Below are 57,671 nucleotides of genomic sequence, written 5' to 3'. Positions count from 1 at the left end.
CAAGAATGAAGCTTCCGTCTTCGGCTTCTTTGCGGCGCACTTCTTTAAGTCCAAGTGCTTCTTCATAAAATCTGATTGATTTATCCAAATCCATAACATTGTAGTTATAATGTGCAAACTGAAAACTCATATCATAATTCTCCTGTATAATACTTTTTATTTATCTTCTTTTAATAATGTTTCAAATTTCCTTATCTTTTCTCATTATAACAGATTTTGAATTATTTCTGAAACAAAATTTTCCTAAGAATCACAGTTATCTGTCGACTGTTTTCGACAGCATCGCAGAACTTTATGTACTATGCTTACATAAAAAATAGCCGTCCTAATCTCTGGTAAAGTTCAGGAACGGCTATCTCTATATTAGGCTAAAACTTTATATTTTTTCAATAACAATTTGGAGAAATATTTGTCCTATCTTACGATTACTCTTACATTCTTACGTACACCATTCGGAGCGTAACAATAAATAATGCAGGTACCTTTGTTTCTCGCAGAAATTATTCCTCTGCTGTCTACAGTAGCAACTCTGGAATTAGAACTACTGAAACGGACTGCTGCAATATGGTTCTGAATTTTTCCGGATGAATAAATAACCTTTGTTCTGAGTGCTGTTCTCTTTCCCCGATTCAGAACAACATTTGTTCTGTTCACCTGAAGATTTCTTGCATAAGCATGTTTCTTGCCTGTCGTAGCAATGTGCATACTATAGGTCTGTGCAATTGTCACTTTCTTTTTGTTTATATTTCTGTAAGCAACTACAGAATATCTATAGTAGGTTGCCTTTTTCAGACCAGTATGTGTCCAGCTGTTTACATTTCCTCTGACAGTTCTGAGCAGTCTGTATTTGCTGTTATTACCACATTCTACACCATAAATCATATATCCGTCAGCGTCTTTGACTGTATTCCATCTTAATGTGACAGATTTTTCTTTACTGGTCACACCCAGGAACGGTGTTTTCTGTACCGGAAGAGCTGCTACCGCTGCTTTTTCTTTATGACCACAGGTTTTACATGTTCTTACTTTTTCTCCGGCAATTGCAATCTGTGCTGCTTTTGTAACTTTCCAGCCACTGTAATTATGCGTCGCTGTCTTTACCTTGCCATTACAGATACTGCAAACCTGCCAGTGATTCTTTTTGTCAGATTTCCAGGAATACTTGTGCGCAAATGCAGGAAGTTTGACGGAAGTTTCTGCGATTGACTTTGCATTGCTTCCTGCTCCGATAGCAGTTACGACTACTTTGTATTCTCCACCTTCTTTTGCTACATAAGTTGCTTCTGTCTGTCCATCCAGCACTTCATCATTTTTATACCACTGATAGGTATATGTCGTTGTATCAAGATCATGTGCTGCCTTTGCTGTCAGAGTAATTGCAGAAGACGGGCAGCCGGCTTTTGCAGACTGTTCAATTGTAACTGTTGGTTTATTGAGTGCCCAAACTTCAGTGATCTTCAAATTACCAGTAACCTTCGATGCAGGATCCCATGCCTCACCGGTTTTGGCATTACGCCATGATTTTCTTGTATATCCCGGAATTGTTTCTGCCTGTGGCAGTTCCTCCGCTGCTATAGTTTCTCCATCATCCACGTAAAGAGTACATTTATCCCAGGTGTATTGAGGCGGATCAAATGATGTAAAAGTTCTGAACGAAATTCTGTAACGCATTGTCCAGATCAGATTAGCGCCATCCTGTTTGTATCCGCATGTAGTTGCATACTCTTTTGTAAACTGAGTTTTATTTGCATTTGCCGCTTCTTCACTGCCATAACTTACTGCAACTCTGCCCGCTGTTCCGTATGTAGGTTTCAGCAGAATCGGAGCAGCTGGTGTAAATGCATCTGTTACCACAATCTTCGGACCATACTCTGCGGCATCACCGATTAAAATAGAATCGATATTTGGTGAACCACTGAGATACAGATCTGCATATCCTGTATTTTCATCTGGTTCATCTTCTACAGGATATCCCATTAACATTATTGCATTTTCAGTAGCTTCAGCACCTGTCTGATTTCCTGTAATCTTACCACCGGAAATTATGATTTTTGTACTGTCCGGACTCTGCTGATAACAGTCTGCAAATATACCACCGCCACTGCTGTCTGCTGTATTTCCACAAATCTCGCCAGCTTCCATCTTAAGTTCACAGTTCACATTACTAAATACCTCGAAAAAAATTCCACCACCTCTGAAGCCAGCATCATTGTTTGATATCACAGCTTCATTTTTTAATGTAATATCTGAATCAAATGCAGCGATACCCGCACCACTTCCGTTTGTTGCTTTATTTTCCTCAATAGTCGTATTGCTGATTATAACAGGACTCCTATCGTACACAAAGATACCACCACCGGATATTTCTGCTGTATTTCCTTTTATAGTACCGGCTTCAATTGTAGCAGTACAGTTCTGAATCATATAGATTCCACCGCCCTGACCATACATATCCTTAATATTGTCATCGCATTTTGCAGTATTATTTATAATCTTACAATCACCATTTATTGTCAGTTTGCAATCATTCAGCAGGTAAATACCCCCACCGGCTCCACTAATATTATTTGAAATTGTTCCACCGGATAAGTTAACCTCTGACCCGTCGTATGCAGCAATAGCGCCGCCAAAATACGCTGCACATCCAGTAATCGTTCCACCGGTCATATTAATTACTGATTTACCTGTCGCATGAATTCCACACGTTGAATAGTACATTTTATCCTTTGTTCCGGTGATTGTTCCACCATTCATGTTCAACACAGATCCCTGCTCCAGATTTATCGCTGCCTCGCCTGCAAACGGTCCAATATCCGCGCCATCTTCAATATTCAAAGTTGCTCCCTTACGTACAGAAATCGGATATTGAACATATGAGCACAAGTTACCCTCTGGTGTTGTATTTTTAATCTTTATATTCCTTAATGTAACTTCTGCTGTATCTCTATAGAGATCTATCAAATATCTTAAGTTCGTCGTACCCGGACATATTGTCATGTTTTCCAGCGTAGCTGTCTCATTCGTACCATACTCCAATGGAGAAAGCAGATAAACGATTCCATCCTCCGCCAGCAGTTCTTTCGCCTTATCCAGCGTCTTTACTGCCTGTCCTGCCTCTGCACCGGTTCTGGTATCGTCACCTGATGCCGGGTCAAGGTAAACCGCTTCCAGTGTTCCCTGCTGCACCATCCCGTCATCAAAAACAGCAATTCCATCCTCGCCCGCATATTCTGCGATTCCAAAGTCTTCTACATCCATTTCTTCTGTAGCGATATCAAGTTCCTCTTCGTCCTGTGCATCGTCTACAATGTCGATCTGCTCGGAGTCACCATCTCCCACATCAAAAGTGACATCTTCTTCGCCTGATGCTTCTTCCGGGACTACTTCTGCCTCTGAGTCTTCTTCAATGCCTGGTTCCGTCTCAGCCGGATTCTCAAAGTTTTCTGCATCATCACTGAATGCTGCCTCATAAGAATCCCCCCCCAGTTCCTCTGCCAGTGCCGGAACGCTGCCCATCGTCACGGTCATTGCAGCGCACAGCATCAAAGAAACGGATTTTGCCAACCTTTTTTTCCTCATACATTTACCCTCACTTTCTTTTGTTGGATTGTATTATAGTGGAAAACTATGTGATTTCAGTTTAGCAAAATCCGTTTCTATATGCAACTATCCGAAAGGATAGTTATCCTTATTCTCTCATGCTTTTTCAGCGGAAAACAGTCTGTACAAGTACCATGTACAGCACCGTTCCTCCTCCGATACTGAGAAGCGTATTTTTTTTCCATTTATGGATCAATACGATAAATAAAATTGCAATTGCTTCCGGCAGCCCGTGAGTACTGCTCGCCGGCACATCCTTGAGACAGTAGATCACAAGAAGACCGATCGCCGCATAGGGAAGAACCGTCCCCAGATATTTGACAAACTCCGGTGGATTTTTTCCTTCCGGAAAGATAATAAACGGTATAAAGCGTGTTGCCATTGTTCCGAGAACAACTGCTGCGATCGTAATGATTGCCTGTGTTGTTGTCATTGTCATTTCGCCTCTGCCTCCATCGTTTTCTTGCTGATTTTGCGTTCCGCGGTAAAACAGATGATGATAAATGCCATCGCCGGAACAATGAAGTTACTGCTTCCGAAAACCAGAAGACAGATTACCGAACAGATCAGCCCCACCAGCGCCGGGCGGTGATCCTTCGTCTCTTCCCACTGATTCAGAAACATGACGACAAACAGTGCAGTCATGACAAATTCAATTCCGGTCATATCAAAATGGATCACATATCCAAGTAGTGCGCCTGCAGTAGCCGCAGCTACCCAGTATATCTGATTCAGCAGATTGACAAAAAACATAAACCAGCCACGATCCACATCATCCGGCAGCGTCACCGTGCAGTTAACAGTAAAAGATTCATCGCACATACCGAAGATCAGATAGAATTTCTTCCAACCAGTGTTCTTATATTTGTCCAGCATGGAAAGACCATAAAATAAATGTCTGGCATTAACCATCAGTGCCAGAAAGAATGCTGCGACCGGACTGAAGACCGACAGCAACAGATTCGATGTTACAAATTCCATAGAACCCGCAAAGATAAACATACTCATAAAAAACGGATACCATACGGAGAAACCTTTACTTTGCATCATAAATCCATAGGACATACCCAGAAAAAGAAATCCTATACCTATAGGAATCGTATATGGAAATGCGGCTTTGAATGCTTTTTTCTTCATTTGCAAAATTACTCCTTGACATTTCATATGTATATGTATATATTTTATATATAAAATTTTTATATATAATTATTTTATATATTATTTATGGAGGTGATCGGATGTATTATCCCGTCTCAGCATTACTTATCGAGTTTTTGATTCTGTCTGTGGTCGACACGCAGGACTCCTACGGATACGAAATCAGCCAGACCGTCAAAATCGTCGCCGACATCAAAGAATCAACACTCTATCCCATTTTGAAAAAGCTTGAGAAGAACGCTTATCTGACAACCTACTCTCAGGAATTTCAGGGACGTAAACGCAAGTATTATTCTATCACCGATTCCGGCAGACAACAACTGTTGTATCTGCACGAAGAATGGATTTCTTACAGAGATACCATTGACGGAATTATTGAAGGGAGGATTCGAAATTGACCCGAGAAAAATATATGGCAAAATTGAAAAAATATCTTCGCAAACTTCCCAAACAGGATTACGAAGATGCAATTGAATATTTTAATGAATATTTCAGTGATACAGATGAATCCGGCCAGCAGAAACTGATGGAAGAACTCGGTACTCCGAAACAGGCGGCCGCGGATCTTATGTACAATCTGCTTGACCGGAAAATTCAAGAGCAGGATGCTGCCGATGAAGACAGCAAGAAAAAGCAGGATAAAAAAGGAATCACTTTACTCGCTGTACTTGCGATCCTGTCCACACCTGTGACTGTCCCACTTTTTATTGCAATGCTTGCAGTCCTGCTGGCTGTTGCAATCTGCGTAGTCTGCGTGATCATCTCTGATTTCATCGCTGCCCTCAGTGTGTTACTGATTGGCGGAAAATTATTACTGCGTGGATTAGTTTCTTTCCCATATTCCCTCTCAGGAGCTTTAATGATAACAGGATGCGGCTTACTTGGAATCGGCTGTGCACTCCTTCTGTATATTCTCGGCATCTGTCTCTGCAAATGGATGGGTATGCTTCTGGTCAAACTGGCGCAGTGCCTGGCAAGAAAGAGAGGTAAAAATCATGAAAAAAACAAATAAACGTTTACTGGCTGCCGCTGGTATCTTCTGTGCTGTCGGAATCCTTTTCTTTGGTGTCGGTATCGCATCCGGCGGCAGAAACTACGTAAAAACTGCTGATCTTAATCGCATCAGCGGCACCGCAATGATGGATTCCAGTGACAGTCATGCCATCTTAAGTAAGACAAAAATCGATGCTTTTTCTTCTCTGAATATTGACCTTAAAAATATTGATCTGGACATTAAGGCATCGGATGACGACACTTTCTATATCTCTTATAATATTGAAACAAATGATGGAATGCTTCCGCTTTCTTATCAGGTGCAGAATAACGCATTGAATATTGTAGAGAAAAAAGGTCATGAGTCATATTCCTATATTCACATTGACATTAATTTTCTTCAGGAAATGCTCGGACAGAGTCATGTAATTGAAAACTCCAACAAGGTAACTGTTTATATCCCAAAGAAAACCGACTTGAGTGGTTTTTCCTGCAAAATGGGATATGGTGATATAAGTGTAGAATCTCTGAATGCCCAAAAAGCAGTAATTCAGAATGAAGACGGTGATATTAACATTTCAGACAGCAACTTCAAAAATCTTGAACTCAGTGCCGACCTTGGTGATCTGAAAATCAATGATACTATACTTACTGATGGTCAGATTGAGATGATGGATGGAGACGTAAAAGCAGAAAATATTTCTTTCAGTGGAGAAAATGAATTTACAAGTGACCTTGGTGATATTACACTCAGCATTCCCAAAAAAACTCTTTCCACACTTTCTATAGAGGCAGAAGCAAGTGAAATCAATATCCCGGAAGAACTCGGAAATGTCATGACTGATGAAGATGACAATCAGCTCGTCAGTTCTGAAAATAAGACACAGAATTCCCTGCAAATTAAAAACAAAGACGGCGATATCAAAATCACCGCGTATAAGAAATAATGTCTTCATATATTCAGGCATAAAAACTCCCTGTACTCTGTCTCATCACAGAATACAGGGAGTTATAATTTCCAAATTTCTCTCAGGCAACTTTACGAAGTGCCTCACAGGTTCTGTTATATTCTTTTTCTACTTCCACAAAAAGATCTTCATAGCCATCCATGCTTCCGGCACGGAGCAGTTCGGTCAGATCCTTACTTGACGGATACAGATTGTCAAATCCAAGATTCAGGCAGACACCTTTTAAGGTATGTGCCGCACGGAAAGCGGTCTCTACATCTTTTGAATCTAAAGCATCTTTCAGATTCTGAAAACTTGGATCATCCAGAAATTTCAGTGCAAATTTCTGTACAAGTTTCTCATTTACCAGTCTGCTCAACACAGCATCAAAATCTAATCCTAATTCATCATAGCATTCTCTGATTGTCATAATCCTTCTCCTACTCTAAATATTTTCTCCGCATTTCACTCAGAATCTGGGTTTTGCCCCCCCCCTTGAAAAATCGACAAGTTCATCATTTTCAAAATTGGAATATTCTTTTTCCATGTTTTTTGATACTACATCCATAAAATCTTCTTTTACATTCTCAAACTCTTTGAGTTCTGCCTTCTTTTCCCGTTTCTTAAACGGATTATCTTCCGGTGTGCCGGTCTTCATCTTACGTTTGATTCGATCCTGAATATCAAGCAGACACTCCAGAAGAATCGGGTTAAAACATCCACATTCTCCATTCGTGATCATTTCTATCGCTTTTTCATGTGAATATGCTTTCTTATATACACGTTCACTGACAAGCGCATCATATACATCTGCCAGAGAAACTACCTGTGCAGAGATCGGGATCTCATCACCTTTCAGTCCATCCGGATAGCCCTTACCATCATATCGCTCATGATGCCATCTGCAGATCTGATAAGCGACTTTCATCAGTTCTTCATCCTGATAACTTCCCATGTTTTCAAGAATTGATGCGCCAATAATCGTATGATTCTGCATGATCTTGAACTCTTCATCTGTCAGCTTACCAGGCTTATTGAGGATCTTGTCATCAATACCGATCTTACCGATATCGTGCAATGCCGAAGCTGTCGTGATCAGAAGACGTTCTGACCAGCTGAGATCATATTTATCTGTATGCTGTACCAGACTTTCAAGAAGCATTCCTGTAAATATATTGATATTTAAAACATGACTGCCACTCTCTCCATTACGGAACTCAACTATCTGACTCAGAATACCGACCATCATACGGTTATTCTTTTCTTTCTCATATACCTGATTGGTGATCAGTGCGATCAGTCGTCTTTGTTTCGCATAAAGCTTGATTGTATTATATACTCTCCGGTGTACAACACCTGCATCAAATGGACGGTTGATATAATCTGAAACACCCATTTCATAAGCTCTTCGAACAGTCTCTGTCGAATCTTCACTGGAAATCATAATAACCGGGATATCTTCCAGATAATGGTGACGATTCATATAATTCAGGACACCAAATCCATCCATGCCCGGCATAACAATATCCAGAAGCACAAGTGAAATACCTGTTTCATACTTACGAAGCATATCAATACATGTGTCTCCGCTGTCAGCCTCTATAATATCGTATTCCTCATTTAAAATCTCCGACAGGATCTCCCGGTTCATCTCGGAATCATCCACGACCAGAATCCGGTATTTGTACGCTTTTGATCCGTTATTATTTACACTTTCCTGTTGCTCCTTCAGTTGTTCATCATGTTCGGTGACAACCATGTTTTTACAGGTTTTGGCCTGATACATAAACTGATCTGCCTTACGAATTGCCCTCTCAACCGTGCTTCCGCTGCCGGACAGTACGCCTCCGATACTTACCGATAAACGAAGCTGTGAATATCCCGGTACTTTGGAGGAATGGATCTTTCCCTGTATCTGATTCAGTTTGTCTGCAAATGCCTGTTCCCCGATATCCGGCATAACAAGCAAAAACTCATCCCCTCCCATACGGATCAGCATATCTGTCCGTCGGACGTTATCCTTAATAATACCAACTACCGTTGTAAGTGCAAGGTCACCTGCATCATGGCCGAATGTGTCATTGTAGATCTTGAAGTCATCAAGATCGATCATTGCCACACCGGCAGACATATTAGAATTTCGGATACGCTCTTCGTAATAACGTCTGTTATAAATTCCTGTCAGTGCATCGGTATACAGTTCACGATTGTAACCGGAAAGCTGTTTGATAAGTTCATTCCTTCCATCCTCATCCATGACCGCATCTGCATTCATCTGATTGATGAGTTCCATGACATAAGGTTTCCCGTCAATCTCTACATACTTCGAAATTACCTGATATATATTGGAATCCAGATATTCAAGTTTCAGCTGCTCATTTTTTTTACGAAATGCGTCTCTGGAAGTACAGTTCTTACAGTTGTCTCCCTTCTTCCAAAAAGAATAACATTTACACGGAAATCCCTCTGCATCTGTGACATCCTTTATATTTCCCGTTTCAAGAGTTTCTTCATCGAGCAAACGTACCACGTCAAATACCTTACTCAATTCCTTTATCATCACTTCTGATTCCTGCCGTGTCATCGCAGTACCTTTGTTCATTATTCATATCCTTCCTGTAGCAGACATCTGTCTGCCTATTACAAACTTGCTTCCGTCCATTATGTAATAATATGTATTATAGCATTCTGTGATTTCCGCGTAAAGTTTTATCTTCACAGCAGTGACCGAAAAAGTACATTTCATCTGGAAGAAACTCCTTTTTTGTGGTACTCTAGGTAGGTACATTTACATCGTTACAATTATATGTTTACAATTTATTATTTGAAAATTTTGATGCAGAAGGGAGAATAAAAATGCTTCAGGATGATTATATACTGCGCCAGATCCGTGAAATGGTGCGCGCCGTCATGAAAATGTTATTTCAGGTAAGTGCTTCCGAACTGACTCCGGATGTCATTGAAGATAAAGAAGCAAGACAGACACTGGAAACTCTGACTTCCCTTGCCGATGAAGGCAATATCGATGAGGCTGAAAACAAATTATACGAAATGACCTGTGACGGAGACCGCCAGAATCTGGAGATCGGACTTCTTTTCTATTATGCGCTGAATGGAAAAGATGACGAATTTCTCGAGGCAAATGATTTCAGCCGCGAGGAGATCATGATGGGAATCCAGGATCTCGCAGATCGCTACAACTTAAGCGGAATCGCAGAAGCTTTCCGTACTGAAATTCTGTAAATCAGGAGCGATACATAATGAACAAAAAAGAAATATCCGAAATTAAGAAACAGTTTTCGCCAAACAACTGCGCGATCACACGTATCTGCGGCTGCTATGTTGACGGTGAAAAAAACAAAAAAACCGAACTGAAAGAAGCTTTTCTTTCTCTTTCTGAGGAAGAAATGTTCAAATACTTTGAAATATTCAAGAAAACTCTTTCCGGAACCATCGGCAAGAACCTGATCAACATGGAGTTTCCTCTCGACCAGGAAAAAGAGGGCGGCACACAGGAATTTCTTATGAAACTCCGCGGCAGCAAACTTCAGGACAATGCCATTCTGGAGGAATTTTATGATAAGATCATCGAAAACTATGACTACGGCGAGAACTATTATATTATTCTGATCCATGCCGTTTATGATATCCCGGGCAAATCCTCCGACGGCCAGGAAATGTTTGATGCTTCTGATGAGATCTACGATCATATCCTCTGCAGTATCTGTCCGGTTAACCTTTCCAAAGCGGGACTGTGCTACAATGCTGAAACCAACAACATCGAAGACCGTATCCGTGACTGGATCGTGGAAATGCCGGATCTGGGCTTCCTTTTCCCGGTATTCAATGACCGGAGCACAGATATCCACGGACTTCTGTATTACACAAAAAATGCCGAGCAGCTTCGCAGTACTTTCGTAGATGAAATGTTCGGATGCACGACTCCGCTCTCCGCAGGCGGTCAGAGAGATTCCTTTAATGCGCTCGTAGAAGAAACCCTCGGTGATGACTGTGCTTACGATACCGTTATGAACATCCACGAAAAGCTCAATGAATGGGTGGAATCACAGAAGGATTCTCCGGACCCTGCCGTTCTGACCAAGCCGGAGGTGAAACGTCTCTTCGAAGAATGCGGCGTAGAAGATGAAAAACTCGAAACATTTGACCAGACTTATGAGGCAATTGCAGGCGAAAATGCCTCTCTCATGGCAAACAATATCACCAATACGCGCCGTACAGAGATCAGGACACCGGATGTCGTGATCCATGTCGACCCGGACCGTGCGATGCTGATCGAGACACAGGTCATCGACGGACGCAAATGCATTGTAATCCCGATGGAAGGTGACGTCGAGATCAATGGAATCCATGTTTCCGGTGGAAACGGCGGAAGTTCCGAAGATGATCCGGAAGAATTCTGATCGTATATCGTAAAAGGATGACAGGTTTTCCTGCCATCCTTTTTTTATGTTTATCTTATTTGATTATTCGTAGATTCCGTTAACAGTAACATCAAATACTGCTTCTTTACCTGCAAGATCTGTTGCCTGATAATCATCCGGGAAAGTAACTTTTACTTCTACTTTATCTCCAGGATGTGCACCGATCAGCTGCTCTTCGAAGTTATCAATGTATGAACCGGAACCGATCACCAGATCTGTGCCGTTTCCGTCTGTACTTCCACCGTCAAATGCAACATCATCAATCTTTCCTACATAGTCAATGTTGACTGTATCGCCATCTTTGACTTCAAGGGATGAATCAGTGTCATAGGAAGGTGCTTCTGTAACCTCCGGAGTAGCTGTAGCATCTGCTTCTTCTGTTACCTCCGGTGTCTCAGTAGCGTCTGCTTCTTCTGTTACCTCTGGTGTTTCAGTTACTTCTGCTGTTTCATCTGTAGTGTCTTCTGCTGCTGTCTGAATTGTGAATTTATGATTGTCTGTGACTTTCAGTGTCTTCAGAACTTTCTTCTCAACTTTGATGTCAGCTTCATCCAGCCATTTGTCTGTAGTCTCTGTATACAGCTCATTTTCTCTGGTGGAGATAATAGATTCTTTCTTTGTAGCTGTCGCATCCTCGTCGTTTACTTTGTCAAGTTTGACTACGTAGTAAGCAGAATCTGCCTCAATAACATCCGGACCGACTTCGCCGTCTTTCAGTGTTCGGAGAACCTTCATTACCTCATCCGGATAATTACTGGAAGATGCTGTAGTCTCATCTTCGTCATCAGAATCCTCTTCTGACGCATCTTCATTTGTATCAAAAGAACCGCTCAGTACTGTATAAGAGTCATCTACGGATTTTGCGATCTCGCTGAAATCCCCGTCCGGATCTGCATTCAGTCCGTCAAGAATTTTCTGTGCATCTTCTTTTTTCTGTTTGATCTCATCATCGCTCAGGTCAGATGTACTGATACTTACATAGTTAAAAGAAGACTGCTGTGCTTCCTCATCAGAAACATTCTTGTCTACGTCTGCAATGATCGGATCATGCATTCTGCTCTTATATGTCTCAAGTTCCAGATATGTCTTCACCTGATCTTCTGTAACTGCCAGAGTTTTCAGGGTGTCTTCTGTATTTGCGCTCATAAAGGCTGCTGCCGCATCGGCGATTGCCTTCTCGTCATCTTCTGTGATCTCTACATCATAATCAGCTGCTTTTTCCTTAAGGATACACATCAGCTCAATATCTTTCAGTGCCTGCTCTACTGCCTGCTCGCCATAAGTCTTGCCTTTCTCTGCCTCTGTATCCCAGATAGAATAATCAGATCCGCCCATAAAGCTCTTGTACATGGCCTCTGCCTGCGCCTGACCCTCTCTGACAGAAAGGCTTAACATCCCAAGCGGAATCTCTGCACCATCTACAGTTGCAACTGTCTTTGTGCCATCTAATGCTTTTTCACCACAGCCTGTGAGCATTCCCGCTGCCATTACACCGGCAAGTGCTACAACTGCTGTTTTCTTTGTCATTGTTTTCATTTTATCCTCCATCACTGCATGAATTCATATAAATAAGAGTATAAACTTTTTTCCCCGACAGGGCAAGGAAAATCACAAAAACCAGCTATTTTCACTGATATTTCACAGTTTATACTCTTCATGCAGCCGGTTTTATTCTTCTACAAGCTGTTCAAGCTCTGTCAGCAGATCCGTAAGGGCTGTCAGCACATTTCCGCTTCCCTCCGGTGTAAATAAAATCTTCGGTTCCTGCTCGTTTTTGAACTGAAGACCGCGTCTGTATTTCTGCATCAATGCAGGGAATCCGACCGGATTCAGTTTTGCATTTTCATACAAAGTGATCTTCATATCTCTTCCGATCTGTTTGATTTCTGTCACATAACAGCGATGTGCAAGCGCTTTCAGCCGCGCAATGGAAAGCAGGTTCATTACTGCCTTTGGCATCTCGCCAAAACGGTCCAAAAGTTCTTCCAGCATATCGTCATAATCCTGCTGCGTCTCGATCCCGGCGATTCGTTTGTAAATATCCAGCTTCTGATATTCGTTGCTGATATAAGAATCCGGTATAAATGCATCCATGTTCAGATCGATCGTTGTCTCGAAATCCTCCATAGTATGAATACCTTTTGCCTCTTTGACCGCCTCGCTGAGCATCTTACAGTAAAGGTCATAACCGACCGCATTCATATGTCCATGCTGCTCTGCCCCTAGAAGATTTCCCGCTCCTCGAAGCTCCAGATCACGCATCGCAATCTTGAATCCACTTCCGAGATCCGTATATTCGCGAATCGCTGACAGACGCTTTTCTGCTGTTTCTTTCAGCATGGTATTTCTGCGGTACATCAGAAACGCATATGCCGTACGGTTTGAGCGTCCGATTCTTCCTCGCAGCTGATAAAGCTGTGAAAGTCCATATCTGTCTGAATCATGTATGATCATGGTGTTTACATTGGAAATATCCAGGCCTGTCTCAATGATCGTAGTCGAAACAAGCACATCGATATCTCCATTGATGAATGCAAACATGACAGCTTCAAGTTCACGCTCGCTCATCTGTCCGTGTGCAAAATCCACCCTCGCCTCCGGAAGAAGTTTCGCGATTCTGGCAGCCACATCTGCAATGTCATTGACACGGTTATAAACATAATATACCTGTCCGCCTCTTCGAAGCTCACGGTTAATCGCCTCACGGACGGTCTCTTCATCATACTCCATAACGTACGTCTGGATCGGCACACGGTCCATCGGCGGCTCCTCCAGGACACTCATATCACGAATACCGATCATACTCATATGAAGGGTTCGCGGAATCGGTGTTGCCGTCAGTGTCAGTACATCGATGTCTTTTTTCAGCTGCTTGATTTTTTCTTTGTGGGCCACGCCGAAACGCTGCTCCTCATCAATGATCAGAAGTCCTAAATTTTTGTATTCTACATCCTTTGAAAGTACACGGTGCGTACCTACGACAATATCTACCTGCCCTTTTTTGAGATCTTCGATGGTTTTTTTCTGCTGTGCAGGTGTACGGAAACGGCAGAGCAGGTCCACACGTACCGGAAACTCTTTCATTCGCTGAATAAAAGTATTATAAATCTGCTGTGCAAGAATCGTTGTAGGAACGAGATAAACTACCTGACGGCTCTCCTGCACCGCTTTAAATGCGGCACGAAGTGCAACCTCTGTCTTGCCGTAGCCGACATCCCCGCACACAAGACGATCCATGATTTTTGTGCTTTCCATGTCCCGCTTCGTATCTTCAATGGCGGAGAGCTGATCCTCTGTCTCCTCATACGGAAACATTTCTTCAAACTCCCGCTGCCAGACAGTGTCAGGGCCACAGACATAGCCTTCTTTTTCCTGACGTACCGCATAAAGTTCAACCAGCTCACGGGCAATGTTTCGGACTGCACCTTTGACCTTTGATTTGGTCTTTTTCCATTCCTGACCGCCGAGGCGGTTCAGTTTCGGGGGCTTCGCAGTCTCCGCCCCGGAATATTTCTGCAGTGCATCAAGCTGTGTTGCAAGAATATAGAGGTTGCTTCCGTTTCGGTATTCAATCTTAATATAATCCTTCGCGACTTTGTCGACAGCAACCTTTTCGATACCACGATAAATACCGAGTCCATGCTTTTCATGGACAACAAAATCGCCGATCGACAATTCAGAAAAGTCCTGAATACGCTTTCCGTTATATTCTTTTTTCTTTTTGCGCTTCTTCTGCTCTTTACCGAAAATATCCGTCTCTGTGATCACTGCAAATTTGACCATCGGGTATTCAAACCCTTTTCTCGCATGGCCATAAGCAACCATGATCTCGCCAGGTTCCAGAATGCGATCCGAATCTTTCCCGTAAAAAGCGCTTAAACCTTCGTCCTGCAGATCTTTTGCGAGACGTTCGGCACGGGTTCTTGATCCGGAAAGAAGCACGATCCGGTAGCCCTCTTTTTTGTACTGTTTCAGATCCTTTACCAGAAGCTCAAAGCTGCTCTGGTATGAATTCATGGATTTTACGGTCAGATTAAACTGTCCTGTGATCTTCCATCCGGATTTACGCGGATCAAGAAGGGAAAGCCCGATACAGTTACATCTGTTGAGCTTTTTGCACAGTTCTTCCCAGGAGCACATCCAGTTACCGGAAAGTGTCGTCTCGCCTTTTTCCTGACGGTTCCGGCAGCTCTGCTGAAATTCTTCTTCGACTGCCTTCGCATTTTCTTCCAGGTGATTTAATTCATCCAGAAAGAGTATCGAATCTCCGTCTTTGAAATAATCAATAAAAGTAACCCCGCCCTTTTCGATCGGCTGCTCTGCTGCCGGATAAATCATAATCTCATCCAGATTTTCCAGAGATCTCTGGCTCTGTGCGTCAAAGCTTCGGATGGAATCAATCTCATCTCCCCAGAGCTCGATTCGCCATGGATTTTCTTCAGTAAGAGAATAAATATCAATGATACCACCTCTTATTGAAAACTGTCCCGGCATCTCTACCTGTCCGACGCGCTCATATCCCATATGAACCAGTGCTGCTGTCAGTTTGTCCATATCAAGGCTGCTGTCATTACGGAAATGTATGAGCTGTTTTTCAATCTTTTCCAGCGGAAGCAGATAATCCATACAGCCATCAATACTGGTAACGACCGTAATCTCCTCCTGCCGTTCCAGAAGCGCACGGATAACCTGCATACGCTGACGTATCAGAAGGTTTCCGTGAATATCTGCCTGAAAGAAGAGCAGATCCTTTGCCGGATAATAATAAACACGCTTATCATAAAAGCGGTAATCCTCGTAAAGATCTTTTGCTGTCTTTTCATCTGCCGCAATTACCAGATGAGATGGAAAAAGCCCGGAAAGCCCATACATAAGATGAGCTTTCTGGGACTCTATACAACCACTGACTTCCAGAATTCCATGATTCTTTTTTGCCTGTTTTTCAATTTCTTCGATCTCTGCAAGACTTTGCAGAGGCTGCAAAAATGTTTTCATACATTCCCCGTTTTCTTGTTATATTCATTCATGGCTGCGTCCACGCTGTCCGTCAGAATCAGTTCAACTGCTTTGCACGCTCTCTCCTGCGCTTCTTCGACAAGGACACGGTCATCCTTATCAAATCTTCCCAGCACATAATCAGCCAGATCCCAGCCCTTTGGCTTCGCACCAACGCCAACTTTGATACGCACAAAGTTCTGTGTTCCGAGCTGCTGTATAATGTGTTTGATTCCATTATGACCGCCTGCACTGCCTTTTTTGCGGATACGGAGCTGTCCCGGATCAAGATCGATATCATCATAAATGACGATCATCTCTGTCTCCGGATTGATCTTGAAGTAGTTTGCCATCTCCCGGATCGGTCCGCCGCTTAAGTTCATATAAGAAAGCGGCTTCATCAGAATCACCGGCTGTCCGCCGATTCTTCCTTTTCCGTACATGGCATTAAATTTCACGCCAGCCTGCGGAACCTGATATTCTTCCACAAGCTTGTCTATTACATCAAATCCCATATTGTGGCGTGTCGCTTCATACTGCCTTCCGGGATTTCCCAAGCCTACGATCAGATACATTCTTATTTCCTCACTGTGTTAATTAAAGTAAACCATCTCATCTGCCAGCGGCTCACAGGGCTCCACGTATTCTGCATCCAGAACAATGCCCTCTTCGCCCTGATATTCGTTACGCTTCTCAATACCGACTTTTGCAGTGACTTCTACCCACTGTCCGGCTGTAAGCTTCGGTGCATAAGCACTCTTGCATACATAACCGAGAAAAGTCGTATCATCTGCACAGCAGGTCATTGCTGTACGCCCCGGAACAAAGAATTTACTTCCCATTCCGCGCGGTTTCATGACTCTTGCTTTGAATTTGACGGTTTTGCCATCGTAATTTTCCGGATGATCCATCGCATCGACAAACCAGATACCATAATCTTCAGGCAGGATCTCGATAACCGGTGCGTCCATATCAAATGGCATCTCATCCTGGAAAATATCGCCAAGCTCACCTTCTTCATCCTCAAAAATGACTTCGGCTCTCTGATTGGCAACTTTGATTCCACGACGGTAAGTCGGAAGCGGGTCTTCTTTCTTGCAGCGGTTAAAGATAACCATATCTGTATTTTTGATCATATCCATAAAAATGGATTTCATGTTTGCCATATACATCTGGAAAGTGCTGCCATCGACACATGTGATCTGCTGCTCGACGCCCCAGCCTTTCGGAAGCTGCATCTTTTCAAAATTGCTTACCAGCCACATGCCATTATATTCTATGATGACACGCTCTGGCTGATGAAGAATATCCATTGCGACAAGACGGTCTGTTGTAAAATCTTCTTCGTTTTCGATGACTTCCACAACTGTATTGTTTGCTTTCAGAATTGCCGGATCATATTCTTCTTCACCTTCTTCACAGAGGATCAGAAGTGTCTTTCCGTCTGTGTGAAAATAGTCCTGCTGGATCGTGAAGCTTAAGAACGATGTTTTACCGCTCTCCAGAAAACCGGTCATTAAATAAATCGGTACTGTAATTTCATTCATGAACTGTATTATCCTCCATCATTACAGGCCAAAAAGTTCAGCCAGTTTGTCCTCTTTCAGTTTGGATCCGATTACGCAGAGACGACCTGTGTATTCCGGTGCACCTTCACGGATCTCTGTTTCTTCCGGAACCATGTCAAAGTAGATCCATGTTCCGTCTTCTGCCGGAAGCATACCTTTTGCACGAAGGATGATACCGTACTCGTCTGATGCTGAAAGAGCTTCAAGCATTTTCTCAAGATTTTCTCTTGTAAATTTCCTGATCGTCTCACGGCCCCAGCTTGTAAACACCTCATCTGCATGATGATGGTGATGGTCATGATGATCATGTCCACAGCCACATTCATGGTCATGATCGTGATGATGATGCTCATGCTCTTCGTGATCGTGGTCATGTCCACATCCGCATTCATGGTCATGGTCGTGATGATGCTCATGTTCTTCGTGATCGTGGTCATGTCCACATCCGCATTCATGGTCATGGTCGTGATGATGCTCATGTTCTTCATGATCGTGATGGTGATGTTCGCCATGTTCATGTACATGTCCGCATTCCGGGCATACTTCCTCTTCTTCCATCAGTTCCTGCGCAAGGGATACCGGATGTTCCATAACATCAAGAAGTTTCTTTCCGTCCAGTTTTTCAATCGGTGTAGTGATGATTGCAGCTTTTGCATTGATCTCACGGAGAAGTTCCAGCGCAGCCTGTGCTTTTGCTTCATCTACGATATCAGTACGGCTCATAATGATTGCTCCGGCATATTCTACCTGATTATTAAAGAACTCACCAAAGTTTCTCATATACATTTTGCATTTCTTTGCATCAACAACAGTTGTGTAGCTGTTCAGTACAAGCCCTGTCTCTTCTTCAACACCCTGTACAGCCTTGATAACATCAGATAATTTGCCGACACCGGATGGCTCGATCAAGATTCGGTCCGGATGATATTTGCTGATTACTTCTTTCAGAGATGCACCAAAATCACCAACCAGTGAGCAGCAGATACATCCTGAATTCATTTCGCGAATCTGAATTCCTGCTTCTTTCAGGAAACCACCATCAATACCGATTTCACCGAATTCATTTTCAATCAGTACGACCTGCTCGCCCTGAAATGCGTCTTTCAGAAGCTTTTTAATCAGTGTTGTTTTACCGGCTCCAAGAAATCCGGAAATAATGTCAATTTTAGTTTTTTCCATGGTTGTATTTCCTCTCTTTCTGCCCGAAGACAAAGTAACTCTTGTTTATTTGTTTTATACCACTAACTCATAACGTAATTTAACCAGGAGGCATTTATACCCCCTGGTTATAATGTCCACAGAGACTCTTATTATTCATTAAGATCAGCCGTTGATCATGAAGCTGAGAAGTTTGTCGATATCTTCTTTCTCATATGCAACGATCTCAAGTTCCGGAATTTCTCCGCCGGAGAAGATGTTTGCAAGAGATACGTACTGGGAAAGTTTGGATTTGAGGTTCAGTCTGTCTCCTTCACCTGTTACCAGTTCTACTTTGCCTTTACAGCTATCTACTACTTCAAAAAATTTGTCAATGTCTTTAATATTTGATACTTTCATTTTTGTTTCTCCTTTCAAAATTTTATTATTTAAATTATATATTTCTTAGCTATCTCATACCTTTCGGTCGCGTTCAGTATAACCTATCTTCACAGAAAAAGCAATGGCTTTTACATACAATTAACCATTGATTTCAACCCCACTTTTGTACAGGATTAATAAGTAAATACTGCAACTCCATATCCCGGAAGCGAATAACCGAAGGAATATTCTCTGTGATCGCATTCCTGTTCTTCTGCTTTAAAAATCTTTGGTTTGTCGAGGAGTCCGTTTTCATCCATGATCAGCTTGTACTGTTTTTTCTTCGGAACACCTACACGATAGTCTGGTCTGTCGACCGGTGTGTAATTTACCACAAACAGAAGATTATTTCGCTTCGTCGGTGATTTTCTTATCAGGCTGAAAATGCTTCTGTATGCATCATCCGCATTGATCCATTCAAATCCTTCCGGATCATTGTCGGCTGCATACAGTGCCGGGTACTTCGTATACATATGAAGAAGTGTCTTCACAAAATTCTGAAGATCCTGATGCTTTTCTTCTTTGAGGAGATACCAGTCAAGTTCTCTCTCCTCACTCCATTCACGGAGCTGCCCGAACTCCTGTCCCATAAACAGAAGTTTCTTGCCCGGATGGAACAGCATAAACGCATATGCAGCTTTCAGATTACGGAACTTATCGTCCGGATATCCAGGCATTTTGTTAAGCATCGAACATTTCAGATGTACAACTTCATCATGAGAAATAACAAGTACATAATTTTCACTGTATGCATACGTCATGGAGAAGGTCATCTTGTTGTGATTGTCTTTACGGAAATACGGATCCAGCTTCATGTATTCAATGAAATCGTTCATCCATCCCATATTCCACTTCAGCGAGAAACCGAGTCCACCGTCCTCTGCCTTACCGGTAACCAGCGGCCATGCCGTTGATTCCTCTGCAATCATGACAGTACCATGATTCCTGCCAAGCACAACTGTATTCAGATGTTTGAAAAATTCGATTGCTTCGAGATTTTTGTTGTCACCATATTTATTGGCAACCCATTCCCCATCTTTCTTGCCGTAATCCAGATACAGCATGGATGCAACCGCATCGACACGCAGACCGTCTACGTGGCATTCCTCTATCCAGAAAAGTGCATTAGCGATCAGGAAGTTTTTGACCTCCGGCCGGCCGTAGTTGTAAATCTTCGTTCCCCAATCCGGGTGCTCTCCCTGTCTCGGGTCTTCATGTTCATAAACAGCCGTTCCGTCAAAGTTTGCAAGTCCGTGTGCATCCTTCGGGAAATGTGCCGGAACCCAGTCAAGAATAACACCTATCTTGTTGCGATGAAGATAATCGATCATATATTTGAAATCTTCTGCTGTTCCGTAGCGGGAAGTCGGTGCATAATAACCGGTTACCTGATAGCCCCAGGAGCCGTCAAACGGGTACTCTGCAATTCCCATAAGTTCGACATGGGTATAGCCCATTTTCTTTACATAAGCAGCCAGCTCATGTGCCAGTTCGCGATAATTGTAAAATCCCGGATCATCCTCATCCTTTGCTTCATGTTTCTTCCATGAACCGGGATGAACTTCATAAATTGCCATCGGACTCTTTTTCTCATTAAATTCCGGACGGTGTTTCATCCAGGTAGTATCTTTCCATTTATAACTGGAAATATCTGCAATTCTGGATGCTGTTCCCGGACGAAGCTCCGCTTCATTGCCATATGGATCGGCTTTGTAAATTTCCTCACCGTGATAACCGATAATATAAAACTTATAAAGGTCACCGATTTTTGCCTCAGGTATAAAAGTCTCATAGACTCCGATTGGTCCTGTCTTCTGCATCGGGTTCTTCTGAATATCCCATTCATTAAATTCACCCACTACAGAAACAGATCTGGCATTCGGTGCCCACACTGCAAAATAGACACCTTTTTTGCGTCCCCGCATCGTAGGATGCGCTCCGAGCTTTTTATAAATGTCGTAATGGGTTCCCTGTCCGAACAGATACTGATCCAGCTCTGTAAACTGCAACTTCTCTCCCATTCAAACGTACCTCCCTTAATTGTTAATTTGCTACTTTCTGATTCTTCATCGGCATTATGCACATGATTAACGCCGATCTTTCGTATTTTTATAGACACATTATACCAATCCATATAGTTCCCGTCAATTAAAACAACAAGAAGTCTGTAAGAAAAAAATTACAGAAAACGTAAAAAAAGAGAACTTGTCCGGCAGGAATGTATCTGTACTTCCCTGCCATTCATGTCCTCTTTTGTAAGCTGCTTTATTCCGTATTACTCCTCCGAATAATCGCCTTCATCATAACTTCCGTCATCGTAGGAGCTATCATCTGAATATCCGTCATCGGAACTTCCATCATCGTAGGAACCATCATCTGAAGATTCATCATCGGCAGAGCCATCGTCATAACCTCCATCCGATGTATCTGTGGTATTTCCGCTGTATCCTGCAACGATTCCCTTCTGCAGGGAGCTGTCCCAGAAATCAGAATAATTGGCACCCTGTAAGGTAACTCCCTTCGCTGCTGCCAGCTCGCTGACAGTCATCAGCTTATATCCTTTCTGCACAAGTTCCGGAATCATCTTGATTGCCGCCTGTACCGAAGGTTCATGAATATCATGCATCAGAATGATAGAACCATCTGTAAGGTCACCATTCATAACTGCATCATAGTCCTTGTTTACATCCAGATAACTCCAGTCCAGAGAATCCAGTGACCATGTAAAAAACGGTTTACCTACAGTAGAAATGATATCATCACTCCAGTTGCCATAAGGTGCACGTGCCACACTTGCTTTCTGTCCACAGGCTTTTTCCAGTGCTGCATCTGTATCGGAAAACTGTTTTGCCACAGAGTCCATACTCAGATCATAAAGATTCGGGTGATCCCAGGAATGGCTGCCGATCTCACAGCCGATATCCGCCATACGCTGTACTGTGGATTCCCAGCTTCCTACATTCTGTCCAAGCATAAAGAATGTCGCATGTGCATTGTTTTCTTCCAGACAGTCAAGAAGTTCATCAGTGTATTCTCCTGGACCATCATCAAAAGTAAATGCAATTCGTGTCTTATGCTGACTCGGATCATAAGTACCATCATCGTTGAAGTAATAATCATCAAATCCGACTTCCACCCATCCGGTCTTTATGTAACCGTTATCATCAAAGTAATATGTAGAACCATCGATTTCCTGCATACCGCCGGCGAAATATGTACCATCTGCATTCTGATACCATTTACCGTTTTCATCGTCATGCCATCCGGTTGTAAGCTGTGCCGCTTTCGTCAGATCGCTCTGCCCTTTGACCGGCTGGCGTATCGCCGCGTTTGTTTCTGTACTCGTATCTCCTGTATCTGTACTGTCCGAACTGCTGTCAGTAGTTGTGCTGTCTGTCTCTGCCTGTACCTGCTGTGGTTTCTCTGTATTTCCGCCACCGGCTCTGTTAATAACCGGAAGAATGATTCCGCGGATTACAAAAATCAGTACCAAAATGATTGCAACGACATATGCACCCTTTTTCATCATCTGCCGTCGTCTTATCTGCTGTTGCTTTTTGCGCATTCGTTCGCGCAATACCCTCTTATCCATTGACTCCACCTGCTGTATTTTCTATATCTTTATCTTTTCTTATTATCATAACGCATTTAATTCTGAAATACAATGACAGGTATTTAAATAACTCTCTTTAATTCAAGATTTTCACTTACAAGCAGTAAGTCCGCCTGCTTTCCGATTCGAATAGAACCAACACGGTCAAATATTCCAATACTTCTGGCAGGATTTGCGGTCGCCGCCATAATCGCCTGTTCCAGTGGAATTCCAAATTCTATTGCTTTACACATACATCCATAAAGATTCGTCGCAGAACCGGCTAGCGTACCATCTTTCAGAACTGCTTTTCGATCCTTAACAGTTACTTCCTGTCCGCCAAGCTCATATGTACCATTTTCCATCCCTGTCGCACGCATAGAATCACTGATGAGGATCACACGCTCCGGTCCGAACAGCCGAAATGCTGCGCGGATTGCAGACGGATGAATGTGATATCCGTCGCAGATCAACTCAACCATGCACTCCGGATCATCCATTGCCGCACCGATCAGTCCCGGTGCTCTGTGTCCAAAAGGCTGCATCGCATTGTAAAGATGCGTAACATGATGCGCACCAAGCTTCATTGCTCTTGATGCGCAATCATAATCTGCTGCTGTATGTCCCAGTGAAATGCAGACCTCTTCGTGCATTTCCTTTATAAATTCTTCTGCACCGTCCATATTCGGAGCCAGTGTAACAAGACGCACCAGGCCATCGACATCCTGATTCAGTTCTCTTACAAATGCCGCATCCGGTGCTGCGATCCATTCCTCTACATGTGCACCCTTTTTGGCAGGATCAAGAAACGGTCCCTCCATATTGATGCCGACAACTTTAGCTTCCTCTTCTGTCTGTGCGCCTTTGATTGAAGCAAAGATCTGGCGGAGCCGTTCTTTTGGAAATGTCATCGATGTCGGGCAGTAGGAAGTAATTCCGCAGCATTTTTCGTACTGCAGGATTTTCTTAAGTCCTTCCGGATTTCCATCGGAAAAATCCTCCCCCGCTGCACCGTGACTGTGGATATCCACAAGTCCCGGCAGTACCAGCAGACCTTCTGCATCTATGACTTTTTCGTCATCCTGATATTCGGCTTTGTCTACCAGACGATGATCGTTGATATAAAGTGCCTGTTCCAGAAAGCTTCCATCCTCCTGAAACACCTTTCCGCCTTTTATGATCATTCTTCAGCTACCTCGTCTGTAGCGTCCTCTGCGGCTGCATCTTCGGTATCCACATTATCTTCTGTATCATCGCCCGTATCAATATCCATGGATTCATCATATTCTTCCAGATCATAACCTTCGTCTACCGCATCCGCATCATCACCTGCTACTTCTGTGACATTTGCATTGTCAACGATAAAACGCTCTACACGCAGAAGAGCCAGTGATTCATTGACTTCCTGTTCGCCGTATGTCTCGATCATTTCATCAATGCTTGCAAATCCATATTCTTTAATCAGATCATCTTTTAACTTCTGAGTTTCTTCATCATCAATGCTGAGTCCTTCTGCATCCATGATTCCCTGCACGATCAGATTCTGTTCTACTTTGGACTCTGCATACTGCTGGCATTCTGACTCATAATCTTCCTCTGACATTCCCTGAGATTCCAGGAAATCAGCCATCTCCATACCGGCATCTTTCACATATTTTTCATTGAGTTCCTGATAGGATTTCTTTGCTGCATCAACATCTTCTTTCGGATAATCTTTGATTTCGGAAGCTGCCTGTACTTCATTCCATGCATCACTGTAAAGCTCATAATCTGCGGTCTGCACAGCTGTGTCTTCAAGCTGTGTCTTAACTGCTGCGCGGTATTCATCAACAGTCTTATATTCTGTATTCTCAGCTACCCATTCATCAGTCAGTTCTGCCGGACGGGTAAATTTCTGAAGTGTAACTTTAAATACAACTGCTTTGCCTGCTACGGATTCTTCATAATAATCGTCAGGGAAAGTCAGATCCAGTTCTTTTGTTTCACCGGATTTCATTCCGACAATGCCATCCTCAAATCCATCGATCATCTCACCGTCACCGACCACAAGCTCATAATCTTCTGCAGAACCACCGTCAAATTCTTTGCCGTCAATAGTTCCTGTAAAATTGATCGTTACAGTATCTCCATTTTCTACGGTGCCGTCTTTTACTTCACTACCATTATCTTCCAGATTATAATTGATCTCTGCCTGCACATCATCGTCTGTAACTGGCTGTGAAGTACGGGTAAGTTCCAGTCCCTTATATTCACCTATTGTCACATATTTGGAAACATCTTTGACGGAAACCAGTCTGTTTTCCCCGGAAGAATCTGTTTCTTTTGTGTCTGTATCGGTGCTGTCTTTCTCTGAATCTTCACTGTCCTTTGTATCGGTTGTTTCTGTGGTCGTTTTTTCTGTATCAGATGATTTGCCGCATGCGGCTGCTGAAACCGCCATACACATAATTAACATTGCAACTACTGCTTTTTTCTTCATAATAAAGCTCCCTTCATTTTAACATCTTTACATTTGAGGTACCGGTGTCGGTCTGGAAGAATCCCATACATCAGCCACATCAAAGAGGTCACTGAGCATTTCCGGATTGTAATACATACGATATCCATCGAGATTTCTTCTTCCCTGACGAAAATACTGGTCTGTGATCTGTACAAAATACTGGCTGGAATCTACATTACAGAAATAATCGTATCCTGCACTCTTATAGTACTGGAATTTCGGGTTATCTGAAGAATATCCCGACCAGTCACCGATATCGGCACCAAATGCAAAGATGATCATATCGGTATCTCCAAGGATCGGTGCAACATAGGATTTCCATTTCTGGTCATCCGTCTTAAGGTCTTCTGCGGAACGCTCCGTTGCATTCATATGTCCCCATGTGTGGCTTGCAAATTCCCATCCTTCTGCCTTCATGGCATCAGCAACTTTTGTCGCATCTGCCACATCCTGATCATAGTCAAAATCCGGATTGTCCTCCAGGAATTTCTTCTGATCATCCTGTAAGTTCTCACCGGTCTTGTAAGCAATATCGGTTCTGTATCCAAGCACTCCGTTGTATCCGGTCATAGCAAGGATTCCCTTGCGTCCATGATAAGAAAAATCCGGATGTTCTTTAATGAAAGTATCCAAAAGCGGTACAAGATCGTAATCACCGACTGATACACTTCCATCTGCTTCGACGTATTCGTTCTTTACCTCTCCATTCTCATCCAGCACCAGTTTCGATGCACAGCCATCACCATCCATGTAGTGATAATAGCTGACATCATCCTGTGAAAGAACAAATGGAATCTTGCCTTCCGGCACCATGATCTTGCCACGGCTCATCGTACCGTCATCATTCACTGTCGCCATATCATGTGGACTTACCAGAACATATCCCTTGTCATACATGATCTGAATAATTTTATTGAACTCACTGACTGTCGTCATTACCTGATTATAATTTCCTGATTTTGAATCACCGTCAAAAGCTCTGCCTGTATCATCAATCAGCGTATGAAAAAAAACATGTGTGATCTGCTCCAGTGGATATTCCACCAGTGTGGATTTGGCAACCTGACATTTTGCTGCAAGATCCATATAATCTTTATTTGTATCAAAATCATCCTGCTGTTTCAGAAGTTTGATTGCTTCATCATAATTGTACTGCTGGTACATCAGCGTTGCCTGATCCAGCACCGAACCCTCACTCTCTGAAGTATCATCTTTCTTATCTGAATCCTTTTTGGCTGCTGAAACAGTCTGCGTAAGTCTGTTTCCGATGTCTGTCGGGAAATAACCTCCGCCTGCCAGAACAGCGGCTGTCAGAACAGCTGTCAGTATCATTGCTCTTTTTTTCATCTCATTGTTCCCCTTTACTTATCATCAGCCCATTGGCGGCACCGGTGTCGGTCTGGCAGGATCAAACACACTCTTTGCATCAAAGAGATCCTCCAGAAGTTCCGGGTTATAATACATACGGTATCCGTCTAAATTTCTTCTTCCCTGACGGAAATACCGATCTCTGATCTGTACAAAATATTTGCTCGAATCTACATTGCAATAATAATTGTATCCCATGCTCTTCAGATATTCAAACTTATCTCCGGAATAATCTTCTGCATCTGTAAGATCCGTTCCAAACGCAAAAATAATGATATCCGTTCCACCAATCAGCGGATCCACGTTATCCTTAAATTTCTGCGTATCTGCCTGCAAAGTCTCCAGTGAAATCTGTCCGATATTCTGATGACCCCATGTATGACTTGCAAACAACCAGCCTTCTTCTTTCATGGCATCGGCAACTTTTTTGGCACCTTCCCGTTCTTTCTCAAGGCTGAAATCCGGGTGACTGTCAAGCCAGTCAACCTTGTTCTGATCAAGGTCATCGGGTCTTGTTTCATAGCTCTGATCCGTACGGTAACCAAGGATGCCATTGTATCCGGTGAGCGCTACAATACCCTTTGCTCCTCTGTAGGAAAAATCCGGATGCTTCTCAACGAAACGGTCGATCAATGGAACCATGTCATAGTCACCAACTGAAATGCTTCCGTCGTCTTCTACATATTCGTTACGCACTTTACCTTCATCATCCACAACGAGCTTTGTTGCAAATCCGTCTCCATCCATATAATGATAATAGCAGACATCATCCTGCGACAGTACAAATGGAATCTTGCCCGGCGGAAGAAGAATCTCTCCCGGTGTCATTGTACCGTCATCGTTCGCCTTAGCCATATCGTAAATACTGACCATGACATAACCCTTTTCATACATGGTCTCCGTGATCTTGTTGAATTCATCGATTGTTGTCATGACCTGATTGTAATCCGCTTCTTTATAATCACCGTCAAAAGCTTTAGACGTATCTTTGATCAGTGTATGATAAAACACATGCGTCACTTCCTCCAACGGCCATGAAGTACAGGAATCTCTGTCTGATTCGTATTCTTTTACCGCATTCTGCATGTCGGTATTGCTCTCGTAATCCGACTGTTTCTTAAGAAGATCGATCGCACTCTGATAATCATACTGCGCGGCCAGAAGCTTCGCCTGCTCCATTGCACTTGGTCCCTGCTGCTCCGCCGGGACTTCCTGTGAATCTTCTTTCTTCTGTGTTTCTTTCGTGGAAGATGCTGACTGTGTACTGCTGTGACGGATAAAACCAGCAATACCATTCACGGCCCCTGCTACTACCACGAGTGTAATAATACCTGTCGCCCCAAGGATCATAATCTTTTTCCTGCGTTCCCTCTTCTGGCGTCTCAGTCTGCGCTGACGGCGTCTCTCCCTCAGCTCACGGTCTATATCATCAGTCATATCCGTATATCCGCCCTCTCGGTCTGTATCTATATTTTTGTTCTCTGTCTCTTTCATACTAACTCCCTGTATGGTTTATTCTGTAATTCCTAGTATACCCGTAAATCGGTGTATTTTATTACAGCCTGCTGATTTTTACATGTTCCACATATAAGAAATATGTTTTCATTATACCTGTTTGCCCGCTGTATTTCCATATCTTTTCCTGTTCTTCATGGAATTTTCCTGAATTTGTTTGCCTTTTGTAATAAATGATGTTAGAATATATTTCGCATGACATTAGTTTGTAAATTTACATATTGAGGAGGGTATTTATGAGTACACTTACCATCGTCCTTCTTGTAATCCTGATCATCCTGATCGGTGCTCTGATTGCTCTTTATTTCTTTGGAAAGAAAGCTCAGAAGAAACAAGAAGAACAGCAGGCTCAGATTGAAGCAGCAAAACAGACCGTATCTATGCTGATTATCGATAAGAAACGGCTTCCATTAAAAGAATCCGGTCTTCCGCAAATGGTGATCGATCAGGCTCCGAAGCTTATGCGCCGTTCCAAACTTCCGATTGTTAAAGCAAAAGTCGGACCGAAGATCTCCGTACTGATCGCAGACGAAAAAGTCTTTGATCTGATTCCGGTTAAGAAAGAAGTCAAAGCAGAAGTCAGTGGTTTATACATCGTTGGTGTAAAAGGAATCCGTGGTTCCCTTGAGACTCCGGCTCCTAAGAAAAAAGGCTTCTTCGCCAGATTACGTAATAAATAATTTCATACGGATCATAAAGCAAACACCCGAAGGTTCATCCCTCCGGGTGTTCGTTTTTGTAATTACATATCTGTTCTTCAATTTTCATAAAAAGAAAAATCTCCGAGATCTTTTGACTGTGCCTGAACCGTCAGGTAACAGTCTGCCACATGTTCTTCATTCATATCCAGTGCATAATCCACTTTCATTTGAATGCGGTCTTCGTCCTCCATGATTTCAAGACCTGTTGCGGCAATTCCCATCTGAAGTGTTCCAAACGGTGTCGAATAAAGAGTCATATTTTTTTTGCCCTGTTCAAACACCATATGTACATTTACCTGCCCCTGCTTACGTACTTCCACACCCTGTGGAGACAGCTTAATGTAATTGACTGTCGGCTGTGCCGTATCATCCATCATTTCTTCATACCGAAGATAATGGCTTCCGTTTCGATAATAATACTGTCCGGGAACAACGATTTCAAGCGGTTCCTGCTCATCCTCCGTATCCATCATCTGAAGTCCCCGTACACGAATAAGTACATCTTTTTTCATTTGTTTCTCCTAATACTTCTCAATGTCGATTTTGCGTGTCATGGTTACATCATAAGGCAGAATGGAATTGGCAAATTCCTTGAATTCATCTGCAAGGTCACTGACATAAAAGCGGTATGGAAACTCTGCCTGCTGTTCTCCGCTACTCAGAAGATCCATTTTCGTCAGAAGGCTCTTTAATTCCAGTGCCGTCTCATACGCCGGATTGACCAGACGGACTTTCTCACCCATCACTTCCTGAATCGTTGAACGGATCAACGGATAATGCGTACATCCGAGAATCAGAGTGTCTACCTGCTCATCTTTCAGCTCCTGCAGGTAACGGGATGCAACCTCGACCGTAACCGGATCATGCAACCATCCTTCTTCTACCAGCGGTACAAAAAGCGGACATGCTTTACCGATCACCGTAATCTCCGGATCCAGCCGTTTCAGATAAGATTCATGAATGCCACTTCCCACCGTACCTACAGTACCGATCACACCAACTCTTTTATTGTTTGTCTCTTCTGCTGCCACACGGGCACCTGCCTCGATCACACCGATCACCGGTATATCAAGCTTATCCTGTACTGCTTCCAGTGCAAACGCACTTGCAGTATTACAGGCGATCACGATCGCCTTGACATTCTGTTCTCTCAGAAAATGCACGATCTGACTGGAATAGCGAATGACGGTATCTTTTGATTTGCTTCCATATGGAACCCTTGCAGTATCTCCAAAATATACGATTTTTTCTGAAGGAAGATTTCGCATGATCTCACGTGCTACGGTCAGCCCGCCCACACCGGAATCAAACACACCGACAGGCGCATTCTTATCTATCATATATGTATCTCCATTTCTTAAATAATGTAGTCCGGAAAGCCCTGCGACTATCCGGACTATTTATCATCTTACCACCTCTCAAGGGCTTTCGCAAGCCAGAAGGAAATCTTTGGCTTCTGATCTGTCTGTGAAAAGCAAAACTGTGGGTACAGGCTTCCCCACCATGCCATCACCCCGGGTGTATGCGACCCCGGAACGCTGCCTCCAAGAAGCGCAAGCGCAAGCATCCCGGCAAGAATTGAAGCTTGTACCCTGTGTTTTCTGTTTCCGAGAATGTCTCTTATTCTTGCCGCCTCTGTTTTCCATATATCTATTTTTCCGTTCTGCCGCAGCCACTCTTTCATATCAAATGCCTCCTGTACATACATAATTTCTGATTACTCTGTCAGAAGTATTGACCATTTTCGGTATTTTATTCCAGAAACACTTCCAGTTCTCCGTCAACAAGCGTAATTTGCGGAAGAGAAAGCAATGCTCCATCCTGATACCACTGATGATACACCTGCCGCAATGTCACTCCTTCTTTTTGCTGTGCCGGAACCCGGTTTTCAAGAAGCCCTGTCAGATAATCCCCGATGGAAGCACCGCCACTGTCCCATTTCAACACAGCCTCCGGATCTTCAGTTCTGAAAAGATAAATATTCTCTCCCGCCAGCGGTTCCATTTTCAGGTAGTTCAAAAAAGCCTCCCACCTGCCGCTTTCCATCAGCTCATTTCCCATGATAATGACCTCGAGATGTCCGATATCAAGATATCGGTTCTGGCTTCTGTCATAAAGCTTCTGAATTGCCTCAAAATCGTTTCCTTTCAATGTCAGTACTGAATGATCTGTATTTTCTTCCTCTTTTCCCTGACCGGTCGCCTCCGGCAGATCCGGCATTCCGTATGAAATGACGAAATCATCTCCTGAAACATCAATGCCAAGCGCCAGCGGATACATTCGTTTTTCCGGCTCAATTCCCGCGCAGCCGACACAGGTCATTGCAAGTATCAGGAAAATACAGCCAGTCACTGCTGCTTTTTTTATCTGTTTCTGTCTGCCGCGCAAGAACAGATACAGCAATATGACAAGAAGTCCAGGCACAAAAATTCGCGCCAGATATTTTTCAAACAGATCTGCGACTGTCATACCGTCTGCCTCAAAAATCGACACCACATATACTGCCACCGGAAGCCAGAATTTTCCTGTCCCGATATGCGCTGATGTCAGTATCCGTTCTCCATAATAAAAAACACTGCCGACTGCAAACAGCAGACTATACAATAGAAAGCCCATCCACAGCACGTCAAACCTCGCCAGAACATTTCCCGGCAGATCTGCCCCTGCCAGCAGAGAAAGAACCGGCCATGTTTCAGACTGCACTCTCCGCCATCCCAGCACAGCCGGAAGCAGCAACAGTACACAGATCATAACCCCGCTGACTGTCAGAATTCCCCATATCACAGTCTTTCCTGCGCTGCCCCTCTTTTCAACATCTTTCATCACAAACGGAAGCAGACTGATTCCCGAGAAAAAGCACAGATAACGGTATGCCGACCGGATACTTGTTTCTATAGAAAAAGATTCCTCCTGAAACAGTTCCGTGATATATTCTGTCTTTCCCTGTCCCGCACACAGTACCAGCAAAAGCAGGATAGCCCCAAGAAAAATTCCTCCTGTAACTTCTGCCATCCTGCCTCTTTTCTGCATTCCTTTTTCCATCCCATAGGCACAGACAAGTACTGCAAATAACAGCAGCCATTTCTCAGAGATACCAAAGATCAGCCACACAGGAATGATCCTGCCGATCAGGTTCAGAAGATACGCTCCCGCCATCACAAGATAGATAAGAAAAAATCCCCCGAAGATTACCGCCCCAGCTTTTCCGAAGGATCGGATCATATCTGCATATCCATAGGTGCTTCGCAGATAAAAGAAAGAATACAACAGAAGAAAAATTACTGCCAGAATAATTCCCATCACACCGGACAGCCCCAAAAGTCCACCTTTTCCATTCAGGCAGAGCAGAAAAGGAGCCAGAAATGTCAGCAGAATCTGACGGTATAACTGTCGGTGTGAAATTCGATTATTTTCTGCGTATTTCATTTTCCGCCTCCTTGCCTGCCGCTTTCGTCTGCGCTTTACGTTTCAGCCTCAGACTCTGGTCACTTTTTGCATATACCGGACGATACTGCCTTTTCTTAAACGGAATGCGCCAGATGCCGTCCCCTACCCGGCTTACCGGATGTTTTCTGACAAAGGGAACAAGATACGGCACACCAAAACTCAAAAGTCCGGACAGATGTGAGATCATCAGGTACAATCCCAGTACGATACCATAGATTCCAAGATAACCACCCAGAAACAAAAATCCATATTTCATAAGCCGGAATGCCGATGCAAATTCCTCATCCGGAATCACCATGGAGCCTAATGCTGTCAGCGCTACGATCATCACGACAATGGGGCTTACAAGATTTGCACTCACTGCCGCATCTCCGATGATCAGACCTCCCACGATTCCGATTGCATTTCCAAGTGCGCCTGGTACACGTACCCCGGCTTCTCTGATCAATTCAAAAGCAAGCTCCAGCAGCATCAGTTCCGTCACACTTGTAAAAGGCACCCCTTCCCGCGCCTCTGCAAAGGAAAGAAGCAGATTCGCCGGAAGGATCTGAGTATGAAAACGAATCACCGCCAGATAAAGTCCCGGCAGAAGCATTGCAGTCAGAAGTGCCAGATAGCGCAGAATCCTTAAGAAGGATGCCGTCTCGAAATGATGATACCAGTCCTCGCTGCTTTCCATAAATCCGCTGAATGAACCGGGCAAAATCAGCGCAGACGGAGAATTGTCACAGAGCAGCACAACCTTTCCGTTCAGAAGTTCCAGTGCTGCACGGTCCGGCCGCTCCGTAACCTGATACTGAGGAAATGGAGAATACCACGGTTCTTCCGTAAGCTGTTCAAGCATGCCGCTGTCAAGGACACCATCTATCTCATATTCTTCGATACGCTCCTTTATCTGCTCCAGAAGTTCCTCGTGCACCAGATCGTTTATATACAGAATCTGCAGCACCGTATTGGAGCGCACACCCATCTGATATTCTTCTACTTTCATTCTGGTATCACGAAGTCTTTTTCGCACAAGCGCGGAATTTGTTTTTACCGAATCTGAAAATCCCTCTTTGGAACCACGGAGCACTTTTTCCGACTCAGCTTCCGATACCCCCATATTCGGATATCCCCTGCTCGAAATTTTCATTGCTCTGTCATAACCGTCAATGAAAAAAACTGCATTTCCGGAAAGAATTGCACCAAAAACTTCGTTCATATCATTCAATTTCTGTACATCGGCAATTCCGAGACTGTTATTCTGCATAAATTCCGGGATTTTTTCCGGTGGAACCTCCCAGAAATAATTGATCATCTTTCCAATGGCTGAATCATCCAGCATCATATTGGAAACTGCCACTTCTATATAGACCATCAGGCAGTCTGCTTTACGTTCTTCTCCGAGACGCATCGGGCGAATCAGAATGTCCGCACAGTTTTCACAGCGTTCTTGTATATAACGTTCATTCTCACGAATATCTGCCGAAATTTTTTTCACGTTTTCTTTTACATCTGTCATGGTTTCCTCCACCGATCAGCGGCCACTCCGCCGATGCCTCCCTGATCTGCAAAAAAAGAGAGACACATCACATGCATCTCTCTTAGAATAACCATATTTTATTTTTTTATTTACGTATCTGGCGATTCTGTGTTTCCTCGCGGATCGAGCGGATGATCGCCTCTCTCTGATTCTCAATATGCTGATAAGAAATTTCCTGCGCTCTCTTTACATCACGGTTCTTGATTGCCGCATAAATCTCTTTATGCTCTTTGACCAGAAGATTTCTCGTCTCCTCATCTTTCAGATATTCCACACGGTATCTGTAGATCTGTTCACGCAGATTGTTCAGCACCTGATTCAGTCTGCGGTTATCAGAAGATTTGTAAATCACTTCATGAAAAGCCACGTCAGCTTCTGCAAGTTTTACGAGATTGCCTTCTGCCATCGTCGCCTCAAAATTCTTTGCCGCATTCCAGAGCTCTTCAAGCTGCTCTTCGGTCATCCGCGTGCACGCATTTTCAATGGAAAGATTTTCCAGTGCAATACGCACTTCCAGTACATCGTTCAGATCCTTCTCCGTGATATTGGCAACCTGTGCACCTCTCCGGGGAATCATCACGACAAGTCCTTCCAGTTCCAGCTTACGCATCGCCTCACGTACCGGAGTCCTGCTGACACCGAGGCGCTCTGCAAGCGCGATTTCCATCAGTCTTTCTCCCGGCTTGAGTTCGCCTTTCAAAATTGCCTTACGGAGTGTGTTAAATACAACATCCCGAAGCGGCAGATATTCGTTCATATCTACAGAAAAATCATTCATCATAGGTATCACCTTTCCTGCACACATCCTGATCTATGCACGATCTTTTCGGTTGTAAATCTGTGTTGCAAATACTGTTTTTGCCAGATGGCTCTGTTTCAGGACTTCTGCTGCCTCACGCATCTTCGCTCTGTCATCAAAAATTCCGAATACGGTCGGTCCGCTTCCGCTCATCATTGCTTTCAGTGCGCCGTTTGCTTCCATGAGATCTTTGATCTCCTGAATTACCGGATACTGGCGGATGATTCCCGGCTCAAAGACATTTTCCATCTTAGATGTCAGGCTGTAAATATCCTGATTCTCAATATCCAGAAGCATTCCATCGATGTCCGGATGTTTCTGAATGCTGTTCAGATTCAAATTCTCATATGCCAGCTTCGTCGAAACATTGATTCCCGGTTTGCCGACAAGTACATAACAGCGCGGAAGTCCCGGAAGACTTGTAAGTTTTTCTCCTATTCCTTCTGCAAGTGCAGTTCCTCTCATTACACAATAAGGAACATCTGCGCCCACCTGTACGGCACGCTTCATCAACTCTTCCTCGCTGAGTCCCAGACGGAACAGACGGTTCACTCCGACAAAAGCTGCTGCCGCATCCGAACTGCCACCCGCCATACCAGCTGCAACCGGAATGGATTTTGTCAGTTTCATGGAAAGACCTTCTCCTACCTCAAACTCATCCATAAGAAGTTTGGCTGCCTTATATACCAGATTTCTTTCATCAGAAGGAACATAAGGAAGATTTGTAGACAATATAATTCCCGGTTCTGATTTCTTACGGATATCCAAAAGGTCATACATCTGGATCGTCTGCATGATCATCCGTACTTCGTGATATCCGTCCTCACGCTTGCGGAGTACATCGAGTCCAAGATTGATTTTTGCCATAGCTCGTAAACGCATAAACACACCTCTGTCCTTTGTATTTTTCGTTCTTTTTGTACTTTGTATACAATCTATGTATCTTATTTTATCTGATTTTTTTGTTAATTTCAAGTATCATTCTTCGACTTTTTTTACCAGAAGAAGCGGCGTTCCTGAGGAAATTTCTTCATTTTCCAACGCATTCATACTGCTGATTTCTTCCGTAGTCGTATAAAAGCGTTTTGCAATATCCCAGAGCGTATCTTCCGGCTGAACGATATACACGGTAATTCCAGGCATGCTGCGGATTTTTTCCTGATCAAGTGGATGTTCTTCCATCTTATCAAGAATAAATTCTTCACTGCACTGTATCACCAGCACATTGACACCGAGCATTGCACGGATCTCAAGCTCATTGCTGTCTGCCATGGTCGTTGACAACTGTTCCAGTTCGGTATGCAGATAATAGACACTGTCCTTTGAGATTCCCTTCGCCTCCACGGTATGACTGAATGGAATAACAGTCTCGGCAGAATAAAACGGCATATCATCATTACCTACAATATACAGGACTTTCAGCCGCAGAATCCCGTCCACCTGAATCCCGTCACTGACGATCTGGGTTTTGTCAACTTTGACTTCTCCCTGACTGTGGCAGATCTGCAGAATTTTCCCCTGTGTTTCACGAATCGTCACACGATCCGACAGACGGCATCGTGAGAAATTCCGGATCAACAGGCTTTCCAGCATTTCCGTTCTGCCTTTTGGCTGATACTGACGAAACGGAGTGTACGCATCCATGATCACATCATGCTCTTCCTCCCGGTAAAGCTTCATATCCAGTTCCAGAACAACATCTGCCTGCAGTTTACGCTCTTCTCCGTCGGCATCCGGTTTGACTTCCAGAGACTGGCTGATCACTGACGCTTCCAGATTTGGAATCATCTCCGAAGTACAGCCGGTGCATTCCACTTCCCCGTTAAACGGAATCGTGTGTTCCAGCCACTGCAGAGAACTTCCTTCATCCCCGCCCGTATAAAGAACAAAAATAAACAGTTCTCCTTTTGCCTTTACTTTTTGTTCTTCCGGCCGCAGATCCAGTCCACGCACTTCGATGGTATACCACAGAAGTTCCGCAATATCCGGTTTGTTTGAAACCAGCTCAATTTCTTCTTTCAGCCGCAGGGTATCTTTTTTATGTACTGCAAGACTGAGAAGACGCATCTGTTTTTTCTTAACAGAGATATTTTCATCATCCGCCACTACCGGCAGACGGATTCCCGTCAATTCATCCACCGAAGCATAAAGCGTGATCACAGCACGGATGTTCAACTTCCGTGAATGAATGATATGGATACTCAGATCTTCAATCTCCCACTTCAGACAGAGCTTATCACCATTTGCGATTCCGTCAAGATTCAGAGTCTCCTCAACAGGCAGGCATGCTGAAAGGCTGTAAACTCTCCCGTCTTCCTCTCCCACATACAAAACATCCGCCTGCAGTTTCCCTTTGACAAAAGCATGCCCGTCATTCAGGCGCACTTCTTCTACCGTCACATCACCTTTATTCTGTATCATGCGTCCAATGTCCGGTTTCACATCCGGTACATTATAATCCATGTCCAGCGTTACCTGACTGGTTGCCCTGCTCTTTGTTCGAAGTACCTGAATATCCTCTTTCCTGAATTCCACTTTTTGTCCTCCAATCTCACCGAAACTGAACCGGGACATCCCGGTACTCTGTTTTCACAACGATATATGGATAAGAAGGTTCACCGCCCTGCACTTCCTCCGTAGGGCCGATCAGTTTTGTTTCAAAAAAAACAGCGTTCACAGATGCCGACAGATCTGTCACCTGAATGCTGTATCCTCCACTCATCTGCCTTCCGTATCCCTTTATCAGATAAAGGTCTTCGTCCTTCTGGTATGCCATCTGGAATTCTTTTTCCTTTTTTTCTTCAATCAGCTTTGCGGCTTGCTCAGGAATCTGTGAATGATCCACGACCGTATATTTAAGCGAAATTCTCTCACCCTCTTCAATCCGTACCAGTTTACATCCGCCAAGCATAAGTAAAAGCATCAAAAGCGACAGAAATGCGGCAGTTTTTTTCATAAACAGCTTTCCATTTCCCGGCATCTCATTTCTTCAGTATGTATTCTATGCAGGGGACAAAAGATTTATTGCAAGTATTTCCAAAATCACTTATACTTGTACCAGAGTCCCGTTTTTCGGGATGCTTTTATCTTAGTTTTTATTTCAATTTAACAGAAAGAGGACTTTATTATGATTCGTCTTATCATTGTTGCGATCACAGTCATCGGATTTCTGATTCTTTCCATTCCGATTCTGTTCATCGAATGGATCATCGGCAAATTTTCACCGCGCACGAAAGAAATCAGTTCTTTACGCCTCATACAGGGAGTATTCAAACTGATTTTGTGGGAAGCCGGCACGAAGGTGACGATTATCGGTGAAGAAAATGTTCCGAAAGATACACCTGTGCTTTACATCGGAAACCATCGAAGCTATTTTGACATTGTGCTCAGCTACAGCCGCTGCCCGCTCCGCACCGGTTACATCGCCAAGAAAGAAATGGAGCGTTACCCGCTTCTTTCCAACTGGATGCGCTATCTTCACTGTCTGTTCCTTGACCGAAAAGATATCAAACAGGGACTGAAAACTATCCTGACCGCAATCGAAAAAGTAAAATCCGGCATCTCCATCTGTATCTTCCCGGAAGGTACTCGAAACGCAAATGCAGACGAGCTGGAGCTCCTTCCGTTCCATGAAGGAAGTTTCAAAATCGCCAGCAAATCCGGATGCGCGATCATTCCGATGGCTATGAACAACACCGCCGAAATCTTTGAGGCACATATGCCCAAAATCAAAGCAACTCATGTCGTTTTGGAATACGGCAAACCAATCTACGTAAAAGAGCTTTCCAGGGAAGACCAGAAACATCTCGGTGTATACACACAGAATGTGATCCATGAGATGCTTGAAAAAAACAAAGAGCTTATTTAAAACAACCGCCCGATACACACAGCAGCCATCATTCCGGCAAGTGAGGCAAGCAATGCCCCCGGCAGCGTGTATCGGGTTTTTTGTACCCCTACAGAACCAAAATATACACTCATACAGTAAAAAACACTTTCTGTTGCGCTCAACATCAGTGCGGCCATCAGTCCTGTCGGAGAATCCGTTCCGAACTGTTTGAAAATATCCAGAAGCAGACCTGTCGCCGCACTGGAAGAAAAAAGTCTCACCAACCCCAACGGAAAAAGTTCCGGTGCGATATCAAGCGCCCCCGATGCCTTTGAAAGTATGCCTCCCAGAAATTCAAGAAAACCTGACGCACGCAGAACTCCGACCGCCGTCATCAGCCCGATCAGTGTCGGAACAAGTCTCCATATGATCTTTAAGCCTTCCTCTGCCCCTTCCACAAAATCATTATAAATATTTCTTTTTGCGATCAGTCCATATCCAAGTATGTACAAAATTAAAACAGGTATCATAAATACAGAAATGTAAGAAATAAATTTCATAGAAAAAATTCCTCTTATCTGTAGTTATGATACCTTATGAAGGGTTCGCTATGATTTATGTATAATTTGTCATTTGTAGCTGAATATTTTTTTATCAAAGATAAACAACTGATGTCGTTTTTCTTTTTACGCTATTAATTATCCGATATGGGCAGCACCTACGGCACGGATATCCATCGGATATACATTTTCTTTGCCGACAAATCTGGAAATATATTCTACATAGTTATCCTGCTCTTTTTCCGGAACAATGGCTGCAATAACACCGGCAAAACCACCGCCATGAACACGGCATACACCTGCATCGATTTTTTTCAGGAAAAGCTGTGTCAGCGCAAGGGTTCTTGTGATCTTCTGCTCATGGAAATCTTTCATGGTGTAGCAGTTCTGCAGAAGTTCCCAGGAAGAAGTTCCTGATTCATTCACCAGTTCCAGAAATTTCTTATAATCTTCGTGATGGATCGCATCTGCAGCTTCCTCTACACGGGTAGTTTCTCCGAAGAAATGAAGCGCACGCAGAACAGCTCTGTCATCCTCGATTTCATTGCAGTGCGCAAGAAGTGCATCTACGTTTGTCTCGTGAAGAAGCTCTACACCAAGTACTTTGGCAACAGCTTTCATCTCACCCGGAATCTCAGAATATTCCTGACTGAGGTCTGCATGGCCCTTTCCGGTATTTACGATAACCAGTTTATAACCGAATTTTCCGAAGGAAAAATCAAGTTTGCTGTATTTCAGATTGTCTCTGTCTGCGAAATCAAACAGAACCGGGCCACCTACTGCACATGCCATCTGATCCATCATTCCGGAAGCCTTGTCCCAGTATACATTCTCTGCATACTGACCGATCTTAGCATAATCGTTGTAGGACATTTTACTTTCGTTGAAGAAGTAATCAATAATCGTGCAGATCAGCATTTCAAAGGATGCAGAAGAGCTGACACCCGCTGCGGCGATAACATTGGTGCTTACATAAGCGTCAAAGCCGGCCACTTTGAATCCGTTTTTCTGCGCGCCTTCCATCATACCGGCAACAAGTGCAACAGTTCCTTTTTTGTAGTTGCTTTTGCTGAGCTTGGTGAGGTCTACAACAATCTCATCTCTGTAGCCTTCACTTGTGATATGAATTACCTGTGTATCATTCGGGTATGCAGCTCCGATGGTATCAAGGTTGATACTTCCTGCAATTACTTTACCACCATTGTGATCTGTATGGTTTCCGATAATTTCAGTTCTTCCGGCGGAAGTAAAGTATTCTGCTTTGTCCTGTTTGTAGATTTTCTCAAAATGATCTGCAAGATCTTTAAAACGGGCACCGCTTACTTCGGTCTCTCCGTAAATTTCCTGAAGTTTTGCTGTTTCCGGTAAATTCATGACTTTGCTCTCCTTTTACATTATATTTTCTGTGCTTTTTATACGTTCGTGTGATTTATAAATTTATTATACTGTTTTCCTCAAAAATTACCTTAATTAATCTGCGAAAAAGTAGTAAAATATTGCGTTCTTCACAACTTTTTGTGTATAATAAAGGTAATTTTCTGCGTTAAGTTTAATGTAGTATTTTTTAGTTAGTACAGAGGAGATTGATTACCTATGCAGATCATTACCAACCAGTTTCAGAAGGAATTAAAAAAGCATGGCAGTGATTATTTTCCGTTTCTTGTCAGTTACCAGAGGCTTTCTGAATACGAATCCAATTCTTTTATGTGGCATTACCACCCGGAGATAGAAATTACCTATGTAGAGAAAGGTTCCATGCATTACCGTGTGAATAACCGTTCATTTCATCTGAATGAAGGCGATATTATTTTTTGTAATTCTAATGCCCTGCATACCGGAGAGATGGAAAATCAGAAGGATTGCTCATACATACCGATCACATTTGATCCCAAGCTGATCTACGGTTTTTTCAGGAGTACCATCTGTACAAAATACGTCACACCTGTGATTCAGAATCTGTCTGCCTGTGCCATGCACATTGATTATTCAGAAAGCTGGCATACAGTTTTTCGTGACCGGATGCTGGAAGTTATTGATCTTGACAAAAAAAGGCCGGACTTTTATGAACTGGATATTTCAATACGGATGCAGACTATGTGGCGCCTGCTTGTTGAGCATCTTCCTCACCATCCGATGACTGCCGCTTCCGATCTTACTGAATATGACCGGATTCGAAAGATCATTGCTTATGTGGAACAAAATTATATGAACCATATTACACTTGCTGAAATTTCTGAGCATATACACCTCTGCGAAAGTGAATGCACCAGACTGTTTAAACGGCATATGAATACAACACTTTTTTCTTTTCTGCAGGATTATCGGATTGAACGAAGTCTTGAGTACTTAAGTTCAGAAGGGACGATCAGCGAGATTGCAGGGAAGGTCGGATTCTCTGATTCAAACTACTATTCAAAGGTATTTGCAAAAGTGAAAGGATGCAGTCCGAGAGAATATCGGAAGAATTTAATGAAGTAATAAAAAACATAGTCTCACTGGCTTTAAATTTCATGGCAGATTTTGTCGAATCTTGTCAAACGATTTTTATTTTCGTATATTGTAAGTCATTTTTACATATGCTATAATGTCATCAGAAACTTATTATGTTATTCAAGTACCAAAAACGAAAACCCCTCGAGCCGGCACTCCGAGGGGTTTTCTATTCCGTTTTTTTATGGTGGCTTATTCCACAGGCTGGTCACCGACTATTTATCACCGTCCAGCCATTTGTTGATGCAATGACACACTACACCAGCCATGACAGTAAGTATAAAACTTATTATGTCATCCATAGTCACCTCCTTTCCGTACCGGTGGGAGGCGGTAACAATCCCACTATAGCACATGATGTACTACAGTTATGTCGAACCTTGTCAGTCAATCTATATTTTCGTATACTATAGAAAAATGTAAAAAGGGATGACTTTCTATGAACTATACAGACGCAAAAAACGAATTTGAACACTATCTGGATGGCTATGACCGCAACAATGATAAGGTCCGCCTGAAGATCATACATACCTACGGGGTGGTGCACGATATGGAAGAAATCTGCCACCGCATGGCTTTGTCCCCCGAAGATACCGAGCTGGCAAAGATTATTGCCCTGCTCCATGACATCGGACGCTTCGAACAGCTGAAACGCTTTGACAGTTTTGAGCCTGCTACCATGGATCATGCTGCTTACGGCATACAGGTATTATTTAAAGAGGGCATGATCCGCCGTTTTGTCCCGGAAAATCAGTGGGATGACATCATCCGCACTGCAATTGCCCTGCACAGCAATTTTAAATTAGAAAATATCTCTAATCCGCGAACGCTTCTCCATGCCCGTCTGATCCGGGATGCGGACAAGCTGGACAACTGCCGCGTAAAATTGGAAGATGATCTGCCTGTATTTATGGGTATGTCAGGTGAGGACATCGGTGCACAGACAATTACACCGAAAGTTTATGACACGGTTCTGTCCAACCAGTGCATTTATTCCCCGGATCGTGTTACAAAAATGGACTACTGGGTTTCCTACGTAGCACATTTCTGCGATATTTATTTCCGCGCAAGCTTTGACATCATCAAAGAACATGATTATCTCAATAAAATTATAGACCGGATTCCATACAGCAATCCTGATACCAAAAATAAAATGGAAACGATTCGTTCCCACCTTGCAGAGTTTATCCATCATGCTCACGGATGTGAATAACCTTACAGAAGATCACAGCCACTGCTGTACTGACAGCGGTGGCAAGAATCGCCGGCCCAACAATCGCCGTCGGATCTGCACTTCCATATTTCGCCCGGTAAGCGATCATATTTACAGGAATCAGCTGCAGGGAAGAAACATTGATGATCAGAAACGTGCACATTTCATTACTGGCAACTATACTGCTATTTCCGGCAGTATCTTTTTTCTTTCCGCTATCTTCTGCATTCCTCTCTGCTTTTTCTTTCTTCAGCTGCAATTCTTTCAGTTCTTTCATCGCGCACAGGCCCGAACTTGTACTCGCCCATGACAGCCCCAGTACATTCGAAAGAAAGTTAAGACATATATAATGCGCCGCTTTTGATTCTGTGTCCAGTTTCGGAAACAGAAACCTTATCAGTGGTCTCATCTTGTCCGCAAGCCCCGCAACCAGCCCGGAAGCCTCCGCAATCTTCATCATCCCTGTCCACATCGCCGTGATTCCCGCCATAGAAATACAAAGACTGACCGCTTCCCCCGAACATGACACAAAAGCCTTCGTAACTTCATCCACATTTCCGACCAGCACACCATACATAATCCCGATCAGAAGCATCCCACCCCATAGATACGCCATTGCTGTACCCCCAAACCATTCCCTCTCTCTTTATTTTATATATCTCTGCTTTCTCCATATTCATATTTTTTCTTAAAACCCAAAGTCCAGACTTCCATTTCGAAGTCTAACCTTCTCACATTTCTGCATTTTCTCCAAAATAAAAGACCAGACCCTTTTTTCAAAGAATCCAGTCTTTTATAAATTATAAGTTATTATTTGATATATACTTTATCCAGATGCCAGATATCTTCCACATACTCTTCGATCGTTCTGTCGGATGTGAACTTACCTGCGCACGCTGTATTCAGCATTGCCATACGAGCCCAGCCTTTTTCGTCTTTGTATGCTTCTTCCACTTTCTTCTGCGCTGCTGCATAGGAACGGAAGTCAGCAAGGATAAAGTACTGGTCTGCTCTTTCTCCACCGTTCTGGTTGAGAAGAGAATTATACAGATCACGGAACAGTTCTGTATCAGAAGAGAAGGTTCCGTTAACAAGCTCTGTCAGTACCTGACGGATCTCGTCATCTGTGTTGTAGATAACTCTCGGATCATATCCACCATTGTTTTCATAGTTGATAACTTCGTCTGCGCTCAGACCGAAGATAAATGCATTTTCTTTACCTACTTCATCCACGATCTCAACGTTTGCACCATCCATGGTTCCCAGAGTCGGTGCACCGTTCAGCATAAATTTCATGTTACCTGTACCGGAAGCCTCTTTACTTGCAGTAGAAATCTGCTCGGAAACATCTGCTGCTGCAAAGATCATCTCAGCGTTGGATACACGATAGTTCTCGATAAATACAACTTTCAGCTTGCCTTCGATAGAAGCATCATTGTTTACAACATCTGCTACAGAGTTGATCAGTTTGATGATTTTCTTAGCACGTGCATAACCTGCAGATGCTTTTGCTCCGAAGATAAATGTTCTTGGGTAGAAATCCATTTCCGGATGTTTCTTAATCTGGTCATACAGATAAATTACATGAAGGATGTTCAGAAGCTGACGTTTATACTCATGAAGTCTCTTAACCTGAACGTCAAAGATAGAACGTGGATTTACTTCTACTCCATTGTGCTCAAGGATGTATTTTGCCAGGCGAACTTTATTCTGGTATTTGATGTTCATGAATTCCTGCTGTGCTTTTTCATCATCCACATAAACTTTCAGTTTGCTGATCTGAGAAAGATCTGTGATCCATTCCGGTCCGATGTGATCGGTTACCCAGTCTGCAAGAAGCTGGTTTCCATGAAGCAGGAAACGTCTCTGTGTGATACCGTTTGTCTTGTTGTTGAATTTCTCCGGCATCATTTCATAGAAATCTTTCAGTTCCTGTTTCTTAAGGATTTCTGTATGAAGTTTTGCAACACCGTTTACAGAGTAGCCTGCAACGATTGCAAGATGTGCCATTTTGACCTGTCCGTCATAGAGGATTGCCATCTTCTTGATCTTGTCATAGTTTCCAGGATATTTTTCCTGAATCTCAAGAACGAAACGGCGGTTGATCTCTTCGATGATCTGGTATACACGAGGAAGCAGTCTGGAGAACAGCTCAACCGGCCATTTTTCAAGTGCTTCTGCCATGATAGTATGGTTTGTATAAGCAACTGCTTTGGTTGTAACAGACCATGCATCATCCCATCCGAGTCCTTCTTCATCCATAAGGATACGCATAAGTTCTGCAACAGCTACAGTCGGATGAGTATCGTTCATCTGGAAAGTAACTTTTTCGTGCAGTTTCATGATATCTTTGTGATTCTTTTTGTATTTTGCGATAGCAGCCTGAAGACTTGCAGATACGAAGAAATACTGCTGTTTCAGACGCAGTTCTTTACCTGCCATGTGGTTATCGTTCGGGTAAAGGACCTCAACAATGTTGCGGGCAAGGTTTTCCTGCTCAACCGCTTTTTTGTAATCACCTTTATCGAAGGAATCAAGCTCGAAATCTACGATTGGCTCTGCATCCCAGATTCTTAATGTATTTACGATTTTGTTGTTATATCCAACGATCGGCATATCAAACGGAACAGCTTTTACTGCCTGATATCCCTTATGCACAAATTTATTGGAGCCTGTTGCAGGATCATATTCAACATCAACATATCCGCCAAAATGAACCTCTTTTGCATATTCCGGACGACGAAGTTCGAACGGATATCCATTTTTCAGCCAGTTATCCGGTACTTCTACCTGATATCCGTCTTTGATCTGCTGTTTGAACATACCGTAACGATAACGGATACCACATCCATATGCGCTGTAGTTCAGAGTTGCAAGAGAATCAAGGAAGCATGCTGCAAGACGTCCCAGACCACCATTACCAAGTGCCGGGTCCGGCTCCTGATCTTCGATCACGTTGAGATCAAGACCAAGTTCATCCAGAGCTTCTTTTACTTCTTTGTATGCAGTCAGGTTGATCAGGTTGTTTCCAAGAGCTCGTCCCATCAGAAATTCCATGGACATATAATAAACAGTTTTCGGATCCTGCTCTTTATATGCATTCTGTGTTTCCAGCCAGTTATCAATGATAACGTCTTTTACGGTGTAACATACAGCCTGGAAAATCTGTTCCTGTGTAGCTTCTTCGAGTTTTTTACGATACAGGAATTTGACATTTTCCTTTACGCTCTCTTTGAAAGCTTCTTTTTTAAACTGCTTGTCGATCATCGCGTTTCCTCCTTATTGTGCAGCTTAAGCTGCGCTTTTTGTTCCCCCAATTTTACGAATCATGCCCGGTAAATTACCGGGCATGTATTGTTTACAAATTACATTTTTGCAACACCAAGAACAACTGGCTCTTTGTTGATGTTCCATTCTTTTACATAGCCATCGGTTGTGCCCAGAGTCATATCCTCTGCCAGTACTTCAGACATGATTTCCTCTTTGTGGTTCTTCATGAGTTCAAGAATCTTATCATTGTCTTTTGCATAGATATGGATCTTATCCATAACTTCAAATCCAGCTTCTTTTCTCATGGTCTGTACCTTGCTGACAATCTCGCGGACAAAGCCCTCTTCGATCAGCTCAGGTGTCAGATTTGTATCAAGAACTACGGAAATATCACCGTCTGCTTCTGTTACATACCCTTCTGTCTGTGCGGTCTCGATCAATAAATCTTCCTCAGAAAGTTCTGCCTTGTTTCCATCAATATCCAGTGTCAGAAGACCTGTGGTTCTCAGCTCATTCATAGCTTCTGTTCCATTGATCTCTGAAAGTGCCTTACGGATACCGTTCAGAAGTTTACCGTATTTTGGTCCTACTGTACGGAGCTGCGGCTTGAAGCTGTAAGAAATAAAGGATTCTACATCGCTGGCGAATTTTACTTCTTTGACATTCAGCTCATCTGCAATGATATCTGTATAGAACTCACCCATTTCTTTGTCCGCTTTTACGTACATTGTACCGATCGGCTGACGGTTCTTGATATTTGCAGTATTTCTTGCTGCACGTCCAAGAACAACTATCTTGAGGAGTTCTTCCATGTCATCTTCCAGCTCTTTGTCGATCCACTCTTCTTTTACTTCCGGGAAGTCGCAGAGATGGATACTTTCGATTGCCTCTTTATCGATGCTTCTTACAAGGTTCTGGTAGATTTCTTCTGTCATAAACGGAATCATCGGAGCTGCTGCTTTGGAAATTGTTACCAGTGCAGTATAAAGTGTCATGTAAGCATTGATCTTATCCTGCTCCATGCCTTTTGCCCAGAAACGTTCACGGCTTCTTCTTACATACCAGTTACTCATCTCATCTACAAATTCCTGCAGAGCTCTTGCACTTTCCGGAATCTTGTAGTTTGCAAGGCAGTCATCGACAGTCTTCACTACGGAGTTGAGCTTGCTTAAAAGCCATTTATCCATAACCGGAAGATTGTCATAATCTAAAGTATATTTTGTTGCGTCAAAATTGTCAATGTTTGCGTACAGTACAAAGAATGCATAAGTATTCCACAGAGTACCCATGAACTTACGCTGTCCTTCCTGAACAGCCTTGCCATGGAAACGGTTCGGCAGCCACGGAGCACTGTTGATATAGAAATACCAGCGGATTGCATCTGCACCGTATTTCTCAAGTGCATCAAACGGATCGACGGCATTTCCCTTGGATTTACTCATCTTCTGACCATTCTCATCCTGTACGTGTCCGAGAACGATAACGTTCTTGTATGGAGCCTGATTAAACAGGATCGTAGACTCGGCAAGCAGAGAATAGAACCATCCTCTTGTCTGGTCAACAGCTTCGGAAATGAAATCTGCCGGGAACTGTTTTTCAAAGAGTTCTTTGTTTTCAAATGGATAATGATGCTGTGCAAAAGGCATTGCTCCTGAATCAAACCAGCAGTCAATTACCTCCGGTACACGGTGCATGGTTCCACCACATTCCGGGCATTTCAGTGTGATCTCATCGATATATGGACGGTGAAGCTCTACTGTTTTGGCTTTTTCGTCACCGCTCATCTCGAAGAGTTCCTGGCGGCTTCCGATAGAATGCATATGTCCGCATTCACACTGCCAGATGTTCAGTGGTGTTCCCCAGTAACGGTTTCTGGAAATACCCCAGTCCTGAACGTTTTCCAGCCAGTCGCCGAAACGTCCCTTACCGATGCTCTCCGGAATCCAGTTGATGGTGTTGTTGTTGCGGATCAGGTCATCTTTGACTGCAGTCATCTTAATGAACCAGGATTCACGTGCATAGTAGATCAGTGGTGTATCACATCTCCAGCAATGCGGATAGTCATGCTCAAATTTCGGTGCATCAAAGAGTTTTCCTTCTTTGTCAAGATCCTGAAGTACAAGCGGATCAGCTTTCTTTACAAAGATTCCTGCATATGGAGTCTCTGCTGTCATATCACCTTTACCGTCTACAAACTGTACAAACGGAAGATCATAGTTACGTCCGATACGGCTGTCGTCTTCACCGAATGCCGGTGCGATATGAACGATACCGGTACCATCACTCATAGTTACATAGTTATCTGCTGTAACGAAGTGAGCTTTCTTTTTCTGTTTTGCTGCTGCCTCTCCTGCACATGCAAAAAGCGGCTCATATTCTTTGTATTCCAGATCTTTACCAATATATTTCTCAAGTACTTCGTATGCCGGTGTTTCTTCGGACCCAAGTTTGCCGAGAACTTTATCAAGTAAAGCTTCTGCCATGTAATAAGTATAACCGTCTGCTGCTTTTACTTTGCAGTAAGTCTCATCCGGATTTACGCAAAGTGCAACGTTGGACGGAAGTGTCCATGGTGTTGTTGTCCATGCAAGGAAGTATGCATCTTCACCGACAACTTTGAAACGAACGATTGCTGAACGTTCTTTGACTGTTTTGTAGCCCTGAGAAACTTCCTGCGCGGAAAGTGGTGTACCACAACGCGGACAGTAAGGAACGATTTTAAATCCTTTGTACAGGAGTTTCTTGTTCCAGATTTCTTTCAGTGCCCACCACTCTGACTCGATATAGTCATCATGATAGGTAACGTATGGATTTTCCATATCAGCCCAGAAACCAACGGTTGAAGAAAAGTCTTCCCACATTCCTTTGTATTTCCAGACACTTTCTTTACACTGCTGAATGAATGGCTCCATACCATATTCCTCGATCTGCTCTTTGCCATCCAGACCAAGTTTCTTCTCTACTTCCAGCTCAACCGGAAGTCCGTGGGTATCCCATCCTGCTTTACGAGGTACCATGTAGCCTTTCATTGTACGGTATCTCGGAATCATATCTTTGATAACACGGGTCAGTACATGACCGATGTGTGGTTTGCCGTTTGCGGTCGGCGGTCCGTCATAGAACATATAAGTAGGATCATCTTTACGGTCTTCCATACTTTTTTCGAAAATATGGTTTTCTTTCCAGAATTTTTCTACTTGTTTTTCGCGGTCTACAAAATTCAGGTTCGTATCTACCTTCTGGTACACAACAAATTCCTCCTTTTATTGTAAGAAAATAATCAAAACGGACAAGTCCATTTCCCAGTAAAATAAAAAAACTTCCGTCCTGTAAAAGGACGAAAGCAATTTCCACATTCGCACCACCTGTTACATTGTACGGGCCGGTAGTAATAAACGCCAATACATGTTCCCTTTAACGGCGGAAAACCGTCTCTCCTTACTGAGAATTTCAGGAAAGAAACTCCGGAGTGATCTTCGATAAAAATTACTGGCACCGGGCTTCCACCTGTCCCCGGCTCTCTGATGTGTTCATTTTTATTTACTGTCTCCATCATGGTTTTTACTTATTTATACGTGCTGTTTTATTATACGGTGTTAATTTTCGATATGTCAAGGTCTTTTTGCGATATTTACGGGGTTTTATCAGGGTTTTGCGGTGATTTTACATGGATTTGACCCTTGTATGAGAAAAACGATTACAGTATAATTGGAAAGAATGATATACTATAGAAAATACTTTGAGAAAACTGCATTCTTTATCAGAGCACATCAACTCAGATGCAGGCTTCGTCACCTGTAAGTACTAAGACCTATTCTTCCTGTTAAAAACACTCATAAAAAGCCCAAACTCGCTTCGCTCAAACAGTGTGCTTTTTATTCGTAACACAGTCAGAATATGCCTAAGAACTTACAAGGCTCCTGCAGAGCGCTTCTGATTCGATGTGCTCTATAAAAAATCCCAGTTCTTCTCCTTTTCCCGGACCGCGGGGCGGCGAACACTACAAACATACCGACAGCTTCCCCGCCCCGCTAGCCAGAACTTTATATTAACAATATGATGCAGAGGAAAGCATCTGTGCTTGATCCGGATATCAAACATGTCTGAAATATCCGGTTCTGTATCGCTTGAGAGAATTTGTAGAAGTACCTAAGGTACAAATCTTTGCGTTGTATGAAAAAAAGGCATTGTCTGAGCGTCAGCGAGTTTGGCTTTTTTTCATACGCTCTTAGCAAAGGCATGTACCTCTGGTACTTCTGAATTCTCGAACCTGATACAGAATCCAGATATTTCATGGCATGTAAAGATAGCTCCCTCAACACTATCTCTTCCTCTGCTCCAACATTTTAATATCAGAAAGGTACACATATGAATATAAAGAAAACACTCCGGCGTCTTCTGACCGCTACTCTCTGTTCTACCGTATTTATCGTGCAGGCAGTCCCGGTCTTCGCCACAGACAGCTACGGCGCGCCTCTGGTCACAGCCACACCGACGCCCAACCCGCACACCGCCTATTACACTCAACCCGCCGATACAGATTCCATCGAAGGCTGGGTAAAAGCGCCTCAGATCGAAGGAGAATCTGCAATCCTTGTCGACATGCTCTCCGGTACCGTCCTTTACTCCAAAAACGCTGATAAGGCACAGTATCCGGCAAGCATCACAAAGATCATGACCGGTCTCCTCGGCTGTGAAAATCTGGATCCGTCTGCAAAATTTACCATGACTGAATCCGCTGCCCGCAGTATTACCGAATCCAACAGTTCCAGCATCTACGCAGATACCGGCGAAGAATTTACAATTGAGCAGGCACTGATGGCGGTCATGCTCCAGTCCGCCAATGAAATGACACTGGCAATCGCAGAACTCACTTCCGGCTCCACCAAAAAATTTGTCGAACAGATGAATCTGAAAGCCCGTCAGCTCGGCTGCACCAACACACATTTCAACAATCCGAACGGTCTGCCGGATGAGACACATTACACCACAGCTTCCGACATGGCAAAGATTGCCCGTGCCGCATGGTTCAACTTCACCTTCCGCAAATTTGTAACAACCGGATACTACGAAATCCCACCGACAAACAAATTCGCAGAAACACGTTATCTCCTGAATCATCACAAAATGATGAGCGGACAGACTTATGCGTATGATGGGGTCCTCGGCGGCAAAACAGGCTACACAGAAGCTGCCGGCAATACCCTTGTCACCTATGCAAAAAATGATAACACCTACCTCGTAGCTGTTGTCATGCAGTCTGTAAATGGTGCCTATTCCGACACAAAAGCATTACTGGATTACGGATTCAACAATTTTTCCAGATCAAAACTAACCGACCTGAGAAAAGAAATTTCCCGATCCTGTCTGCCTGCGGAAAAATATATCCTCAAAGATTACAAAAACTTTACTTTGTTCCGTATGCGGCGGAACGGCTACGTCTCACTGCCAAAAGGTACCGACGTAAACCGGCTTTCAAAATCGTATTCCATGACAAAAAATCTGGCAGGTCTTCCCCTTCTGACCATCACATACAGTTATAACGGCCATGAGGTTGGAACTGCCAGATATTACCAGACACGGCTCCTCTCAGACGAACTTCTCTGACTGCCGTTTAGTCTGTCTTTTCTTGCGGAGGGAATCCCGTTTTTCACGGATTTCTTCCGCTTTTTCTTCATCAATTCTCTTTAATGTCTTGATCGCATAAAATGCATCTTCATCTGTATGGCGGATTCGCACTTTTCCTTTGATATAGCCATGTTTCTGACAAAAAGATACACTTTCATATGCCCTTGAATTATTCATAAACCAGCGGATCTTACGCTTCGCCGGCATATGGCAAACCGGACATTTTGTGCTTGCCACTTCCCGATCCTTTATGACTTTCTCTTTCTCAGCAAATTCACGTGATACATACTCATCATAATTCGGATATGATAAATAGATTTCTTCTTTTCTTGTCTTCGGATTCTGGTATACATCAATTGATGGATTTGCAAGCACCGCCGGCATATCCAGACGCTTAAATATCTCACCGGTATATTTCGCATCTGTCAGTGCCCGGTGGAACTCCTGCGCTTTCGGAAGATGCATCTTGTCGATTGCATACTCCAGACTCCGCCTGCATGGATCTTCATTATAACAGATGCCATAAATTTTCTGTGCATCGTAATATGTGACCGGACCTTTGATTTTCGAAAGCATCCCATAGTACTTCATATTACGCTGCAGTTCCATCACATCCTGATTGCCCCACGTACAAAATATCCATTCCTCTCCGCACCAGTCCAGAAACTCATCTGCTGCCTGCTGAAAAGACACACCATCTGCAAGATCCTTATAATCCACATGGATCACTTCGTGTATGCTGTCATGAATCCAGTTATATACCTGAGGTTTCACAAGTCTCTGAAAAACATCCACCACTTCTCTCTGCTCATTCATCTTGACCGCACCGATCTCAATGATCTCAAAAGGCAGACGACTGTTGGAATATTTTTTGCCGCCGGGACTCTGATTCCACTCAAGGTCAAAAACAATATAGTTCATACAGTAGTTCCTTCTTTTTATTTGCAATACAATTCAACTCATTTTTTCTCTGTTGTCTAGTATAACAGACAGATTCGTTTCTTTCAACAAAACAGCACACACCTGCGGACAGAAAAAGACCGATACCATTTCCCGGTACCGGTCTTTTCTGCTTATAAAATTTATTTTACGGAGATCTGAAATCCCGCAATCAACTGATTAATTGAGAAATCCAAAGAACTGTTCATATGTAGCTCCGTCTGGTTCCTGATTCTCAAAATCCTCAAGAAGACTGTCTGTACTCTGGTCTTCATCATCGCCCTGATCCTGGCTGTCCTGTGAATCCGATTCGTCCTTTGAGTCATCCTTTGAATCTTTGTCGGAATCTGTATCTTTATTTTCACCAAGTGTTACGGTTACAGTTTTTTCTTTATATTCCCCGCCATCCGCAACTTCAAGAGTTACTTCAACATCTTCACCTGGCTCATAATACCCAAGGCGGCTTACCAGTTCATCAATACTGCGGATTCTCTTGCCATCGAATTTTGTTATGATGGATTTTTCTTTGATACCTGCATCCTCAGCTGCGCCACCTTCTGTTACTTCAGAAACAAGCACACCTTCCGGTATTCCGTAATACTGAGAAGCCTCATCACTTACTGTCATACCTGTGATTCCGAGCACACCGTGATTGTCAACTTTGTCTCGTGGAGTCTCATTCATCAGGTCTTCAAGAGTATCTGTAACATCGGAGATTGCAATTGCATAACCCATACCTTCAACTTCTGTAGAAGCAAGTTTTGCTGAGTTAATACCGACAACTTCATCATCCATGTTCAGAAGTGCACCACCACTGTTACCAGGGTTAATTGCCGCATCTGTCTGAATCAGGTTTGTTGCATCAGAATCTTCATTCTCTTCTACGCCCTCTTCATTGAGTTTACGGTTCTTTGCACTGACAATACCGGTTGTTACAGACTGTCCGTAACCAAGTGCGTTACCGATTGCAACGACCTGCTCACCAACTTTCAGATCATTAGAGCTTCCGATCGTAGCTACTGCAATCTGATCCATCGTATCATCAGAAATATCTGAAAGAGCTACAGAAACAACTGCAAGGTCTTTGTCCTCATCATAACCATTTACGGTTGCTTCATAAGTCTCACCATCAATACATGTAACAGATACGGTATCTGCTCCACTTACAACATGATAATTGGTTGCGATCAGAAGGTTGTCATCGTTCTTTCCTACGATGATACCGGATCCACTTCCCTCAACTTCCTGCTGAGTAGTGAATCCCTGACTGCCGCCAAATCCGTAAGCGCCAAGGTAACTCTGTACATCCTGAACAGATTTTGTTGTGATTGCTACAACGGATTTCATTCCTTCTGCAACGATATCAGAAACATCAAGGCTTCCTTTTGTCTTTGATTCGGAATCATCTTTGCTTTCTTTATCATCTGATTTCTTATCAGCACTCTTCTTCTTTGATTTTGTCTGAAGAAGTGTGGTATTGTCTTTATTGGATGCAGCTTCTACTGTACTGCTGTTCCATCCGGTAATTGTATTGATTCCTTCAAAGGAGCCTGCTGCAAGACCACCGGCAAGTACTGCACAAAGAGCAATGCCTGCTGCCTTTTTCACTTTTTTTCTCATTCTTTCTTTTGGATCGTTATCATTATTCATATTGTTGTTCATCATTGCGTTGTTATTTTTATCGCTCATCAAAATCCCCTCCTTAGGATCATTACGTTTCACTTTATAAGAGCTTCCGGTGAATCGTTATCTCTGTTTCTGTTTTCCTTTTATGTCTAAGAGTATAAAGAGGATTTGTGTTTACTTTGTGGGAAAATTGTGATGAAATTGTTAATTATGCCATGCAAGACGTTTTACATCTGCGTGAACATCACCTGTCATCCAGTCTACATCGTTTGTGATCCAGTCCATGATACCGAGCTGGCGCATTTCCCATTCAACCGTCTGCTCTCTTGCTTCAACAGTTTCTTCTACTTCCATGGTTGTATCGATCTCATCATATCCGAAGATATATCCACCGGCACTCCAGATACTGAAGTTGCTGTCCGGACCCGGATCTACGGTGTCGCCTCTCTGTGCGATCAGTCCGTCATGGCGTCTCTTGTATTCTTCCTCGCATCCGGTTTTAAGCTTTGTCATAAACATTCTGTGACGGATCAGTTCTTTATTTTCTCTTACAATACCAAAGTTGTGGTACATCAGACGCATATCTTTGCCCGGTGTGGAAATCCAGTCAAAAGTATCTTCAATCTTTGCAGTGATAGCATCTTTTGCTGCATTTTCTTCCTCACTTAACGCTGCACCATCTTCATTTTCATAGTAGCCGAAGATTAAATCTTCTGCATTCCAGATACTGAAATTCTTTACTTTATTGCGGTCAAGAAAAGTGGTCAGCTCCGGCCAGATCTCACCCAGTTTTTTGCGGTAGTCGTTCATTCTGCCGGCTTTTACTTTCATTGCAAATGCATGTCTTTCCATAATAAAAAGCCTCCTGTATTTAAATTTTGTCGTACAACTTTGTCGTTTTAATTTTAAGTCCATTCCCTTCAAAAATCAATGATGTAATATCTCATTCATTCATGAAACAAAATCTGTGAAAAATACCTCACCATTCCATCATCGGTCCAGCACAGCATCCCTGCTGCATCTGCCATTTTCTGTGCATCTACGCAGTATGCCGACATACAGGAGTTGTGTTTGTACGGTCCGGCGCTCATGATCAGGACATCCGTTTTGCCATCTGCTTTCATTTTTTCTGCAAGTTCTTCTGTCATTTTGTTCTGCAAAAGCTTGTCTTTCTTGTACTGCGACGGATCATGTGTATCTTCCTGCATGGTCTGCAGCACCAGCGTTTTTTCATACTGCAATGCACGCTGTTTCATCTCCTCTGCAGTTCCGCTCTCCGGCGGACAGGCCGGATTTACATTGTAACAACCGCATAAATTTTCTTCACAGAACATCCGGTATTCCGGTACAAAAACGAGCTGCGTGGTATCCATGACTGCCGCTCCCGAAAATCCCAGAAAGATTGCCTCCTTCACCAGATCCATATCAAAATCTCCCTTCTGTCTTCATCATGTAATTCTTATCTCAGACGTCAAATAATTCCTTTATCCTTATAATGCCACAAACTGAATTTTGTTGCAATCTTTCAAGGACATGTTATGATAAGCATAAAACTGTTACAGAAAGGAGCGCCCATGTACCGTATTTTTATCATCGAAGACGATGAGATCATCGCAAACCTTCTGAAAAAGAATCTCTGTTCCTGGGGATATGATGTCTCCTGCGCACAAGATTTTTCCAATATTATACAGGAATTTGCCCGTCTCGATCCGCAGCTCGTCCTGCTGGATCTGAAGCTGCCATTTTACAATGGTTTTCACTGGTGTGAGGAAATCCGCCGGATCTCTCAGGTACCGATCATCTTTATTTCCTCCGCTGCCGATAACATGAATATGGTCATGGCAATGAGCCGCGGCGCCGATGATTTTATTGCAAAACCATTTGACATGGATGTCCTGACTGCCAAAATACAGGCCATTCTCCGCCGCACCTATTCCTTCGGGACTCCCGGAAATGTACTGGAACACAAAGGTGCTGTCCTCAATCCGCCCCGCTGTACCCTGACCTGGAACGGCCACGATATCGCCCTTACCAAAAATGAGCTCCGCATTCTGGAGATTCTTCTCGAGCACGCCGGCAAAACAGTTTCCAGAGATGCGCTCATGACAAGACTCTGGGAAAGTGACAGCTTCGTTGATGACAACACATTAACCGTAAATATTACCCGCCTGCGCAGGAAACTGGAAGGTGAAGGTCTGAAAGATTTTATCATCACCAAAAAGGGGCTTGGCTACATGGTATAATACAAGAAGCACTGTAAGGTAATTTCTTATATGGAGCAATCACTTTATGAAACTCTTTCTCGACTACCTGAACAAAATAAAATTCCATATTCTGCTGATGATTTTTCCGACGATATTTACAGGGATCATTTTTTTCCTGTATCAGCTGTCGCCTGAACCGGTCCTGTACGTTGCACTCCTCTGGCTTCTGGCAGGACTTACCGCATGTATGACTGGCTTCAGTAACTACAGGAAAAAGCTGCAGCAGCTTACACTTGTAGCCACAGCACCGGATATCAATCTGTCCCGCATGGATACACCATCTGATCAGATTGAATCTCTTCAGCAGGATATCATGCATCGTCTGAATCAGATGCGTATGAATGTAGAAACCGCCGGCCAGAAATCTCTGGAAGAAATGACCGATTACTATACCATGTGGGCACATCAAATCAAAACTCCTATCTTTGCCCTGCGTCTGCTCCTTCAGGAAAATCCCTCCACAAATAAAGAAGCTCTCGCTGAACTTTTCAAGATTGAACAGTATGTCGAAATGGTTCTCGGTTATCTTCGTACAGAAGACATGTCTTCTGACCTGACACTTTCCTGCTGTTCTCTCGACTCGGTCATCCGCGATCAGATTCATAAATACGCCGGAATTTTTGTTTCCCGGAAGCTTTCCCTCACTTATGAAGGAATCTCTGAAAATGTCCTGACCGATGAAAAATGGCTCGAATTTGTGATCGGGCAGATTTTGTCAAACGCACTCAAATATACCCGTACCGGCGGTATCCATATTTATTTGAAAGATGCTCCTGCCGGGGACGATGTTTCAAACATAACTCCGGCAACTCCCGTTACACTCGTAATCGAAGACACCGGCATCGGCATTCGTGCTGAAGACCTGCCTCGCATATTCGAAAAAGGCTACACCGGAGTCAACGGACGGGAAAGCAATCGTGCGACCGGAATCGGTCTGTACCTCTGCAACAAGATCATGAATCGCCTTGGCCATCGCATTTATGCAGTTTCCGAAGAAGGAAAAGGCACGAAAGTTTTTCTGGAATTTTCTCAGGAAAATCTGACGATGTACTGATCTGATGCTGACTATGGGATAAAATTCATCGTAACTGTTCAGTACCCTCACAGTTACGAGTCAAAATGCA

At 43.3% G+C, this 57,671-nt stretch carries 47 protein-coding genes, 1 pseudogene and 1 other annotated feature (1 of these 49 only partly in view); of the genes and pseudogenes, 12 read left to right on the top strand and 36 right to left on the bottom strand.

Annotation, left to right across the window (positions count from 1 at the left end; translation table 11 throughout):
* The 4 genes from DWW86_RS12865 to DWW86_RS12850 form a co-directional block, all read right to left on the bottom strand.
* Positions 1 to 130 carry the 5' end (the start) of a VOC family protein gene (locus DWW86_RS12865; RefSeq protein ID WP_015541628.1) on the bottom strand. The gene continues 242 nt to the left of window position 1, outside the view, so the window shows 130 of its 372 coding nt (coding positions 1–130); it begins with the start codon at positions 128 to 130; its stop codon lies beyond the left edge, outside the window.
* A 284-nt stretch (positions 131 to 414) separates the two neighbouring features.
* Positions 415 to 3,579 carry an Ig-like domain-containing protein gene (locus tag DWW86_RS12860; protein WP_117943579.1) on the bottom strand — a complete coding sequence of 1,055 codons (3,165 nt, stop codon included), beginning with the start codon at positions 3,577 to 3,579 and terminating at the stop codon, positions 415 to 417.
* Positions 3,580 to 3,706: 127 nt separating this feature from the next.
* The gene (locus DWW86_RS12855) at positions 3,707 to 4,039 is read right to left on the bottom strand and encodes a branched-chain amino acid transporter permease (protein WP_181985357.1); all 333 of its coding nucleotides are present in this window, start codon (positions 4,037 to 4,039) and stop codon (positions 3,707 to 3,709) included.
* Positions 4,036 to 4,737: an AzlC family ABC transporter permease gene (locus DWW86_RS12850; RefSeq protein WP_072522340.1), complete on the bottom strand. Its 702-nt coding sequence runs from the start codon at positions 4,735 to 4,737 to the stop codon at positions 4,036 to 4,038. Before DWW86_RS12850 ends, DWW86_RS12855 begins: the two co-directional genes overlap by 4 nt.
* Before the next feature lie 101 nt (positions 4,738 to 4,838).
* Here DWW86_RS12850 and DWW86_RS12845 point away from each other — a divergent pair, with 101 nt between their 5' ends.
* Genes DWW86_RS12845 through DWW86_RS12835 form a run of 3 tightly spaced genes read left to right on the top strand, consistent with a single transcriptional unit; the run spans position 4,839 to position 6,698 of the window.
* A complete protein-coding gene (locus DWW86_RS12845) occupies positions 4,839 to 5,156 on the top strand; it encodes a PadR family transcriptional regulator (protein WP_072522341.1) in 318 nt (105 codons plus the stop codon).
* Positions 5,157 to 5,170: 14 nt separating this feature from the next.
* A complete protein-coding gene (locus DWW86_RS12840) occupies positions 5,171 to 5,770 on the top strand; it encodes a DUF1700 domain-containing protein (RefSeq protein ID WP_072523404.1) in 600 nt (199 codons plus the stop codon).
* Complete coding sequence (locus DWW86_RS12835; RefSeq protein WP_072522342.1) at positions 5,754 to 6,698, top strand: DUF4097 family beta strand repeat-containing protein; 945 nt, start codon at positions 5,754 to 5,756, stop codon at positions 6,696 to 6,698. The genes DWW86_RS12840 and DWW86_RS12835 overlap by 17 nt, the downstream gene beginning before the upstream one ends.
* 82 nt (positions 6,699 to 6,780) lie before the next feature.
* On the opposite strand, the gene DWW86_RS12830 is transcribed toward DWW86_RS12835, so the two are convergent.
* Positions 6,781 to 7,128, bottom strand: coding sequence for an Hpt domain-containing protein (locus tag DWW86_RS12830; protein ID WP_072522343.1), 348 nt, complete (start codon positions 7,126 to 7,128; stop codon positions 6,781 to 6,783).
* A gap of 39 nt (positions 7,129 to 7,167) precedes the next feature.
* Positions 7,168 to 9,300, bottom strand: a complete 2,133-nt coding sequence (locus tag DWW86_RS12825) for a diguanylate cyclase (RefSeq protein ID WP_117943577.1) — start codon at positions 9,298 to 9,300, stop codon at positions 7,168 to 7,170.
* A gap of 254 nt (positions 9,301 to 9,554) precedes the next feature.
* On the opposite strand from DWW86_RS12825, the gene DWW86_RS12820 reads away from it, so the two are divergent.
* Together DWW86_RS12820 and DWW86_RS12815 are read left to right on the top strand one after the other, a co-directional pair.
* Positions 9,555 to 9,941, top strand: coding sequence for a DUF6483 family protein (locus DWW86_RS12820; protein ID WP_117943575.1), 387 nt, complete (start codon positions 9,555 to 9,557; stop codon positions 9,939 to 9,941).
* Positions 9,942 to 9,958: 17 nt separating this feature from the next.
* Positions 9,959 to 11,119 (top strand): DUF4317 domain-containing protein, encoded by a 1,161-nt coding sequence (locus DWW86_RS12815; RefSeq protein WP_117943573.1) that lies wholly within the window; start codon positions 9,959 to 9,961, stop codon positions 11,117 to 11,119.
* Between the two features lie 78 nt (positions 11,120 to 11,197).
* On the opposite strand, the pseudogene DWW86_RS17685 reads toward DWW86_RS12815, so the two are convergent.
* The 12 genes and pseudogenes from DWW86_RS17685 to DWW86_RS12755 form a co-directional block, all read right to left on the bottom strand.
* Positions 11,198 to 11,446: pseudogene (locus DWW86_RS17685) on the bottom strand (FKBP-type peptidyl-prolyl cis-trans isomerase); the annotation flags it as partial.
* Between the two features lie 1,362 nt (positions 11,447 to 12,808).
* Complete coding sequence (gene mfd / locus DWW86_RS12805; protein WP_117943569.1) at positions 12,809 to 16,135, bottom strand: transcription-repair coupling factor; 3,327 nt, start codon at positions 16,133 to 16,135, stop codon at positions 12,809 to 12,811.
* Positions 16,132 to 16,710 carry an aminoacyl-tRNA hydrolase gene (gene pth, locus DWW86_RS12800; protein ID WP_072522353.1) on the bottom strand — a complete coding sequence of 193 codons (579 nt, stop codon included), beginning with the start codon at positions 16,708 to 16,710 and terminating at the stop codon, positions 16,132 to 16,134. Before pth ends, mfd begins: the two co-directional genes overlap by 4 nt.
* Before the next feature lie 18 nt (positions 16,711 to 16,728).
* Positions 16,729 to 17,682 (bottom strand): TIGR03943 family putative permease subunit, encoded by a 954-nt coding sequence (locus tag DWW86_RS12795; protein ID WP_117943567.1) that lies wholly within the window; start codon positions 17,680 to 17,682, stop codon positions 16,729 to 16,731.
* A 21-nt stretch (positions 17,683 to 17,703) separates the two neighbouring features.
* A complete protein-coding gene (locus DWW86_RS12790) occupies positions 17,704 to 18,882 on the bottom strand; it encodes a CobW family GTP-binding protein (protein WP_072522355.1) in 1,179 nt (392 codons plus the stop codon).
* Between the two features lie 144 nt (positions 18,883 to 19,026).
* Positions 19,027 to 19,260 (bottom strand): polya polymerase, encoded by a 234-nt coding sequence (locus DWW86_RS12785; protein WP_072522356.1) that lies wholly within the window; start codon positions 19,258 to 19,260, stop codon positions 19,027 to 19,029.
* A gap of 155 nt (positions 19,261 to 19,415) precedes the next feature.
* Positions 19,416 to 21,302: a 1,4-alpha-glucan branching protein GlgB gene (glgB, locus tag DWW86_RS12780; protein ID WP_117943565.1), complete on the bottom strand. Its 1,887-nt coding sequence runs from the start codon at positions 21,300 to 21,302 to the stop codon at positions 19,416 to 19,418.
* Positions 21,303 to 21,556: 254 nt separating this feature from the next.
* The gene (locus DWW86_RS12775; protein ID WP_117943563.1) at positions 21,557 to 22,873 is read right to left on the bottom strand and encodes a polysaccharide deacetylase family protein; all 1,317 of its coding nucleotides are present in this window, start codon (positions 22,871 to 22,873) and stop codon (positions 21,557 to 21,559) included.
* An 83-nt stretch (positions 22,874 to 22,956) separates the two neighbouring features.
* Complete coding sequence (gene nagA / locus DWW86_RS12770; RefSeq protein WP_117943561.1) at positions 22,957 to 24,057, bottom strand: N-acetylglucosamine-6-phosphate deacetylase; 1,101 nt, start codon at positions 24,055 to 24,057, stop codon at positions 22,957 to 22,959.
* Entirely contained in the window at positions 24,054 to 25,352 is a 1,299-nt protein-coding gene (gene tig / locus DWW86_RS12765; protein WP_286187720.1) for a trigger factor, read from the bottom strand. Before tig ends, nagA begins: the two co-directional genes overlap by 4 nt.
* Positions 25,353 to 25,379: 27 nt before the next feature.
* A complete protein-coding gene (locus tag DWW86_RS12760) occupies positions 25,380 to 26,720 on the bottom strand; it encodes a polysaccharide deacetylase family protein (RefSeq protein ID WP_072522360.1) in 1,341 nt (446 codons plus the stop codon).
* 24 nt (positions 26,721 to 26,744) lie between these two features.
* Complete coding sequence (locus tag DWW86_RS12755; protein WP_181985356.1) at positions 26,745 to 28,235, bottom strand: polysaccharide deacetylase family protein; 1,491 nt, start codon at positions 28,233 to 28,235, stop codon at positions 26,745 to 26,747.
* Between the two features lie 257 nt (positions 28,236 to 28,492).
* Here DWW86_RS12755 and DWW86_RS12750 point away from each other — a divergent pair, with 257 nt between their 5' ends.
* Entirely contained in the window at positions 28,493 to 28,936 is a 444-nt protein-coding gene (locus DWW86_RS12750) for a hypothetical protein (RefSeq protein ID WP_015541590.1), read from the top strand.
* A 77-nt stretch (positions 28,937 to 29,013) separates the two neighbouring features.
* Here the strand turns inward: DWW86_RS12750 and DWW86_RS12745 are convergent, their stop codons facing one another.
* The 9 genes from DWW86_RS12745 to DWW86_RS12705 all read right to left on the bottom strand — a co-directional run bounded on the left by DWW86_RS12745 (position 29,014) and on the right by DWW86_RS12705 (position 37,684).
* Positions 29,014 to 29,469 carry a YwiB family protein gene (locus DWW86_RS12745; RefSeq protein WP_117943559.1) on the bottom strand — a complete coding sequence of 152 codons (456 nt, stop codon included), beginning with the start codon at positions 29,467 to 29,469 and terminating at the stop codon, positions 29,014 to 29,016.
* 9 nt (positions 29,470 to 29,478) lie between these two features.
* Entirely contained in the window at positions 29,479 to 30,297 is an 819-nt protein-coding gene (gene murI, locus DWW86_RS12740; protein ID WP_072522363.1) for a glutamate racemase, read from the bottom strand.
* Between the two features lie 68 nt (positions 30,298 to 30,365).
* Positions 30,366 to 30,641 carry a hypothetical protein gene (locus tag DWW86_RS12735; RefSeq protein WP_072522364.1) on the bottom strand — a complete coding sequence of 92 codons (276 nt, stop codon included), beginning with the start codon at positions 30,639 to 30,641 and terminating at the stop codon, positions 30,366 to 30,368.
* A 68-nt stretch (positions 30,642 to 30,709) separates the two neighbouring features.
* Positions 30,710 to 32,383, bottom strand: coding sequence for a GerAB/ArcD/ProY family transporter (locus DWW86_RS12730; protein WP_117943557.1), 1,674 nt, complete (start codon positions 32,381 to 32,383; stop codon positions 30,710 to 30,712).
* A complete protein-coding gene (locus tag DWW86_RS12725; RefSeq protein ID WP_117943555.1) occupies positions 32,364 to 33,908 on the bottom strand; it encodes a spore germination protein in 1,545 nt (514 codons plus the stop codon). Before DWW86_RS12725 ends, DWW86_RS12730 begins: the two co-directional genes overlap by 20 nt.
* 106 nt (positions 33,909 to 34,014) lie before the next feature.
* Positions 34,015 to 34,710, bottom strand: coding sequence for a GntR family transcriptional regulator (locus DWW86_RS12720; protein WP_072522367.1), 696 nt, complete (start codon positions 34,708 to 34,710; stop codon positions 34,015 to 34,017).
* 30 nt (positions 34,711 to 34,740) lie between these two features.
* Positions 34,741 to 35,610, bottom strand: a complete 870-nt coding sequence (ispE, locus tag DWW86_RS12715; RefSeq protein WP_072522368.1) for a 4-(cytidine 5'-diphospho)-2-C-methyl-D-erythritol kinase — start codon at positions 35,608 to 35,610, stop codon at positions 34,741 to 34,743.
* 96 nt (positions 35,611 to 35,706) lie between these two features.
* The gene (locus DWW86_RS12710) at positions 35,707 to 37,263 is read right to left on the bottom strand and encodes a DUF3794 and LysM peptidoglycan-binding domain-containing protein (RefSeq protein ID WP_117943552.1); all 1,557 of its coding nucleotides are present in this window, start codon (positions 37,261 to 37,263) and stop codon (positions 35,707 to 35,709) included.
* A 16-nt stretch (positions 37,264 to 37,279) separates the two neighbouring features.
* On the bottom strand, positions 37,280 to 37,684 hold the full coding sequence (locus DWW86_RS12705) for a protease complex subunit PrcB family protein (protein WP_286187719.1): 405 nt from the start codon (positions 37,682 to 37,684) through the stop codon (positions 37,280 to 37,282).
* Between the two features lie 171 nt (positions 37,685 to 37,855).
* On the opposite strand from DWW86_RS12705, the gene DWW86_RS12700 reads away from it, so the two are divergent.
* Positions 37,856 to 38,596: a lysophospholipid acyltransferase family protein gene (locus DWW86_RS12700; protein WP_117943548.1), complete on the top strand. Its 741-nt coding sequence runs from the start codon at positions 37,856 to 37,858 to the stop codon at positions 38,594 to 38,596.
* Here the strand turns inward: DWW86_RS12700 and DWW86_RS12695 are convergent.
* Both DWW86_RS12695 and DWW86_RS12690 read right to left on the bottom strand, forming a co-directional pair.
* Positions 38,593 to 39,117, bottom strand: coding sequence for a spore maturation protein (locus DWW86_RS12695; protein WP_117943546.1), 525 nt, complete (start codon positions 39,115 to 39,117; stop codon positions 38,593 to 38,595). The two genes, DWW86_RS12700 and DWW86_RS12695, sit on opposite strands and share 4 nt — an antisense overlap.
* A 138-nt stretch (positions 39,118 to 39,255) precedes the next feature.
* Complete coding sequence (locus tag DWW86_RS12690) at positions 39,256 to 40,491, bottom strand: galactokinase (protein WP_117943544.1); 1,236 nt, start codon at positions 40,489 to 40,491, stop codon at positions 39,256 to 39,258.
* Positions 40,492 to 40,710: 219 nt separating this feature from the next.
* Here DWW86_RS12690 and DWW86_RS12685 point away from each other — a divergent pair, with 219 nt between their 5' ends.
* Both DWW86_RS12685 and DWW86_RS12680 read left to right on the top strand, forming a co-directional pair.
* Positions 40,711 to 41,595 carry a helix-turn-helix transcriptional regulator gene (locus DWW86_RS12685; protein ID WP_117943542.1) on the top strand — a complete coding sequence of 295 codons (885 nt, stop codon included), beginning with the start codon at positions 40,711 to 40,713 and terminating at the stop codon, positions 41,593 to 41,595.
* Positions 41,596 to 42,046: 451 nt separating this feature from the next.
* Complete coding sequence (locus DWW86_RS12680; protein ID WP_117943540.1) at positions 42,047 to 42,820, top strand: HD domain-containing protein; 774 nt, start codon at positions 42,047 to 42,049, stop codon at positions 42,818 to 42,820.
* Here DWW86_RS12680 and DWW86_RS12675 read toward each other — a convergent pair.
* From DWW86_RS12675 to ileS, 3 genes are all read right to left on the bottom strand, one after another.
* Positions 42,792 to 43,436, bottom strand: coding sequence for a nucleoside recognition protein (locus DWW86_RS12675; RefSeq protein ID WP_117943539.1), 645 nt, complete (start codon positions 43,434 to 43,436; stop codon positions 42,792 to 42,794). The genes DWW86_RS12680 and DWW86_RS12675 overlap by 29 nt on opposite strands.
* Positions 43,437 to 43,630: 194 nt before the next feature.
* On the bottom strand, positions 43,631 to 46,084 hold the full coding sequence (locus DWW86_RS12670) for a glycogen/starch/alpha-glucan phosphorylase (RefSeq protein ID WP_353652713.1): 2,454 nt from the start codon (positions 46,082 to 46,084) through the stop codon (positions 43,631 to 43,633).
* Between the two features lie 101 nt (positions 46,085 to 46,185).
* A complete protein-coding gene (gene ileS, locus DWW86_RS12665) occupies positions 46,186 to 49,338 on the bottom strand; it encodes an isoleucine--tRNA ligase (protein ID WP_072522377.1) in 3,153 nt (1,050 codons plus the stop codon).
* Positions 49,339 to 49,420: 82 nt separating this feature from the next.
* Positions 49,421 to 49,655: a binding site (T-box leader), on the bottom strand.
* A gap of 803 nt (positions 49,656 to 50,458) precedes the next feature.
* Here ileS and DWW86_RS12660 point away from each other — a divergent pair.
* The gene (locus DWW86_RS12660; RefSeq protein WP_117943535.1) at positions 50,459 to 51,697 is read left to right on the top strand and encodes a D-alanyl-D-alanine carboxypeptidase family protein; all 1,239 of its coding nucleotides are present in this window, start codon (positions 50,459 to 50,461) and stop codon (positions 51,695 to 51,697) included.
* On the opposite strand, the gene DWW86_RS12655 is transcribed toward DWW86_RS12660, so the two are convergent.
* From DWW86_RS12655 to DWW86_RS12640, 4 genes are all read right to left on the bottom strand, one after another.
* The gene (locus DWW86_RS12655) at positions 51,680 to 52,639 is read right to left on the bottom strand and encodes a 3'-5' exonuclease (protein WP_117943533.1); all 960 of its coding nucleotides are present in this window, start codon (positions 52,637 to 52,639) and stop codon (positions 51,680 to 51,682) included. The genes DWW86_RS12660 and DWW86_RS12655 overlap by 18 nt on opposite strands.
* Before the next feature lie 198 nt (positions 52,640 to 52,837).
* Positions 52,838 to 54,346, bottom strand: a complete 1,509-nt coding sequence (locus tag DWW86_RS12650) for a S1C family serine protease (RefSeq protein ID WP_117943531.1) — start codon at positions 54,344 to 54,346, stop codon at positions 52,838 to 52,840.
* Between the two features lie 141 nt (positions 54,347 to 54,487).
* Positions 54,488 to 55,135, bottom strand: a complete 648-nt coding sequence (locus tag DWW86_RS12645) for an L-rhamnose mutarotase (RefSeq protein ID WP_117943529.1) — start codon at positions 55,133 to 55,135, stop codon at positions 54,488 to 54,490.
* A gap of 95 nt (positions 55,136 to 55,230) precedes the next feature.
* Positions 55,231 to 55,707 carry a DUF2284 domain-containing protein gene (locus tag DWW86_RS12640; RefSeq protein WP_117943527.1) on the bottom strand — a complete coding sequence of 159 codons (477 nt, stop codon included), beginning with the start codon at positions 55,705 to 55,707 and terminating at the stop codon, positions 55,231 to 55,233.
* Positions 55,708 to 55,857: 150 nt separating this feature from the next.
* Between DWW86_RS12640 and DWW86_RS12635 the strand changes: the two genes are divergently transcribed.
* Positions 55,858 to 56,526 carry a response regulator transcription factor gene (locus DWW86_RS12635; RefSeq protein ID WP_117943525.1) on the top strand — a complete coding sequence of 223 codons (669 nt, stop codon included), beginning with the start codon at positions 55,858 to 55,860 and terminating at the stop codon, positions 56,524 to 56,526.
* Positions 56,527 to 56,572: 46 nt separating this feature from the next.
* Positions 56,573 to 57,601, top strand: coding sequence for a sensor histidine kinase (locus DWW86_RS12630; protein WP_117943523.1), 1,029 nt, complete (start codon positions 56,573 to 56,575; stop codon positions 57,599 to 57,601).
* The last annotated feature ends 70 nt before the right edge of the window (positions 57,602 to 57,671 follow it).

Source organism: Ruminococcus sp. AF17-22AC (genome assembly GCF_003460065.1).
In the GTDB taxonomy this organism is placed as follows: Bacteria; Bacillota; Clostridia; order Lachnospirales; family Lachnospiraceae; genus Blautia_A.
Note: the sequence above shows the minus strand (reverse complement) of the source record. Positions and strands in the feature narration are given on the sequence as shown.

Coding starts and splice junctions, on each gene's coding strand:
- DWW86_RS12705 (WP_286187719.1), bottom strand. CDS start 37,684: ATGAAAAAAACTGCCGCATTTCTGTCGCTTTTGATGCTTTTACTTATG.
- DWW86_RS12775 (WP_117943563.1), bottom strand. CDS start 22,873: ATGGATAAGAGGGTATTGCGCGAACGAATGCGCAAAAAGCAACAGCAG.
- DWW86_RS12825 (WP_117943577.1), bottom strand. CDS start 9,300: ATGAACAAAGGTACTGCGATGACACGGCAGGAATCAGAAGTGATGATA.
- DWW86_RS12735 (WP_072522364.1), bottom strand. CDS start 30,641: ATGAAAGAGTGGCTGCGGCAGAACGGAAAAATAGATATATGGAAAACA.
- pth (WP_072522353.1), bottom strand. CDS start 16,710: ATGTATCTGATCGTAGGCTTGGGAAATCCCGGAAGGCAGTATGAAGCG.
- DWW86_RS12650 (WP_117943531.1), bottom strand. CDS start 54,346: ATGAGCGATAAAAATAACAACGCAATGATGAACAACAATATGAATAAT.
- DWW86_RS12640 (WP_117943527.1), bottom strand. CDS start 55,707: ATGGATCTGGTGAAGGAGGCAATCTTTCTGGGATTTTCGGGAGCGGCA.
- DWW86_RS12680 (WP_117943540.1), top strand. CDS start 42,047: ATGAACTATACAGACGCAAAAAACGAATTTGAACACTATCTGGATGGC.
- DWW86_RS12660 (WP_117943535.1), top strand. CDS start 50,459: ATGAATATAAAGAAAACACTCCGGCGTCTTCTGACCGCTACTCTCTGT.
- DWW86_RS12835 (WP_072522342.1), top strand. CDS start 5,754: ATGAAAAAAACAAATAAACGTTTACTGGCTGCCGCTGGTATCTTCTGT.
- tig (WP_286187720.1), bottom strand. CDS start 25,352: ATGAAGAAAAAAGCAGTAGTTGCAATGTTAATTATGTGTATGGCGGTT.
- DWW86_RS12685 (WP_117943542.1), top strand. CDS start 40,711: ATGCAGATCATTACCAACCAGTTTCAGAAGGAATTAAAAAAGCATGGC.
- DWW86_RS12725 (WP_117943555.1), bottom strand. CDS start 33,908: ATGACAGATGTAAAAGAAAACGTGAAAAAAATTTCGGCAGATATTCGT.
- DWW86_RS12675 (WP_117943539.1), bottom strand. CDS start 43,436: ATGGCGTATCTATGGGGTGGGATGCTTCTGATCGGGATTATGTATGGT.
- DWW86_RS12795 (WP_117943567.1), bottom strand. CDS start 17,682: ATGAATGAAATTACAGTACCGATTTATTTAATGACCGGTTTTCTGGAG.
- DWW86_RS12745 (WP_117943559.1), bottom strand. CDS start 29,469: ATGAAAAAAGATGTACTTATTCGTGTACGGGGACTTCAGATGATGGAT.
- DWW86_RS12815 (WP_117943573.1), top strand. CDS start 9,959: ATGAACAAAAAAGAAATATCCGAAATTAAGAAACAGTTTTCGCCAAAC.
- DWW86_RS12700 (WP_117943548.1), top strand. CDS start 37,856: ATGATTCGTCTTATCATTGTTGCGATCACAGTCATCGGATTTCTGATT.
- DWW86_RS12635 (WP_117943525.1), top strand. CDS start 55,858: ATGTACCGTATTTTTATCATCGAAGACGATGAGATCATCGCAAACCTT.
- glgB (WP_117943565.1), bottom strand. CDS start 21,302: ATGGGAGAGAAGTTGCAGTTTACAGAGCTGGATCAGTATCTGTTCGGA.
- DWW86_RS12695 (WP_117943546.1), bottom strand. CDS start 39,117: ATGAAATTTATTTCTTACATTTCTGTATTTATGATACCTGTTTTAATT.
- nagA (WP_117943561.1), bottom strand. CDS start 24,057: ATGATCATAAAAGGCGGAAAGGTGTTTCAGGAGGATGGAAGCTTTCTG.
- DWW86_RS12750 (WP_015541590.1), top strand. CDS start 28,493: ATGAGTACACTTACCATCGTCCTTCTTGTAATCCTGATCATCCTGATC.
- DWW86_RS12830 (WP_072522343.1), bottom strand. CDS start 7,128: ATGACAATCAGAGAATGCTATGATGAATTAGGATTAGATTTTGATGCT.
- DWW86_RS12860 (WP_117943579.1), bottom strand. CDS start 3,579: ATGAGGAAAAAAAGGTTGGCAAAATCCGTTTCTTTGATGCTGTGCGCT.
- DWW86_RS12760 (WP_072522360.1), bottom strand. CDS start 26,720: ATGAAAAAAAGAGCAATGATACTGACAGCTGTTCTGACAGCCGCTGTT.
- DWW86_RS12820 (WP_117943575.1), top strand. CDS start 9,555: ATGCTTCAGGATGATTATATACTGCGCCAGATCCGTGAAATGGTGCGC.
- mfd (WP_117943569.1), bottom strand. CDS start 16,135: ATGAAAACATTTTTGCAGCCTCTGCAAAGTCTTGCAGAGATCGAAGAA.
- DWW86_RS12720 (WP_072522367.1), bottom strand. CDS start 34,710: ATGATGAATGATTTTTCTGTAGATATGAACGAATATCTGCCGCTTCGG.
- ispE (WP_072522368.1), bottom strand. CDS start 35,610: ATGCGTTTACGAGCTATGGCAAAAATCAATCTTGGACTCGATGTACTC.
- DWW86_RS12840 (WP_072523404.1), top strand. CDS start 5,171: ATGGCAAAATTGAAAAAATATCTTCGCAAACTTCCCAAACAGGATTAC.
- DWW86_RS12690 (WP_117943544.1), bottom strand. CDS start 40,491: ATGAATTTACCGGAAACAGCAAAACTTCAGGAAATTTACGGAGAGACC.
- DWW86_RS12850 (WP_072522340.1), bottom strand. CDS start 4,737: ATGAAGAAAAAAGCATTCAAAGCCGCATTTCCATATACGATTCCTATA.
- murI (WP_072522363.1), bottom strand. CDS start 30,297: ATGATAGATAAGAATGCGCCTGTCGGTGTGTTTGATTCCGGTGTGGGC.
- DWW86_RS12790 (WP_072522355.1), bottom strand. CDS start 18,882: ATGGAAAAAACTAAAATTGACATTATTTCCGGATTTCTTGGAGCCGGT.
- DWW86_RS12630 (WP_117943523.1), top strand. CDS start 56,573: ATGAAACTCTTTCTCGACTACCTGAACAAAATAAAATTCCATATTCTG.
- DWW86_RS12785 (WP_072522356.1), bottom strand. CDS start 19,260: ATGAAAGTATCAAATATTAAAGACATTGACAAATTTTTTGAAGTAGTA.
- DWW86_RS12755 (WP_181985356.1), bottom strand. CDS start 28,235: ATGAAAGAGACAGAGAACAAAAATATAGATACAGACCGAGAGGGCGGA.
- DWW86_RS12730 (WP_117943557.1), bottom strand. CDS start 32,383: ATGAAATACGCAGAAAATAATCGAATTTCACACCGACAGTTATACCGT.
- DWW86_RS12845 (WP_072522341.1), top strand. CDS start 4,839: ATGTATTATCCCGTCTCAGCATTACTTATCGAGTTTTTGATTCTGTCT.
- DWW86_RS12645 (WP_117943529.1), bottom strand. CDS start 55,135: ATGGAAAGACATGCATTTGCAATGAAAGTAAAAGCCGGCAGAATGAAC.
- DWW86_RS12655 (WP_117943533.1), bottom strand. CDS start 52,639: ATGAACTATATTGTTTTTGACCTTGAGTGGAATCAGAGTCCCGGCGGC.
- DWW86_RS12855 (WP_181985357.1), bottom strand. CDS start 4,039: ATGACAATGACAACAACACAGGCAATCATTACGATCGCAGCAGTTGTT.